We start from the raw sequence: 56,151 nt of genomic DNA, 5'->3' as shown, positions 1-56,151 counted from the left end.
GCGCGCTCCAGCAGGGTCGCGGTGATGGTGCCCTCGATCATGTCGCCCGAGACGACGACGAACTCGATCCCGCGCTCGGCGAGCTCACCGATCCGCTCGCGCAGGGCGTCCTCGCCGGCGCGCTTGGAGAGCGCGACGGGCTCGTACTCGGGCATCGTGGGCGTGGTCCGGATGAAGTGCGCCTGGTGGCTCGTGACGAACACGACACGGGAGCCCTCGGAGAGCAGCGGCAGCGCCGCGTCGAGCACGGCGACCTGCGAGTCGCGGTTGAGGACCATCGCGTAGTCCTCCCCCATGTTGCTCTCCATGCCGCCGGAGGCGTTCAGGACGAGCACGTCCAGTCCTCCGTACTCCTTCTCGATGCGGGAGAAGAGCTCGGCGCGCGAGTCGGCGTCGGTGAGATCGGCGCCGACGGCGATGGCGGTGCCGCCGGCCTCGACGATCTGCGCGACGAGCTTGTCGGCGCGCGGCGCCTTCGAGCGGTAGTTGACGACGACGCGGGCTCCGGCCTCGGCCAGGTAGCGGACCGTGTCGGCGCCGATGCCGCGGGACGACCCGGTGACGAGAGCGCGCTTGCCGTCGAAGGAGCCGGGGGCGAGGGGATTGGACACGGGTATTCCTCCAGAACGCCGGCTCGGAGACCGGATCGGGCACGATGACGGGCCACGGCCCGACGGAGGAGTCTACCAAGGGCCTCGAGATCGTCGGCGCACCCCCTCTCCCAGCCCTCGTCCGGGGGGCGTTGATAGCCTGGGAATGCTCGTCGAGGGGAAGGAGCACACAGCATGGACGCTGTCACCCAGTACGCGTGGATCCTCTGGCTCGCGCTGATCCTCATCTTCGTGATCGTCGAGATGATCACTCTCGAGTTCACGTTCCTGATGCTCGCCGTCGGCAGCATAGGCGGACTGCTGACCGGGCTGGTCGGGGCTCCCTTCTGGGTCCAGGTCCCCGTCGCGGCCGTCCTCGCCGCCCTCCTGCTGTTCTCCGTCCGTCCGCCGCTGCTGCGGCTGCTGAAGCGGGGCGGCGATCCCACCCCCAGCGGAGCGGACGCTCTCCTCGGGCTCTCCGGCAGCGTCGTCCTCGCCGGCCCCGGAGCCGGCCAGGTCAAGCTCGCCAACGGCGAGACCTGGACCGTCCGCCTGTCCCCGCTCGTCGAGGACCGCACACTCGGAGTCGGCGAGAGAGTCGTCGTCACCGCCATCGAGGGCGCGACCGCGGTCGTCGTCCCCGCCGAAAGGAGCACACCGTGACACCGTCCTCCGTCGTGACGATCGTCGTCGTCGCCGCCGTCGTCCTCTTCGCCCTGGTCGTCCTCTTCCGAGCGGTCCGCATCATCCCCCAGGCCACCGCCGGGGTCGTGGAGCGCCTCGGCAAGTACCACAAGACCCTGCTGCCGGGCCTCAATCTCGTCGTGCCGTTCATCGACCGGGTCCGCCCGCTGATCGATCTGCGCGAGCAGGTCGTCTCGTTCCCGCCCCAGCCCGTGATCACGGAGGACAACCTCGTCGTCTCGATCGACACGGTCGTCTACTTCCAGGTGACGGACGCCCGGGCGGCGACCTACGAGATCGCCAACTACCTCGGCGCGGTCGAGCAGCTGACCACCACCACGCTCCGCAACGTCGTCGGCGGCCTGAACCTCGAGGAGGCGCTGACCTCCCGCGACAACATCAACGGGCAGCTGCGCATCGTCCTCGACGAGGCCACCGGCAAGTGGGGCATCCGCGTCGGACGCGTGGAGCTCAAGGCCATCGACCCGCCCCTCTCCATCCAGGACTCGATGGAGAAGCAGATGCGCGCCGAGCGCGACCGTCGAGCCGTGATCCTCACCGCCGAGGGCACCAAGCAGTCCCAGATCCTGAACGCCGAGGGTCAGCGCCAGGCCGCGATCCTCGCGGCGGAGGGCCAGGCGAAGGCGGCGGTCCTGCGCGCCGAGGGTGAGGCCAAGGCGATCACCACCGTCTTCCACGCCATCCACGAGGGCCGCCCCGACAGCGAGCTGCTCGCCTACCAGTACCTCCAGACGCTCCCCAAGATCGCCGAGGGCAGCGCGAACAAGCTCTGGGTCATCCCGAGCGAGCTCACCGAGGCGCTGAAGGGCATCGGAGGAGCGCTCGGCCAGCGCGGCCAGTCCGCCCCGGCGGTCCGCCCGCAGGACGCGGTACCCACGTCGGCGCCTGCGGCTTCCGCGCCTGCCGCATCCGGGTCCGTCGGCTCCACGCCTGTCGTGCCCGGATCCGACACGTCCGCCCCCGCGGCGCCCGCGACGACCGACGGAACCCCGGACTCCGCGCCCACTCCCCCGCCGCCGGCCGTCTGAGCCGCGGACCCGGTCCGCGATGCGCGCCTCCGAGCCACCCCTCGTCCTGAGCGGGCCGATGCCCCGGGTGATCGCGCATCGTGGATTCGGCCCGCCGGCCGAGGGCAACACGCTCGCCGCCTTCGAGCGCGCCCTCGCCGCGGGTGCGGACCTCCTCGAGACGGACGCGCGCGCGTCCCTCGACGGGGTCGCCGTGCTCGTCCACGACGCCGAGGTGATCGACCGCTCCGGCCGCCGCCACGTCGTCGCCGCCACCCGGTGGGAGGAGCTCGCGGACCTCCGGCTGGCGGGCGGCGCCCGGCTCGCCTCTCTCGAGCAGGCCCTCGCCGCACTCCCCCGCGCGCGCTTCAATGTCGATGTGAAGTCGCGGGACGCGATCGGTCCGGTTGTCGCGGCGGTGTCCGGCGCCGCCGCCTCGGAGCGCGTCCTGATCACCTCGTTCTCCGAGATCCGTCGAGCAGCGGCCCTCCGCCGTCTTCCCGGCGCCGCGACCTCGGCGTCGGCGGTCCGCTTCGTCGTCGCCCTGGTCGCCGCCCACCTCGGCGCCGCCCTCCCCGTGCGTCTCGCTCTCCGCGGCATCGACGCGCTCCAGGTGCCCGAGAGCGCGCTCGGCCTCCGCGTCGCGGAGCCGCGGATCCTCGCCCGGCTGCGGGTGACAGGTTGCGAGATCCACCTCTGGACCATCGACGATCCGGAGCGGATGGAGCAGCTCCTCGCGCTCAGGATCGACGGGCTCGTGACCGACCGCACCGACCTCGCCCGAGCGGCCGTCGACGCCTTCCTCAGCGCCCGTCGGCCACGCCCTCAGGAGCGGCGGAATACGCCTCCGACCTGAGGATTCTCTGGCAATGGCAGGGACGGGAAGACCACCTCCAGGTACGACGTTGACACTGGGGAAGCACAGCGAGAGGAGACCACACAATGGCAGATCGAAGCTTGCGAGGAATGCGGCTCGGATCCCAGAGCCTGCAGAGCGAAGAAGGCGTCGTCTTCTCCCCGCGATCGACGTACGAGTACCACTGCGCGAACTGCGGCCACGACACCGACATGGTGTTCTCGGCCGACGCGGAAGCACCGGAGACCTGGGAGTGCCGCTCCTGCGGTCACGAGGCCACTCTGATGGTGGACTCGAAGCCGGTCGTCGTGGACAAGGGCGAGCAGAAGGCTCCGCGCACCCACTGGGACATGCTGCTCGAGCGTCGGACCCGCGCGGAGCTGGAGGAGCTGCTCGAGGAGCGGCTCGCCTATCTGCGCGCCAGGCGCGGCGAGCACAAGATCGGCGCGTAGCGCCGGTCAGCGGTAACGGCGTCGCGGCTCGCGCGTCCTGAGGACGAACGAGACCATGCCGATGAGACCGGCGGCCAGGAAGTACCAGCCGAGGTCTCGCGCCCACACCAGAGCCGGGGTCGTGGTGGAGCTGAGGGGGACCTCGTCCACCATGGCACCCGGCTCGAACCATGTCAGGGAGTCGATCGTCGCGCCGTCCGGCCCGATGATCGCACTCGTCCCGACGGTCGAGATGTTGACCACGCTGCGCCCGGTCTCGATGGCCCGCAGGCGAGCGATCGCGAGCTGCTGGACGCTCTCGTCGGTCCGGCCGAAGTCGGCGTTGTTGGTCTGCCCGAGGATGACCTGGGCTCCCCCGTCGACCATCGCGTTCGTCAGCGCGTCGTCCGAGATGTCGAAGCAGATCGCGATGCCTGCGAGGACGCCGTTCACGTCGAAGACGTTGGGACGGGTGCCGATCGAGTAGTCGCGGCTCACCAGGTCGACCAGGTCCGGAGCGAACATCCGCCAGAACGCCCGGTCCGGCATGTACTCGGCGAACGGGACGGGATGCACCTTGTCGTAGACCTGCGTCGCCCCCTCCCCCGCCTTCCAGAGCAGCGAGCTGTTGTAGAAGACGTCGTCCGAGGGGTTCGTGATCGTGCCCACGACGAACGGCGCGTCCATCGTCCGGCTGAGGTAGTCGAGGACGGCGGCCGACTGGGCGTTCCGGGTCGGATCGATGTCGACGCCGTTCTCGGGCCACACCACCATGTCGACGTCCTGATCGAGGATCGGCAGCGTCGCCGAGGTGTGGTCCTCGAGGATCTGCCCGCGGTAGCTCTGCGAGAACAGGCCCGCATCGGAGTCGCCCTGGACGGCGGCGATCCGGGTCGTGCCCTCCGTCGGTGCCGGCCAGGCGGGGAACACCAGCGCCACGATCGCGAAGCCCGCGAGAGCGCTGACGCGAGAGAAGGCCGGGACGGACATCTCGCGGACGGCCTGCGCGAGCACGGCCGCGAGGAACGCCACCACGAAGCCGAGGCCGGCGAAGCCGATCCACGCCGCGAGACCGGCGAGCGGGCCGAGGGACTGCGAGATCGCGAGGCGGCCCCAGGCGAAGCCGCCGTAGGGCCAGACGCTGGTGATCGACTCGCGCCCGATCCAGAGCGCCGCCAGGAGGGCGGGGAGGCCGACCATCCGGCCGAGCGGTCCCGTCCAGACGCGGTGGCCGCGCGTGGAGACGACCGCCATCAGCCCCGCGGAGAGCGCGAAGAAGATCGCCTGCAGGCCGGCGAGGGCCGCCCACGGGACCGGGCCGAGGTAGAGGGTCAGCCACTCGATGTGGACGCCCCAGAAGACCGCTCCGCCGACGAGGCCGACGAGGCTTCCGCTCCAGAAGCCGCGCCCCCCCAGCGCGAACAGGATCGCCGCGGCGCCCACGATCGCCAGCGGCCAGACGTCGGAGTCGGGGAAGCCGCGGTCGAGCACGGCGCCGCCGAGGGCGGCGAGGGGCAGCGCCACCCACAGCGGAACGGTCCGCCCGTCGGGCGGAGGAGCGATCGGCGTCATGCGACTGTCGAGTACGCGACGATGCCGCGGCGGACCAGGTCGAGGGCGGTCCGGGCCGCGCGGCCGACCTTGCCCTCGGCGACGACGGAGAGCTGGTCGAGGAGGTCGATGGTCTGCTTCGCCCAGCGCACGAAGTCGCCGGCGGCCATGTCGGACTCGCGGAGCACCATGTCGAGCGGCATGCCCTTGGCCCACATGTTCATCGACAGCGCCAGGCTCGTCGAGATCGGGTTGCTGCCCGGCAGGCGGTGCTCCCGCTCGACGTCGTCGAGCCGGGCCCACAGAAGCTGGGTCCTCTCCAGCGCCTCGGGGAACGCGCCGCGGGGCAGGAACTGCTCGCCGAGCGTCCCCTCCTCGCGTCGCGGCTCGAAGACCAGGCAGCACGCCATCGCCGCGAGGCCGGCCGGATCGAGCTCCGTCCACGCCTGCTTCCGGAGGCACTCGGCGACGAGCAGGTCCCGCTCCCCGTAGATCCGGCGGAGCGTGCGACCGTTGGGCGTCAGCGAGAGCTCGCCGACCTCGTCCCGGCGGAAGTAGCCGAGCTCGAGCAGCACGTCCGTGATGTGGTCGAAGATGCGGGCGACGGCGCCGGTGCGCGAGCGGATCTGGCGCTCGATCTCGTCGGTCTCGCGGCGCAGCTTCCACCAGCGCTCGGCCCAGCGCGCGTGCTGCTCGCGGTCGGAGCAGGCGTGGCACGGGTGCGCCTTCATCCGACGCCGCAGGCTCGTGAGCTGTCCCTGGCGCTTCTCGCGCTCGGCGTGGGAGGCCGACTCGCCGCGCACCGCGCCCCGGCGCTCGAGGTCGCCGATCTCACGGCGGATCGCCGCGTACTGCTCGAAGTCGCCCAGGTGGCACTGCATCGCCGTGACGTAGCCCGCCATCGACTCCTCCTGCTGGCGGACCCGGCGGGCGAGATCGACGACGGACCGGTCGGCCTGGAACTGCGCGAACGACGACTCGAGGATCTCGCGCGTGCGCACCCGCCCGAACTGCTCGATCAGGTTCGCGGCCATGTTGTAGCTGGGGCGGAAGCTGGAGTTGAGCGGGTAGGTCCGCCGGGAGGCGAGGGACGCGACCGCCTGAGGGTCCATCCCGCCGCGCCACTGGATCACCGAGTGGCCCTCGACGTCGATGCCGCGTCGGCCCGCCCGGCCGGTGAGCTGGGTGTACTCCCCCGGTGTGATCGGGACGCGCGCCTCGCCGTTGAACTTCTCGAGCTTCTCGAGGACGACCGTGCGGGCCGGCATGTTGATGCCGAGCGCGAGCGTCTCGGTCGCGAAGACCACGCGCACGAGCCGGCGCAGGAACAGCTCCTCGACGACCTCCTTGAAGGCGGGGAGCATCCCGGCGTGGTGCGCGGCGACGCCCCGCTGGAGTCCGTCGAGCCACTCCCAGTAGCCGAGCACCGCGAGGTCCTCGTCGCGGATCGTCCGGCACCGCTCCTCGACGATCGCGCGGATCTCGTCGCGCTCGTGGCGCTCGGTGAGGCGCACGCCCGCCCGCAGCACCTGGCGCACGGCCTGGTCGCAGCCCGCACGGCTGAAGACGAAGAAGATCGCGGGGAGGAGGTTCTTGCCGCGGAGGATCTCGACGACCTCCGAGCGCAGCACGAGCTCCTCGGTGCGCTGCTCCGGGTAGCGGCCGCGACCGCCTCGGCCGTTGCGGCCGCCCCTGCCGCCGCGCTCGACCCGGGAGCCGCCCTGGGCCATGCGGGCGAGCTCGGGGTTCACCCGGTTCGTCGCCGCCCGACCGGAGGAGTCGAAGAGATCGACCAGCTTGCCGCCCACCAGGACGTGCTGGTCGAGCGGGACGGGCCGCTCCTCGGAGACGATGACCTCGGTCTCGCCCCGGACGGTCTGGAGCCAGTCGCCGAACTCCTCGGCGTTCGACACGGTCGCGCTGAGCGAGACCAGCCGCACGCGCTGCGGGAGGTGGATGATGACCTCCTCCCAGACGGCGCCGCGGAAGCGGTCGGCGAGGTAGTGCACCTCGTCCATCACGACGTAGGCGAGGTCGCGCAGGAGGTCCGAGTCGGCGTACAGCATGTTGCGCAGCACCTCGGTCGTCATCACGACGATGCGGGCGCGCGCGTTGACGTTCGAGTCGCCGGTCAGCAGGCCGACCTCGGAGGCTCCGTAGTCCTCGACGAACTCCTGGAACTTCTGGTTGCTCAGCGCCTTCATCGGCGTCGTGTAGAAGACCTTGGCCGTCGGGTCCTGCATGGCCAGGTGGATCGCGAACTCGGCCACCGCGGTCTTGCCGGCGCCGGTGGGCGCGGCGACGAGGACGCTGTGGCCGTCGTCGAGCGCGCTGCAGGCCTCGTACTGGAAGGGGTCGAGGTCGAACGCGAGGGTCGAGCGGAACGCCTCGACCCTCGCGTGGCCCTGGCGCGTCCGGAACGCGGCGAACCGCTCGGCGGGAGACGGTCCGGTCACGCGGGCAGGTCGGAGGGGCTGCCGTCGAACACCAGCTGGCGCTTGGCGGCGCGCCGGTCGTGCAGGATCGCGATCCCGCAGGCGAGGAAGAACAGGAAGATGATCGGGATGGCCAGGAGGAACATCGAGATCGGGTCGGCCGCGGGGGTCGCGATCGCCGTGAAGAGCACGATCGCCATGATCGCGATGCGCCACGACTTGAGGATCAGCATGCCGGGGAGGATGCCGAGGAAGTTGAGGAGCACCAGGAAGACGGGCAGCACGAAGGCGATGCCGACGACCAGCACGAGCTTGAGAACGAACTCGTAGTAGATCTTGGCGTCGAGGAAGCTCGCCGCGTTGCTGCCGGTGAAGCTCGTCAGGAGCTCCACGATGTGCGGGAACACGAACCAGCCGGCCGCGCAGCCCGCGAAGAACAGCGGGATGGCGGTGAGGATGAAGCCGAGGCCGTACCGCATCTCCTTGCGGGTCAGGCCCGGGACGAGGAACGCCCAGATCTGGTACAGCCAGACCGGGCTTGCCAGGACGATGCCCACCGTGATGGCGATCTGCAGCCGCAGGTCGAAGGCACCGGCGATCGTCGGGAAGTTGAGGATCGCCTCCTTGCCCTGGGTGGAGGCCACCTCGGAGATCGGAGCCTTGAGGGCCTCGAAGACCCACTCCGAGACGAACCACCCCGCGACGCACGCGATGACGATCGCGATCGCCGACTTGAAGAGCCTGTTGCGAAGCTCGACGAGGTGCGCCCCGAGCGACATGCGCCCGTCGGGGTTCTTCGTCCGCTTCGTCCGTGGCTTCTTCGGTGCCACGGACGTCATTACTTGAGCGGGGACTCGGGCGGCGTGGTGGTGCCGGTGCCGGTGGTCGTGCCGGTGGATCCGGCGACGGTGCCGGTGGTCCCCTCGGTCGACTCACGGCGCTCGGTGCCGTCCTCGTCCTTCATGGTCTTGACCTCGCTCTTGAAGATCCGCATCGACTGCCCGACACTGCGGGCCAGCTGCGGGAGCTTGGGCGCACCGAACAGGAGGAGGATCACGGCGAGGATGATGAGGAGGTGCCACCCCTGGAGGCCAGCGAACATTGCAGACTCACTTCACTTGTCGGTTGCGGTGTACGAGGAGCTTACCCTGTTCGACCCGTTCTGACCGGCGGAGATCGATCCTGTCGCGACGTGCGTCACGCCGGCCCTCGTGCGCACGCCTCACGTCGTCGCGATCGGCGAACAGCGACGAGGACGGCCGGGGCGGCAGGTCGTCCGTCACTCCAGGACTCAGTGTCTCGAGTTTCGCGGTGACCTCGGACAGCTGTCCGAGGAGCACCTTCCCCTTGCGCCAGTAGGAGAGGGCGAAGAGGACCAGCATCGTCAGAGCCCCCAGCGCGAGGCCGAGCCAGATCAGGATCCACGACCACCAGGTCACGACGGCTCCCCCTCGTTCGCGGCGAGCGCGGAGGCCGCCCAGTGCGCGACCGCGGAGCGCGCCTCGGGGGGTGCCACCACGGTGACGAGACCCGCCAACGACGCCACCAGGCGCGTCAGTCCCTCCAGATGTGCGACGCGGAGACGGACGAGGACACCGTGGTGCTCCTCCCCCGGCACGGGATCGGGGAACTCGGCGTCGGCCGCGTAGTCGCCCAGCAGCACGACGGCGCTGGGGGCGACGCGCAGGTCCACGACGAGATCGGAGGCGGAGGCCTCGAAGAGCCGTTCCGAGAGGGTCACCTCGTTGCGGCGCCGGACGATCGGCGTCCCCGTGTCGCGGAGGGAGCGCATCCTGTCGACCCGGAACGTCCTGACGCCCTCGCGGAGGTGGTCCCATCCGCGCAGGTACCAGTCCCGATCGACCGATTCGAGCACGAAGGGGTCGACGAGCCGGGACTCGGTCTCGCCGCGGGCGCTGCGGTAGTCGAAAGCGACCTGCGTCGCCGAGCCCATCGCTGTCCGCAGGAGCGCCACAGCGCTGTCCGCGCCCGTGCCGCGCGAGACCGCGACCGCGCTCGGGGCCGAGGAGGCGCCGCGTGCGAGCTTCCCCATCAGCGAGGCGATCCGGTCGTTGCCCTGGTTCTCGGGCAGCGCTGCGAGGTACTGCATGCCGGCGATGAGGGCGGCGGCCTCCCGCGCCGAGAACCTCGGCGAGTCGTCGATCGCGACCTGGTGGGTGAGGACGACGTGGTCGTTCTCCTCGAAGTCGTCCCAGCCGATGTCGAAGAGGTCGTTCGCCTGGTACTGCGCGGTCTCGCCGGGGATGCCCGAGACGGCGATGAGGCGCACCGCGCGGCGCACCTCCTCCTCCGGGATCTCGAAGTGCGCGGCGACCTCGGCGACGGAGACGCGGCCCCGGTCGAGCAGGTAGGGAACGAGGGAGAGGAGGACGGCCAGGCGGTCGCGCGCCTGCAGGGAGCGGGGTCTAGCCACGGGGATCCCCTCCATGGTCGTCCAGGGTGCGGCGGAGGCGGTCGAGGACGCGGCGGCGGAGCTCCTCCGGCTCGAGCACCCGCACCTCGGGACCGTGACCGGCGAGCTCGTCCGCGAGCACGTCCGGGTCGGTGTAGTGCAGGCGCAGCAGGCCCTGGCCCTCGCCCTCGGCCTCGGCACGCCCGCCGAGACGGAGGGCGGCGTCGGAGTCGGGGGCGACGCGCAGGAGCGCGCTGTTGCGCTGCAGGATCTCGTCGAGCTGGGCGAGAGCGGTCGCCGCGTGGTCCCCCTCCACGAGAGGCGCGGTGCGGCCGGTGGACGCGACCGGCCCGACGATCCGCGACAGGAGGAAGGTCCGCGTGCCCTCGGCGCCCTCGTCCCAGCCGTGGAGGTGCCAGCGCCCCTGGTGGTTCACCAGGGCGCGGGGCTGCACGGTGCGCACGCGCGGCTCCTCGCCGCCGGGCTTCAGATAGGGGAAGCGGACGACCTGGCCGCGGTCGAGCGCAGCGTTGAGCGGCTCGAACGAGGCCTCGCGGACCCGGATCGAGGGGCTGATGCCGATGACGGGGTCGACGGACTCGACCCCGATCGAGCGCAGCTTGATCAGCGCGCGCCGCGACTCCGCCGAGAGCGTCCCCTCGCGCCAGACCGCCCCGGCCAGGCGGAGCAGCGCGAGCTCCTCCGGGTCGAAGGTCAGGTCGGCCGGGAGGTCGTAGCTGCGCTTCGCGATGCGGTACCGGACGGTCTGGGTGTTGCCCGGGTCGCCCGGGGCGTCGACCGTCTCGATCGGGATGCCCAGCTCGCGCAGGTCGTCCTTGTCGCGCTCGAACTGGCGCTCGAGCGAGGTCCGGTCGCCCCGGCCCACCCGCTGCCGGTAGCCCTGCACCGTGGAGAGGACGTCGGCCTTCGTCAGTCCGTTCTCGGCCGCGACGAGCGCGAGCACGAGGTTGAACAGACGCTCCTCGGCCGGGACGCGGCTCGAGGACGGGGCGTCGGAAGGCACGCCCTCCAGTCTAGGGCCGGGCCCGGTCAGACCTTTCCGAGGATGTCGGCGACGAAGATCAGCGTCGCGCCGCCGGGGATCCCGCCCTGAGGGGAGCCCTGGTCGCCGTAGCCCTGGTCCGGCGGGATGACCGCGATGACCTGGGATCCGACGGGCTGGCCGATGAGGGCGTCGGCGAATCCGGCGATGACTCCGCCCTGGGTGGTCGAGCCGTCGGCGGCCGTGAAGACGGCGGGAGCGCCCTTCTCCCAGCTGGAGTCGAACACCTTCCCGTCGCTCCACTGCCAGCCTGTGTAGGCCACGACGACCTGGTCGCCCTCGGCGACGACGTCGCCGTCGCCCTTCTTGAGCTGGGCGATGCGGAGGTCGGTCGGCGCGTCACCGGACGGCTTCGCGAGCCCCGGGCGTCCGTCGTCGCCGAGCGTCACCGTCGGGAAGCCGTCGGGCGCGGGCTGGGCGGCGCCGTTCGCGCGGGCCAGCGAGGCCTCACGGACGTCCGCGACGAGCACGAGCGTGTCGTCCTCCGAGATGCCGAGCTGCGACGAGGACTGGCCGAAGCCGTCCTCGGGGGCGATCGCGATGGCGACGCGCGAGCCGACCTGCGTGCAGAGGAGGCCCTCGTTCAGGCCGACGAGCCCGGCTCCGCCGACGCCGAAGCGGGCGGTGCTCGACCCGTCGTAGGGCGAGGTCTCGAGGACCGTGCCGTCCGCTCCGTTGACCAGGGTGTAGTCGATGGTGACGAGCTGGCCCTTCTCGAGCGGTGCGCCCGAGCCCTCGATGAGGGTGCTGACCTGCGTGCCGTCCGCCTTCAGCGGCGTCGGGACGCTGACGTCCGGCTTCGCTCCGAAGTCGCCCGTGGCGCTGACCGCCGCCGAGGAGTCGCCGGAGGAGAACGGAGCGTCGCAGTCCGCCTGCGAGGAGGACGCGGTGCATCCGGTGAGAGCGGCGACGATGCCGATGCCGGCGATGAGCGCGGTGGTCCTGCGCACGGGTCCTCGATTCGAGTGAAGGGGAGCGGTGACGCCCGGGGTGGAGACGGCCCGGAGGCCGGGAACAGCTTAGAGGATGCCCTCGTCGTCGGGCTCCGCGGTCTCCTCGCCGAACCCGCGGGCCCGGGAGAGCTCGGCGCTGGTGGCGGACTCGCGGACCCGCTTGCGCAGGCTCTTGGGGCTCACGGCGCGCTCGCCGAGCGCGCCGGGGGTCCAGGCCTCCACGTCCTCGTCGCTGAAGTCCGTCTTCGACGGGCGACGCTTGAGCTCGGGGAGCACGGTGTCCGGAGCGAGCCGGCGAGCGGTGATGAGGAAGCCGGTGTGGCCGATCATCCGGTGGTCCGGCCGGACCGCGAGGCCCTCGACGTGCCAGCCGCGGACCATGGTCTCGTTCGACGACGGGTTCGTGAACAGGCCCGAGGCGCGGATCGCCTCCGCCGTCCGCGAGAGCTGCGTGACGGTGGCCACGTAGCAGAGGAGCACTCCCCCGGGCGTGAGAGCCTCGGCGGCGACGTCGAGGCACTCCCAGGGCGCGAGCATGTCGAGCACGACGCGGTCGGCCTCGCCGGAGGGGACCGTGCCGGGCAGCGCCTCGACGAGGTCGCCGACGGTGACGCTCCAGTTGTCGGGCGTGTAGCCGAGGAAGGTCTCGATGTTCGCCCGTGCGACATCCGCGAACTCCTCGCGCCGCTCGAACGACGACAGCCGGCCGGTCGGACCCACCGCCCGCAGCAGCCAGAGCGAGAGCGCGCCGGAGCCGACACCGGCCTCGACCACGCGGGCGCCGGGGAAGACGTCGGCGAGGGCGAGGATCTGGGCCGCGTCCTTCGGGTACACGATCGCCGCGCCGCGGGGCATCGACATCACGAAGTCGGCGAGGAGAGGGCGCAGCGCGAGGTGCTCGACGCCGACGGTGTTGGTCACCACCGAGCCGTCGGGCAGCCCGATCACCGTGTCGTGCTCGATGCCGCCCCGGTGCGTGTGGAACACCTTGCCGGGAACGAGCGTGATGGTGTTCATCCGCCCCTTGGGTCCCGTCAGCTGGACGCGGTCCCCCGCGCGGAAGGGTCCGGAATGCTGCAGTGCCTCACCGGTCATCGGCGGGCCTCCGTCTCGGTCGTGGCCGGGCCGGAGCCGCGGTGCTCGGAGGACAACGTCGCGAGGTCCGCGACGGTGCGGCCCGCGAGAGTGGGCCAGAGGGCGTAGGGGGCGGCGGGATCCAGCTCCAGCTGGTGCGGGACGCCGATCGCCGCGGCTCCGGAGGCGACGGCCGCGCCGAGGCCCGTGAGGGAGTCCTCGATCGCGACGCATGCGGTGATGTCGACACCGAGGGTGCTCGCGGCGAGGAGGTACGCCTCGGGGTGGGGCTTGCTGCGCTCGACCATGTCGCCGCTGACGACGGCGGCGAAGGCGGGGAACGGGATCCGGTCCACGACGGCCGCGGCCATCCGCGAGATCGACATCGTGACCAGCGCCTGCGGCACACCCGCCTCGGACACCGCGTGCAGCAGCTCGAGCGCGCCCGGTCGCCACGGGATGCTCACGGCCAGCTGGTCGACGACCCCGTCGGTCATCCGGTCGATGATCGCGTCGACGGAGAGGTCGACGCCCTTGCCCTGCAGGATGCGGGCGGCGGCGGGCAGGCCCGAGCCGACGAGTCCCATCGCGTCCTCGTGGGTCCACACTCCGCCGAAGGAGGAGACGAGCGCGTGCTCCGACGCCATCCAGTACGGCTCGGTGTCGACGAGCGTCCCGTCCATGTCCCAGAGGACGGCGGCGGGGGCGGACGCTCCTCCGAGCGGCTCGGAGGACAGCGGCCGGGCGGAGGTCTCGGGAGTCACGAGCGACCATGGTACCGGCAGGGCCGCGCCCCTCCCCGGCCGCGGGCCGAGAGCGAACAGCGCGGCCGATCCCGCCGGACGGGACGGGCGCGGCCGGGGGCGGTCCTATCCTGGACGGAGGGACAGGCGCGGTGTGCGCTCCCCGCACATCGAGCCGAACGCGGAGATCCTGCCTATGAACGTGATCACGGGGAACGTCCTGGTCGTGGCCTTCGAGGGCTGGAACGACGCCGGGGACGCCGCCAGCGGCGCGCTGCGGCTGGTCAAGGACGCCGGGGAGTACGTGCCCCTCTTCGCCGTCGACGCCGAGCAGTACTACGACTTCCAGTACACCCGCCCCATGCTCTCGATCGGCGAGGACGGCCGCCGCAGCCTCGCCTGGCCCGGCACCCAGATCTTCGGCCCGGCCGACACCTCGGTCGACGCCGAGAGCGCGCTGTACCTCATGATCGGCACCGAGCCCTCGCGCAGCTGGAAGAGCTTCGCGGCCGAGGTCGTCGACGCCATGCTCGCGATAGACATCTCCGCCGTCGTCTTCCTCGGCGCGATGCTCGCCGACGTCCCGCACACCCGGCCGATCTCCATCTTCGCCTCGAGCGAGAACGCGGAGCTGCGGAGCTCGTTCGAGCTCGAGCGCTCCAGCTACGAGGGGCCGGTCGGCATCCTCAGCGTGATCGGCGAGGCCGCACAGAAGGTCGGCATCCCCGCCGTCTCGATCTGGGCCTCCGTCCCGCACTACGTGCACAACGCGCCCTCGCCCAAGGCGATGCTGGCGCTGCTCGAGAAGCTCGAGGAGGTCGTCGGCCTGGCGATCCCCCGCGGCGACCTCGTCGAGGAGGCGGAGGAGTGGGAGCGCGGCATCGACGCCCTCGCCGCCGAGGACGAGGAGATGGCGTCGTACATCGCCCAGCTCGAGCAGGCGCGCGACACCGTCGACTCGCCCGAGGCGAGCGGCGAGGCGATCGCCCAGGAGTTCGAGCGCTACCTGCGCCGCCGCGGCGACGGCCGCTCCGGCGAGGAGCCCTGGCGCCCGTAGCCTCCGCCGGCGCCCGCTCGTCCGAGACGGTCGTCGATCACGGGACCGCTCCCGGCCGCCCTGACGGGACTCGCCCACGACGGGACTCGAGCCTTACGGGACTCGAGCCTGACGGGGTTCAGGCCGGGCGCACCCCGAGCAGGGCGTCGACCGCGTCGCGCAGGAGCGACGGGTCGTCCACGCCCTCGGTCAGTGCGGCGTCGACGACGGCGAGGGCGGCCGGAGTGCCGAGGTCGTCGGCCAGCGCCTCGCGCAGCTGCGCCAACACCTCGAGCGCCGAGCGCGGTCCGACGGCGGCGAGGGCCGCCTCCCAGCGCGCCAGGCGCGCCTCGGCCGACGGCAGGTCCTCGGGCAGCCACTCCCAGTCGGAGCGGTAGTGGTGCGCGAGGAGCGCGAGGCGGATCGCCCGCGGGTCCGCGCCCTCGCTCCGCAGACGTGAGACCAGCACCAGGTTCCCGAGCGACTTGCTCATCTTCTCGCCCTGGTAGGCGACCATCCCGGCGTGCGCGTAGGCGCGGGCCAGAGGACGGCCGGACAGCGACGCGGCGTGGCCGGCGCTGAACTCGTGGTGCGGGAAGACCAGGTCGCTCCCGCCGCCCTGCAGGGTGAACTCGGGTCCGAGCCGGTCGAGGGCGATCACCGAGCACTCGATGTGCCAGCCCGGACGGCCGCGGCCGACCTCGGCGTCCCAGGCGGGCTCGCCGGCGCGCTCGGCCCGCCAGAGCAGCGGATCGAGGGGGTCGCGCTTGCCGGCGCGCTCCGGGTCGCCCCCGCGCAGCGCCGAGAAGCGGGCCATCGACTCCGCGTCGAGCCGGCTCTCGCTGCCCAGGTGCCAGACGGCGCTCTCGGCCGCGGCGATGTCGTAGTAGAGGTCGCTCGCGCCCTCCTCCGCCGCGTCCGGAGCAGCGACGCGGTAGGCGACGCCGTCGCGCTCCAGGCGGGCGACCGCCTCCGCGATGGGATCCACGGTCTCGGTGACTCCGACGTAGTGCTGCGGAGGCAGGACGCGCAGGGCGGCCATGTCGCCGCGGAACAGCTCGACCTGCTCCTCGGCGAGGTCGCGCCAGTCGACACCGGTGGCCGTCGCACGCTCGAGCAGCGGGTCGTCGACGTCGGTCACGTTCTGGGCGTACTCGACCGTGTAGCCCGCGTCGAGCCAGACGCGCTGGACCGTGTCGAAGGCGAGGTAGGTCGACGCGTGCCCGAGGTGGGTGGCGTCGTAGGGCGTGATGCCGCAGACGTAGAGGCTCGCGACTCCGCTGGGCGCGTCGAGCTCGACGGGGCCGGCGGTCGCGGTGTCGTGCAGGCGCGGTGCGCTCCCCCGGCCGGGCAGGGCGGGGACGTCGGCGGCGGTCCAGGCGCGCATCTAGGCGGCGATCAGGCCGGTGGCGAGCGCGACCATGAGGACGACGCCGAGGACGATGCGGTACACGACGAACGGGAGGAAGCTGCGGCGGGAGATGTAGCTCATGAAGAACGCGATCACGACGAAGCCGACCACGAACGCGACGATGGTCGCCACGAGAGTCTCGAGCCCGCCGACCTGGACCTGGTTCGGGAGCACGACCGGGTCGCTGATGCTCTTGTACAGCTGGTAGAGACCGCTGCCGAACACCGCGGGGATCGCGAGGAGGAAGGAGTAGCGCGCCGCCGCCTTGCGCTCGTAGCCGAGGAAGAGGCCCGCGGTGATGGTGCCTCCCGAGCGCGAGACGCCGGGGATCAGGGCGAGTGCCTGCGCGCCTCCGAAGATCAGGCCGTCGCGGACGCCCAGGTCGCGCAGGCGGCGCTTCTTCGCGCCGACCGCGTCGGCGATGCCGAGCAGGATGCCGAAGAGGATGAGGGTGGTGGCCACCACCCACAGAGAGCGGAGGGTCGTCTCGATCGCGTCCTGGAAGACGAGGCCGAGGACGATGATCGGAAGGCTGCCCAGGATGATGAGCCAGCCCATGCGGGCGTCCGGGTCCGAGCGCGGGATCCGGCCGACGAGGGAGCGCGCCCAGTGCGACACGATCCGCACGATGTCGCGCCAGAAGTAGATGATGACGGCGGTCTCGGTGCCCAGCTGCGTGATCGCGGTGAACGCGGCTCCGGTGTCGCGGCCGCCGAGACCGGGCAGCAGCTCGCTGACGATCCGGAGGTGGGCGCTGGAGGAGATGGGGAGGAATTCGGTCAGACCCTGGACGAGTCCCAGGATCAGCGCGTCGAGCAGGCCCATGCGTCACTTTCGAGGAGGGCTGGGGCGTCGTCGGCCAGCAGTCGGTCGGGATCGGTCGGTGCTGACCCGGTCCGCGGCGCCGTCAGGAGCTCAGCAGGAGATCGGTCAGGACCTTCCTGCCAAACACTAGTGCGTCCAGTGGAACGCGCTCGTCGACCCCGTGGAACAGCGCCGGGAAGTCCAGGGACGACGGCAGCTGGAGCGGCGCGAACCCGTATCCGGTGATGCCGAGCGTCGAGAGCGCCTTGTTGTCGGTGCCTCCGGAGAGCAGGTACGGGAGGACCTCGGCGCCCGGATCGAACCGGCGGATCGAGGCGGCCATGCTCTCGACGAGGGGGCCGGCGAAGGGCACCTCGAGTCCGATGTCGCGGTGCTGGACGAGGATCTCGACGTGCTCGCCCGCGAGGACCTTCAGGCGCTCGAGCACCGCGTCCTCCTCGCCGGGGAGGACGCGCACGTCGATGGTGGCGTCCGCGGTGTCCGGGATGACGTTGGCCTTGTAGCCGGCCGACAGCATCGACGGATTGGCGGTGGTGCGCAGCGTCGCGGCGATGAAGCGCGAGGCGGTGCCGGTGGCGAGTGCCAGCTCCTCCGGAGTGCTGCGCTGAGGGTCGTGGCCGAGCAGGCGGGCGACCTCGTCGAGCAGCTCGCGCGTGGTGTCGGTGAGGCGGGTGGGCCACTCCTCGCTTCCGATGCGGGCGATCGCCTGCGCCAGCCGGGTGACGGCGTTCTCGGAGTTGATCTGCGAGCCGTGCCCCGCCGTGCCGTGCGCGCGGAGGGTCAGCCACATCAGCGCCTTCTCGCCCGTCTGCACGAGATAGGCCCGCTTGCCGGCCAGCTCGATCGAGTAGCCGCCGACCTCGCTGATCGCCTCGGTCGCTCCGGCGAACAGCTCGGGCCGCTCACGGGCCAGGAATCCCGATCCCCGCACACCGCCCGCCTCCTCGTCGGCGAAGAAGGCGATGACGAGGTCGCGGGAGGGGCGCCTCCCCTCACGGAGGATGTCGCCGAGCGAGGCGAGGATCATCGCGTCCATGTTCTTCATGTCGACCGCGCCGCGGCCCCAGAGCATGCCGTCCTTGATCTCGCCGCCGAACGGGTCGACGCTCCAGTTGTCGGCGATGGCGGGCACCACGTCGAGGTGCCCGTGGACGACGAGGGCGCCGCGCTCGCGGTCCTCCCCGGCGACCCGCGCCACGACGCTCGTGCGTCCCGGGTCGGAGTCGATCAGCTCGGGCTCGAGGCCGAGGTCGCGCAGCTTCGCCGCGACGTACTCCGCGGCCGGGCGCTCCGGCTCCGCCTTCCCGTCGCCGTAGTTGCTGGTGTCGAAGCGGATGAGATCGCGCGCGATGAGCGCCGTCTCGTCGAGGGTGCTGTCGGTCACGGGCGCGCTGTCGATGCTGTCGGACATGCGGGCAACGGTACCGGCGCGGGCTCGACGGCGCGCGGAGGACGGTGGGCCGGGAGGTGGCGTGAGAGGCCCCGGAACCGTGCTAATGTCTTCTTCGGCCGCGGAAACGCAGGTCGAAGGAAACACTCGTCCGGGTGGCGGAAATGGCAGACGCGCTAGCTTGAGGTGCTAGTGCCCGTATAGGGCGTGGGGGTTCAAGTCCCCCCTCGGACACACTGATCGGAACCCCTCGTCTCTCCTCGGAGAGGCGGGGGGTTCCGTCGTTCCCGGCACCGTCCGCTCCTCGCGCCGGCGGGAAAGATGCTGTGGTCGGAGAGAGCAGAAGCCCCGCTCTTTCCCGAAGAGGCGGGGCGTCTCCTGCAGTAAACGGGCGCTCCTGCAGTAAACGGGCGCTCCTGCACCGCAGGGGCGCTCCTGCACCGCAGGGGCCCTCCTGCACAGACCGTGCCTCGGCGTCAGACGCCTGCTGTCGCCGGCGACCAGCCGAGAGCCGGAGCGATCGATTCCACGACAGTGCGCAGGAGCCGCGCGTTGTACTCGACCCCGAGCTGGTTGGGAAGGGTGAGCAGCAGCGTGTCCGCCTCCTGCACGGCGGCGTCCGCAGCGAGCTCGGCGGAGACGGCGTCCGGCTCGCCCGTGTAGCTGCGGCCGAATCGGGCGCGGACGCCCTCGAGGGTGGCGACCTGGTCCTGCTCGCCGCGGCCGCCGAAGTACAGCCGGTCGAGATCGGTCGTGATCGGAAGGACGCTGCGCGACACGGAGACGCGCGGAGTGCGCTCCCAGCCCGCCTCGCTCCACGCGTCGCGGTACTCGCGGATCTGGCGGGCCTGCAGCTCGTCGAAGGGCACGCCCTCCTCCTCCAGGAGCAGGGTCGACGACTGCAGGTTCATGCCCTGCTCGGCTGCCCAGCGCGCGGTCGCGAAGCTGCCGGCACCCCACCAGATCCGGTCCTCGAGGCCGGGCGAGCGCGGCTCGATCGAGAGCGGGAGCGACTGGCGCGTCATCGCCGGATCCGACTGCGCGACCGGCGCTCCGGCGAGCGCCTCCCGGAGGATGCGCACCTTCTGCCGGGCGAGGTCGGGGTCGGTCATCCCCTCCGGGGGGACGAAGCCGAACGCCTCGGACCCGCGCAGGGCGGTCTCGGGCGATCCCCGGCTGACCCCGAGCTCGAGCCGGCCGTCGGAGATCAGGTCGGTGGCGGCCGCCTCCTCCGCCATGTAGAGCGGGTTCTCGTAGCGCATGTCGATGACCCCGGTGCCGATCTCGATGCGGCGGGTGCGCGCGGCGATCGCCGCCAGCAGCGGGAACGGCGAGGCGAGCTGCGGCGCGAAGTGGTGCACGCGGACGTAGGCGCCGTCGATGCCGATCTCCTCCGCCGCCTCCGCGAGCTCGATCGTCTGGAGGAGGACGTCGCGAGCCGAGCGGGTCTGAGACCCGGGGACGGACTGGTAGTGGCCGAAGGAGAGGAAGCCGATGCGCGAGACCATGCCTGCCTCAGCGCTCGGGGGTCCCCCGCTATTCCCGGAGGGTGTGCACGGCGGACGCCGAACCGCGACAGCGCTCCCGAGGAGTCCTCAATACACGTATGGTGGTCGCGTGCCCGCTGATCGGGGCGGAGAGGGGTCGTCGTGGAGCCGATGGTCGGTCGCCTCGGGGCGACTCTCGGGGTCGCCATGCAGACGATCAGCGGGTCGCAGGTGCAGGCATGCGCTCTCCGTCCGCAGCGGAACCGGTCGCCCGGTCGCGTCTCCGCGTCAGTGCGCCTCGAAGTCGGCGGAGACCGAGGCGGTGACCTCGATGTCCTCCGGCTTGAGGGCCAGCGGCTCCTCAGGAGAGGAGAACGCCTTGGCGCGGCTCATCATCGCCGAGCCGCCCTCGATGCGCGTGTGCGGCCGCAGTCCCGGCTCGAAGAGGGTCAGCACCCGCACCTCGGTCAGGCCGAGGGCCGCCGCATAGGCCTCGGCCCGCTCGCGCGCGTCGCGCACGGCAGCGGTGCGGACCTCGCGCTCGATGCCCGCCCGTCGCGCCGCCGTCACGTCCCAGTCGATCCCCGAGATCTGGATCCCCGGCACCTCCGAGATCGAGCCGACCCAGCGCCCGAGAGCCGCGAAGTCCCGGTACTTCACCCGGACCCCGGCGGCCGCGACATGGAACAGCTGCGTGACGTCCGAGTCCTTGATGTACCGGCGGATCGAGGAGACCGAGATCTGATCGGAGGACCACCAGGTGGCGGCGCCGGACGCCTGCTCGGCGGCCGCCTCCTCACGGACCCGCGCGTGCAGGGCGGTGACCTCGGCGAGCGCCTGGGGTCGGGATCGCGACTCGCGCCGGATCTCGAGGCGGACGGTGCCCCGCTCGGCGGGGTGGAAGTGCTGGGCGAGACCGGCGACGGTGATAGTGACCATGGCCCCATGGTGCCGTACGCACCCCGTCAGCTCCGAGCGGCGAGCATCTCCCGGATGCGGTCGGCGAGGGCCCGCTCCGTCGTCAGGTTGCTGACCAGCTGGGCTCGGTGCCCCCCGCAGGCGCCTGGGAGGGGATCTCCGGTGCTCGGGTCGACCCGGCCCAGCAGTGCCCGCTCCCCCTGGGCGATCGAGGCCTCGAGCAGGGCGAGCCGCCGCTCGAGCCGCTCGATCTCGAAGCTCTCGGGCGTGATGTCGGACTCGCGGAAGTGGCCGGCTGTGGAAGTGGGGACGCTCATCGATGATCCGTTCCGTCGGGGGCGCCCAGGAGCGGCGCCATCACCAGGAAGACACCGGAGAACGGCGATCATGACGCGAAGGCGCGAAATGCACTGAGACGTGGCGCGCCACCGGCGGTCAGGAGCGGAAGACGGCCAGGTTCTCGTTCTCCACGATGGCGAGGGTGCGGACGAGGCGGGTGTAGCGCTCGACGAGCTCGCCCTCCCCCGCGCCCTGCCCCAGCAGGGCCGAGATGCTCTCGGCGGGGAAGAGGGAGACGATCTCCATCGCGACGGCCCGAGCGTGCTCGGAGGAGAGAGTGCGCGCGTACTCCAGAGCGCGGGTCAGCTGCGGCCTCTCCTCCCCCTCCGGACTCGCCGACGGCGCCGTCGTGGCGGCATGGCCGAGGACCGCCACGAAGACGCGGGCGATCTCGTCGACCCGGAGTGCGCGGACCAGGGTCAGCAGACGCGAGGAGACGCGGGAGACGCCGCGCGCGAGGAGCTCTCCGCTGAGGGCGCGCACCTCGATCACGTCGCCGCCGCCGAACTCGCCGGAGACGCGCTTGATGCCAGAGGCGAACAGGCTCGAGCCGGCTCCGATGCTCCGCTCGGCCTCGAGGTTGATCTCGACGCGGCCGCGGCCGGTGGCCACTCCGGAGATCCAGCGCTGCTCCACGGGCGGATGCGCGTGCACGGCGCGGACGAGGGTGCCCGGGCCCGGCCCTCCCAGGGCGCCCAGGATGACCTCGGGGGTGCGCGCCCCGGCGATCCTGGTCGAGACGCCGTTGTGCGCGGCGAGCTCGGCGGCCCGCAGCTTGGAGCGGATGCCCCCTCGGCCGGTACCGCCCTTCTGCACGCCGATGCGGCGCAGCTCCGAGATGCCCAGCTCCTCGAGGTGCACGCCCTCGGCGATGCTGCCGGCGAAGACGCCGGGGACGTCGGTGAGCAGCAGCAGCAGGTCCGCGCCGAGGAGCATCGCCAATCCGCCGGCGACGCCGTCGTTGTCCGAGCCGGCGGAGTCGATCGTGTCGTTGCCGTTGACCACGGGCACGACTCCGGCGTCGAGGGCGTGGCGGATCGCCTCGGCGACGTGTGCCATCTGCCGGGGAGAGGCGAGGTCGGACTCGCCGATGAGGATCTGCGCGACCAGGGCGCCCGAGAGCTCGGCCACCGAGCGGTAGAAGCCCATCAGGACGGTCTGGCCCACCGCTGCTGCCAGGCGGGCGCTGATCGGCTCCTCCTGCGAGCGGGCGAAGAGCGCCCGGCCCGAGGAGACGGCGCCGGAGGAGACCAGCACGACGTCCCAGCCCAGCGCGCGGGCGGCGAAGGCGCTCTCGAGCGCGCTGGCCAGGAGAACGGGATCCGGACCCGACTGCTTGGTGACCGAGCTGGACCCCATCTTGACCACGAGGGTCCTTCTGCGCGGCGCGGCCGGGGCGGTGGCGTCGGAGTCGGCGGGGTCGAGCAGGGCGTCGGACATGGCTCCCATGGTAGAGGCGCGGCAGGAGGCCCTCCCTCGCCGAGACCCGGTGGAGAACGCCCCAGGACGGGGATGTCGGAGGCGGATGCGAGACTGCCCGGGACGCCTGGAACCTCCTCCTCAGTGCGCCTCGCCGGGCGGTCGCGGAAGGGTCCGAGCGGCTCGCCGGTGGATGTCGGTGGCGATTGACATACTCGAACACATGTTCGAACATGGGCAGATGAGCCCCCCTTCATCCCTCGTCTCCGCGGAGACGGCCGAGGCCGCAGAGCCCCTTCTGCGGCAGCTCGCGTCGGTGAAGGAGCTGCAGTCCCGCATCCGGGACATGCAGGCGACCACTCTCGAGACCAGGAGCCTCGCCACCCTGCCGGCCTTCTCCTCCGTGCTCCCGGGCGGCTCGCTCAAGCAGGGTGCCGCCTACTCGGTGGAGGGCTCGATGAGTCTGGCGATGGGGCTGCTCGCCGGCCCGTCCGCCGAGGGCTCGTGGTGCGGCGTGGTGGGCGTCCCGGAGTTCGGGGCCGAGGCCGCGGCCGGCATGGGGATCGACCTCGAGCGCCTGGTGCTCGTGCCCGCACCGGCCGAGCACTGGCTCACCGTCACCGCCGCTCTGGTCGATGTGCTGACCGTCGTGCTCACCCGTCCGCCCGCCTCCGTCTCCTCGGCCGACGTCTCGCGTCTGGGAGCACGACTGCGCCAGCGGGGTGCCGCGCTCGTGATCCTCGGCGAGTGGCCCCAGGCCGAGGCGCGGCTCAGCATCCGCAGCAGCCGCTGGGAGGGGCTCGGCGACGGCCACGGCTACCTGCGCTCCCGGGAGGCGATGGTCGATGTGGTCGGCCGGGCCGGCACCCGGGTGCGCACGGTGCGGATGAGCATGCCCGGCGTCGAGAGCGCCTTCGGCTCCCGGGTCGAGCACGGCCGCCTGCACGAGCGGGCGGTCTGAGATGGCGAGCGCACCCGAGCTGCGGCGGACGATCCTCGTCTGGTGCCCCGACTGGCCCCTCCTCGCGGCCGCCGCCGACGCCGGCCTCGGCGACGAGCACCCCCTGGCCCTCACTGAGAAGAGCCTGGTCTTCGCCTCCTCCCCCGCTGCCCGGGCGGAGGGGGTCCGGCGGGGCATGCGCGTGCGCGAGGCGCAGTCCCGTTGCACGGGTCTCGCCGTCCTCCCGTACGACCCGGTGCTCGACCACCGGGCGTTCGAGCCGCTCATCCAGGCGCTCGAGGAGATCACCCCGGGCGTCCAGCTGATCCGGCCCGGTCTGTGCGCGATCCGTGCCCGCGGTCCGCGCCGCTACTACGGGAGCGAGCAGAGCGCGGCCGAGGCGATCCTGCAGCGGCTGGCCGAGCTGGGTCTTCCCGACGCCCGCATCGGGATCGCCGACGGGCTCTTCGCCTCCGAGCTCGCCGCGAAGCACTCCGGCCGCCCCGTCGCCGTCGTGCCCCCAGGAGCAGCGGCAGACTTCCTCGCCCCGCTCCCGCTCGACGCCCTCGAGACCGAGTCCGTCGCAGCCCCTGCCCGTGCTCCCCGCCGGGGGGACGACCTGGTGGCGCTCCTGCGCAGACTCGGCGTCCGCACCCTCGGCGCCTTCGCCGCCCTCCCTCGCGAGGACGTCGCCGCCCGGTTCGGACCGGAGGGCGCCCACGCGCACCTCCTCGCCGCCGGTGCGGAGTCGGAGACGGTGGTGCCCCGGCTCCCGCCGGAGCGCCTCGACCGGGCGATGGAGTTCGAGCCCCCTCTGGACCGCATCGACCAGGCCGCCTTCGCCTTCCGCGTCCCCGCGGAGGAGTTCGTCGCCGGGCTCACCCGCGCACAGCTGGTCGCGACCGCTATCCGCATCGAGGTCGTCAGCGAGCGCGGTGAGGTCTCCTCCAGGAGCTGGCTGCACCCGAGATGGTTCACCCCGGGCGACGTGCTCGACCGGGTCCGCTGGCAGCTGCAGGGCAGCGGGGAGATCGACACCGGTCTCGGAGCGCCGATCTCGCGGCTGTGCGTCGAGCCCGAGGCGGTCGACGCGATCGGCAACCACGAGCAGGGTCTCTGGGGCACCGCTCCGGAGGAGCGCGTCCACCACGGGCTGAGCCGCGTGCAGAGCATGCTCGGGCACGAGGCCGTGATGACCGCGTCGATCGGAGGGGGTCGATCCCTCCGCGACCGCCAGCACCTGATCCCCTGGGGCGACCGGGAGCCGGGCGACGCACGGCCGAGGACCCTGCCCTGGCCCGGCTCCCTGCCGCCGCCCCTCCCGCCGACGGTCTTCGCGGAGCCCGCGGCCGTGCTGGTCTGCGGATCGAGGGGTGAACCCGTCGCGGTCGACGAGCGTGGCGCCCTCAGCTCCGTGCCCGCCTACTTCACCCCCGGGACCTCTCAGGCACGCCTGGAGCCCCTCGCCGGATGGGCGGGTCCCTGGCCGATCGACGAGCGCTGGTGGGATCCGAGCACCGCCGTCCGCTACGACCGCTTCCAGGTGGTCGACGCCGCCGGTGTCGCCTGGCTGCTGCTCTGCCTCGACGGGGTCTGGGCCGCAGAGGCCCGCTACGACTGAACCGGAGCATCCCTCCACCACCGCGAACGAGCACCGAAGGAGCCCCGATGGGCTGGAACAACCCACCGATCCCCTGGTCGGAGTTCGAGCGCCGCCTCTCCAGCGGCAAGCGCGCCGACGGCACGGTCGTCCGGGGCGACGGCGGCGACAGCCCGGCCTGGTCGCACAAGCGCCCCGCCTACGTGGCAGGGGACGACGTCCGGCCGCCGGCTCATCCGGTGCCCTACGCCGAGCTGCACGCGCACTCTCACTTCAGCTTCCTCGACGGGGCGAGCAAGCCGGAGCAGCTGGTCGAGGAGGCGGTCCGGCTCGGCATCGACACCCTCGCGCTCACCGACCACGACGGCCTCTACGGCATCGTGAGGATGGCCGAGGCCGCGCAGGGGCACGCCGTCCGCACGGCCTTCGGAGCCGAGCTCTCGATCGGGCTCACCTCGCCTCAGAACGGGGTCGCCGATCCGGAGGGGACCCACCTGCTCGTCCTCGCGCGCCGCGAGGAGGGCTACCACCGCCTCGCCCGTGCGATCACCACCGCCCAGCTCGCCGGAGCCGAGAAGGGCAAGCCGAGCTACGACCTCGAGGAGCTCGCGCGCGCCGCCGACGGCCACTGGATCGTGCTGACGGGCTGCCGCAAGGGAGCGGTCCGTCAAGCGCTCGCCGCCTCAGGAGTGGCCGCGGCCGAGCGGGAGGTCCGCGAGCTCGTCCGGCTCTTCGGTCCCGCCAACGTCCTCGTGGAGCTGTACGACCACGGGGATCCCCTCGCCTCGCGCGCCAACGACCAGCTGGCGGCGATCGCCGAGAAGCTCCGGCTGCGGACGGTCGCCACCGGGAACGTGCACTACGCCCGGCCGGAGGAGCGCCCCCTCCAGACGGCCCTCGCCGCGGTCAGAGCACGCCGGAGCCTCGACGAGATGGACGGCTGGCTCCCCGCAGCGGGCGGCGCCCACCTGCGCTCCGGCGCCGAGATGGCCGAGCGCTTCGGCCGCTACCCCGGCTCCGTGAAGAACACGGTGCGCGTCGCCGACGAGATCGCCTTCGAGCTCGGCCGAGTCCGGCCCCGGCTGCCGCGCCAGGAGGTCCCCGAGGGGCACACCTCGATGAGCTGGCTGCGCGCGCTCGTGCGCGAGGCCGTGCCGGCCAAGTACCCCCGCGCCGACGCCGACGTCCTCGCGCGCCTCGAGAAGGAGCTCGCGGTGATCGAGCAGAAGGACTTCCCGGGCTACTTCCTGATCGTCCACGACATCGTCCACTACGCCAAGCGGAACGGCATCCTCTGCCAGGGACGCGGCTCGGCCGCCAACTCGGCGGTCTGCTACGTCCTGGGCATCACGGCGGTCGACTCGATCTTCTACGACCTGCCGTTCGAGCGGTTCCTCTCCAGCATCCGCGACGAGGAGCCCGACATCGACGTCGACTTCGACTCGGAGCGACGCGAGGAGGTGATCCAGTACGTCTACCGGAAGTACGGACGTCTGAACGCGGCCCAGGTCGCCAACGTCATCACCTACCGGCCCAAGTTCGCCGTGCGCGACATGGCCAAGGCCCTCGGATACAGCGCCGGGCAGCAGGACGGCTGGTCGAAGCAGGTCGAGCGGTGGGGGTCCGTCACCGAGAGCACCGACCACGACATCCCCGAGGACGTGGTCGCCCTGACCACCCGGGTGCTGGGCACGCCCCGGCACCTGGGCATCCACTCCGGCGGCATGGTGCTGACAGACCGGCCCGTGGGCGAGGTCTGCCCGATCGAGCCCGCTCGGATGGAGGACCGCACCGTCCTGCAGTGGGACAAGGACGACTGCGCCTGGATGGGCCTGGTCAAGTTCGACCTCCTCGGGCTCGGGATGCTCGCCGCCCTGCAGTACACGTTCGACCTCGTCGCCGAGCACGTCGGCGAGAAGTGGGACCTCTCCACCCTCCCCCGGGAGGAGAAGGGCGTCTACGACCAGCTCTGCCGCGCCGATTCCATCGGGGTGTTCCAGGTCGAGAGCAGGGCGCAGATGGGCACCCTCCCCCGGCTGCAGCCTCGCCGCTTCTACGATCTGGTGATCGAGGTCGCGCTCATCCGCCCCGGCCCCATCCAGGGCGGTGCGGTCCACCCCTACATCCGCCGCAAGCTCGGCGAGGAGCCGGTGACGTACCAGCACCCCCTCCTCGTGACGCCGCTCAAGCGCACCCTCGGCGTGCCGCTCTTCCAGGAGCAGCTCATGCAGGTGGCCGTGGCCGTCGGCGACTGCAACGCGGAGGACGCCGACCTGCTGCGCCGGGCGATGGGGTCCAAGCGCGGGACCGAGAAGATCGAGACCCTCCGCGAGCGGCTCTACCAGGGGATGGCCCGCAACGGCATCACGGGCGAGGTCGCGGACGACATCTACCTCCGGATCCAGGCCTTCGCGAACTTCGGCTTCGCCGAGAGCCATGCGATCAGCTTCGCCCTGCTGGTCTACGCGAGCGCCTGGCTCCGCCTGCACTACCCCGCTGCGTTCACCGCCGCGCTGCTGCGGGCGCAGCCCATGGGCTTCTACGCCCCGCACACCCTGGTCGCCGATGCCCGGCGTCACGGAGTGGAGGTCGTCTCGCCCGACGTCAACCGCTCGCTGGCGCCTCCCGGGCTCGAGGCGAAGGAGGACACCCCCGCACGCCGGAGGGGCGGTGCCGCCTACGGGAGCGACGACTGCCTCCGCGCCGATCAGCCGCCCACGGGGCTGTTCGACCGCACCGAGCACTTCCACACGGACGACCACAGGCGCGACAGCGGCTTCGTGATCAGGCTCGGGCTGGCCGGGGTGAAGGGCATCGGCACCTCGCTCGCCGAGCACATCGTCGCCGAGCGCGAGCGCGGCGGACCCTACGCGAGCATGGCCGACCTCTCGCGTCGGGTCGGCACGACCGCGGCTCAGCTGGAGGCCCTCGGTGCCGCGGGCGCCTTCGACACGCTCGGTCTGCAGCGCCGGCAGGCGCTCTGGGAGGCCGGCACCGCCGCAGGCGACCGCGAGGAGTTCCTCGCCGGTTCCACGGTCGTCGTGCAGCCCCCGCTCCTGCCGATGCTCTCCCCTCAGGAGCGCGTGGTCTTCGACTTCTGGGCCACCGGCATCTCGCCCGACGACCATCCGCTGCGCCACCTCCGCGAGGGACTCGCTCGCCGCGGCGCCCGCTCCTCGGCCGATCTCCCCGCCATCCCCTCGGGGACCCGGATCGAGGTCGGCGGGGTCGTGATCCACCGCCAACGTCCCTCCACAGCCGGTGGAGTGACCTTCCTCAACCTCGAGGACGAGCACGGGATCCTCAACGTGATCTGCTCCGTCGGAGTATGGAACCGCTACCGCCGCGTGGCCCGCGAGGCACCCGCCCTGCTGGTCAGGGGGATCCTCGAGCGCTCCGACGAGGGGGTGACGAACCTCCTCGCCGACAGGTTCGAGACCCTCACGGTCGGCGCTCGCACCACCTCCCGCAACTTCCGATGACCCCTCAGCGGCACCGCCCGCTCGCCCCACGAGAAAGCGACACCATGACCACTCTCGACCACGCCGCTCCCGCTCCGCACCTCGATGCGCCGCTCCTGAACGACCGCGAGCTGCGCGAGCGCGTCTCCTCGCTGATCGGACCGGCCTACCGCCGGGCGCTGTGGCCGATCTTCCTCGACCGCGACGGCGTGCAGCTGCCGATCCTCTACCCGGTGGACGGACTCCCCGTGCACCCCGACGAGGAGAAGACCGAGCGGATCGTCGCCACCCTCGCCAAGGCCGTGGCGCACCAGGACGTGGGCTCGCTCGCCTTCGCCCTGGAACGTCCCGGGCGCGCCTTCCTCGGCGAGACCGATCGGGTCCTCGCCCGTCACCTGGCGGCGGCGTGCCACAAGCGGGCCATCCCCCTCCGCGCGCTCCTGCTCGTCCACGACGAGGGAGTGCGGGTCGTGACCGCGACGGAGTACGCCGCGGTCACGCTCTGAGCGCTCGGGCCCCAGGCGGCCGTTCAGGACAGCGGCGGCCGGCCACCTGAACAGCCTGCCGCCACGGAGCTCAGGCGCTCAGGCGCTCAGGAGCTCAGCGTCACCAGCAGCGAGGAGGCGCCGAGATCCACCTCGGTGTCCCCGGGCTGCACCGCGTACTCCCCGACGCCGAGCAGCGTCTCCGCCACCTCCGGCAGGGCGATGCGGGCGGCGGACTCGCCGACGTTGATCGCCACGGTCACCCGACCGCGGCCGAGAGTCAGCCAGCGGGCCTCCTCGTCGAACTCCACGCGGAGCGACCCGAAGCGCGGGTCCGTCAGCTCGGGGTAGCGGCGGCGGATCGCCGCCAGCTCGCGGTACACCTCGAGGGTGCGGGCGTGACGCCCCTCCCCGACCTCGGACCAGTCGAGCCGCGAGCGCAGGAACGTCTCCGGGTCCTGCGGGTCGGGCACGACCTCCGGATCCCAGCCCATCTTCGCGAACTCCTCGATGCGGCCCTTCGCCGTCGCCTCGCCCAGATCCTTCTCCGGGTGCGAGGTGAAGAACTGCCACGGTGTCGACGCCGCCCACTCCTCGCCCATGAACAGCATGGGAGTGAAAGGGCCCAGCAGCGTCAGAGCCGCGGCGATCGCGAGGCGCCCCTCGTCGAGGGTCGCCGTCAGACGGTCGCCGACCGCCCGGTTGCCGATCTGGTCGTGGTTCTGGCTGCAGACCACCAGGCGCCAGGTCGGCATGTGCTCGGTGTCCACCGGACGGCCGTGGTGGCGGCCGCGGAACGTCGAGAGGGTGCCGTCGTGGAAGAAGCCCCGCGTCAGCACCTTCGCGAGGGCGCCGAGCGGCGCGAAGTCCTCGTAGTAGCCCGTGGTCTCCCTGGTCAGCGCGACGTGGACCGCGTGGTGGAAGTCGTCGCTCCACTGCGCGTCGAGCCCGTAGCCGTGCGCCTCCCGCGGAGTGATCAGCGTCGAGTCGTTGAGGTCGGACTCGGCGATCAGCGTCAGAGGGCGCCCGACGTGGGCCGACAGCACGGCCACCTCGCTCGCCATCTCCTCGAGCACGTGCACGGCCCGCTCGTCCGAGAGGGCGTGCACCGCGTCCAGGCGCAGGGCGTCGACGTGGTAGTCGCGCAGCCACATCAGAGCGTTGTCGATGATGTACCCGCGGACGGTGTCCGAACCCTCGCCGTCCAGGTTGATCGAGCTGCCCCAGGTGTTGGCCTTCTCGTTCTTGAGGTAGGGGCCGAACTCCGGCAGGTAGTTGCCGCTCGGGCCGAGGTGGTTGTAGACGACGTCCTGGACCACGCCGAGGCCGGCACGGTGGGCGGCGTCCACGAAGCGCTGGTACGCCTCGGGTCCGCCGTACGGCTCGTGCACGGCGTACCAGAGGACGCCGTCGTAGCCCCAGTTGTGCGTTCCGTTCACCGCGTTGACCGGCAGCAGCTCGATGAAGTCCACGCCGATCGAGCGCAGGTGATCGAAGCGCTCCGCCGCCGCGTCCAGGGTGCCCTCGGGTGTGAACGTGCCGAGGTGCAGCTCGTAGATGACGGCGCCGGCGAGCTCGCGCCCGGTCCAGGCGGAGTCGCCCCACTCGTGCGCCGAGGGTTCGAACGTGCGCGAGAGCTCGTGCACGCCCTTCGGCTGGCGACGCGAGCGGGGGTCCGGCAGCGGACCGCTGCCGTCCACCCGGTACCCGTAGTCGACCTCCCCGGTGGCCGGGGCCGACGCGGGCGCCCGCCACCATCCGTCGTCTCCGTGGCGGGTCATCGTCAGCGACGAGTCGTCACCGAGAAGGAGCTCGACCGTCGAGGCCTCGGGGGCCCAGACGTCGAACCGCTCGGGACCGGTCGTCGGGAGTGCGTAGCGGTAGGGAGTCGTGCTGATCACTGCTGTCTCCAGGAGGGGTCGTATCGGTCTGCGGTGCGGTGGCGGAACCGGTCAGGAGACCGGGGCGAGCAGTGCCACGGGGTAGTCGGCGAGGATCTCGGCGACCGGAGTCACTCCTCCCGCGAAGGTGCGGCCGGTGAGGACGTCCTCCATCGGGTGCCCGGGCAGGACCACGACCGTGCCGTTCCACCCGCCCGAAGCGGCGAGGCCCTCGGGGAGCCGGGTCGCGACGGTCAGCGCGCCGCCGCGGTCGAAGGCGATCGCGTGCTCGGCGGCGGGCCCGATCGCGGGGACGGCGGCGTAGCGGGTGAACAGCTCGGGGCGGTCGCGGCGGAGCCGGAGGGCGCGCGAGGTGACGAGGAGCTTCGCGGCTCCCTCGGCGTCGATCGCGGGCTTCCAGCCGCCGTCGATCCGCTCCAGCAGCGCTCGACGCTGCCCGAAGTCGACCTCGCGGCGGTTGTCCGGGTCGACGAGGGAGGTCTCCCAGAGCTCGCTGCCCTGGTAGACGTCCGGGATGCCCGGGGCGGTGATCTGCACGAGCTTCGCGGCGAGGCCGTTCGACCAGCCGGCGGCCGACACCCGCTCGACGGTCTGCTCGACCAGCCGGCGGACGGCGGGCTCGTCGAACGCCGCGTCGATCGCCGCGTGCATCCGCTTCTCGAACTGCTCGTCAGGAGCGGTCCAGTGCGTCGAGTCGTCGGCCTCGCGCGACGCCTTCTCGGCGTAGGCGTGCAGGCGCTCGCGGCTCGCGGGCCAGGTCCCCACGACGGCCTCCCAGAGCAGGTGCTCGATCGGGCCGTCGCCGAAGCCGACGAGGGCGTGGAGCTCGCGGAGCGTCGCCGCCCACGCCTCCGGGTCCTCGGCCAGTGCGGTGATGCGGGCACGGGTGTCCTCGCCGCGCTTCGTGTCGTGGGTCGAGAGCGTGGTGAGCGAGGCGGGGAACGAGGCCTGGCGCACGGCCTGGCGGCGGTGGAACTCGACCAGGTCGATCGCGAACTCGTCCGGGTCCGCTCCGACCTCGTTCAGCGAGGTGAGGCGGCTGAAGCGGTAGAACGCCGTGTCCTCGACGCCCTTCGCCATCACCATGCCGGAGGTCTGCTGGAAGCGCACGGACACCGGCGTGCCGGTCTCGCCGAGCGCCGCGGCGACCTCGTCGATGGTCGCGCGGATCTCGGGACGGCGGCGCACGGCGTCGACGCGGGCGTGCTCGAGGTGCTCCGCTCCGTAGGGGAGGTAGCTGCGGTAGACCGGGTAGGTCGCCAGGAGCTCCGCCAGCGCGTCGTCCGCTCCCTCGATGCCGGGGATCAGGCGGGCCAGCCGCAGGACCTCGGAGCGGAGGATGCCGTCGGCGATGCCGCGCCTGGTGTCGTGGATGAGGTCGGCCCACTGCAGCGGGGCGCCCTTCCCCGTGAGCTCGGCGTCGAGGCCCTCCAGCACGGGGCGGGCGTCGGGGTCGACCAGGATGCGGTCGACGTCGGCCAGGGCGTCGTAGCCCGTGGTGCCGACGGTCGCCCAGTGCGGCGAGAGCTCCTCGTCGCCCTCGAGGATCTTCTCGACCCAGACCGGGGCGCCGCCGATCGCGCGGGCCAGGTCGTCGAGGTATCCGCCCGGGTCGGCCAGGCCGTCCGGGTGGTCGACGCGCAGGCCGTCTGCGAGCCCCTCGGTGAACCAGCGGACGATCTCGGCGTGCGAGGCGTCGAACACCTCGGGCCGCTCGACCGTGATGGCGGCGAGGGTGTTCACCGCGAAGAAGCGGCGGTAGTTCAGCTCGGCGTCGGCGCGGCGCCAGTTCACGAGCTCGTAGCTCTGGCGCGCGTGCACCGTGCGGCCGGAGTCGCCGGGCTCGGCGGTGCCGGGCGCGATCGGCAGGCGGTTCTCGTAGTAGTGCAGCTCGTCGCCGACGACCTCGAGCGCGTCGAGTTCGCTGTCGCTGTCGCCCTCGCTCGCACCGTCGCCGAGGATCGGCACGCGCAGCTTCCCGCCCCCCGCCTCCCAGTCGATGTCGAAGGCGGTGGCGTAGCGGGAGGACTTCCCGTTCCTCAGCAGGTCCCACCACCACGAGTTCTCGCTCGGGGTCGCGACGCCCATGTGGTTGGGGACGATGTCGATGAGGACGCCGAGGCCCTCCGCCCGCGCCGCGGCCGAGGCGTTCGCCAGGCCGGCCGCGCCACCGCGGTCGGGATCGACCTCGGTGTGGTCCACCACGTCGTAGCCGTGGTCCGAGCCGGGCTCGGCCTTCAGCAGCGGCGAGAAGTACAGCCAGTCCGCTCCGAGCGCGCGCACGTAGTCGGCGACGCGGGCGGCGTCGTCGAGGTCGAACGCCGACCGGATCTGGAGGCGGTAGGTGGAGGCGGGCAGACGCACGTCAGGCTCCTGTCGAGGGTGCGGTCGCGGAGTCGGTCGACTCGGCGTGGGGGCTGGTGGGTCCCGTCGAGGAGACGATCGGGATGGCCGAGGTGGCCGCCAGGGACGCGAGCGAGGCGGCGACCGAGTGGTCGACCTCGGGCTCGGGGGTGCTGTGCTCCTGGAGGATGACGAGCGACTTCGCCTGGACGGTGAGCATCGCCCCCGCCGGACGCGGGATCGAGTCCGCCTCGGCGCCGGCGGTGTCGACGAGGACGCTCCACTCGAGCGCGTACTCGTCGCTCGGGATCGCGAACTCGACGTCGACGTCGTCGGCGTTGAAGTACAGGAGGAAGCTGACGTCGGTGACGGGGCGCCCGCGCTGGTCGCGCTCGCGGATCCCGTTGCCGTTGAGGTAGATGCCCACCGATCGGCCGAGACCGGAGTCCCAGTCGGACGGGGACATCTCGGTGCCGGCGGCGGTGAACCAGACGATGTCGGGCAGGGGCTCGCCGTCGCCGCGCAGCACGGGGCGGCCGTCGAAGAAGCGCATGCGGCGGAAGGTCGGGTGCTCGGCGCGCAGGCGGATGAGCGCCGCGGTGAACTCGAGCAGCGGCCGGTCGGCGTGCGCCCAGTCGATCCAGGTCAGCTCGCTGTCCTGGGCGTAGGTGTTGTTGTTGCCGTTCTGGGTCCGGCCCAGCTCGTCGCCGTGGAGGATCATCGGGACGCCCTGGGAGATCAGCATCGTCGCGAGGAAGTTCCGCTGCTGGCGCGCCCGGAGCGCGAGCACCCGCGAGTCGTCCGTGGGCCCCTCCACGCCGTGGTTCCAGGAGCGGTTGTGCGACTCGCCGTCGTTGCCGTCCTCGCCGTTGGCGTCGTTGTGCTTCTCGTTGTACGAGACCAGGTCCCGGAGGGTGAAGCCGTCGTGCGCCGTGACGAAGTTGATCGAGGCGACCGGGTAGCGGCCCGAGTGCGCGTAGAGGTCGGCCGAGCCGGTGAGGCGCGAGGCGAACTCCCCCAGCGTCGACGGCTCGCCGCGCCAGAAGTCGCGGACCGTGTCGCGGTACTTGCCGTTCCACTCCGTCCACTGGGGCGGGAAGTTTCCCACCTGGTAGCCGCCGGGCCCGACGTCCCACGGCTCGGCGATCAGCTTCACCTGCGAGACCACCGGGTCCTGCTGGACGAGCTCGAAGAAGGTGGAGAGCCGGTCGACGTCGTAGAACTCGCGTGCCAGCGCCGAGGCGAGGTCGAAGCGGAAGCCGTCGACGCGCATCTCCGTCACCCAGTAGCGCAGCGAGTCCATGATCAGCTGGAGCGAGTGCGGGTGTCGCACGTTCAGGGTGTTCCCGGTGCCGGTGTAGTCCATGTAGTAGCGCTTGTCGTCGTCGACGAGGCGGTAGTACGCCTCGTTGTCGATGCCGCGGAACGACAGGGTGGGGCCGAGGTGGTTGCCCTCCGCCGTGTGGTTGTAGACCACGTCGAGGATGACCTCGATGCCGGCAGCGTGGAGCGCCTTCACCATGCTCTTGAACTCCTGGACCTGCTGGCCCTGGTCGCCCGTGGAGGAGTAGGTGTTCTGCGGAGCGAAGAAGCCGATCGTGTTGTAGCCCCAGTAGTTCGAGAGGCCCTTGTCCATCAGCGTCGAATCGTTCACGAACTGGTGCACGGGCATGAGCTCGATCGCCGAGACGCCCAGGTGCTTGAGGTGGTCGATCACCGCGGGGTGGGCGACTCCGGCGTAGGTACCGCGGAGCTCCTCCGGCACGTCGGGGTGCGTCTTGGTGAGCCCCTTCACGTGCGCCTCGTAGATCACGGTGCTGTCGTAGGAGGTGCGCGGGCGGCGGTCACCGGCCCAGTCGAAGAAGGGGTTGATGACGACGCCCATCATCATGTGCGGCGCCGAGTCCTCGTCGTTCGTCGAGTCCGGGTCGCCGAAGGTGTACGAGAAGAGGGACTGGTCCCAGTCGATCTCCCCCGAGATCGCCTTCGCGTAGGGGTCCAGCAGCAGCTTGTTCGGGTTGCAGCGGTGGCCGGCATCGGGGTCGTACGGTCCGTGGATGCGGAAGCCGTAGCGCTGGCCCGGCTGGACCTGCGGGAGGTAGCAGTGCCAGACGTAGGCGTCCGACTCCTGGATCTCGACGCGCGTCTCGGTGCCGTCCTCCTCGAAGAGGCACAGCTCGACGCGCTCGGCGATCTCGCTGAACAGGGCGAAGTTCGTGCCGCTTCCGTCGAACGTCGCGCCCAACGGGTAGGCGGTTCCGGGCCAGGTCTCCACGAGACTCCTCAGGGGATTGTTCTCGGGCAGTCCGGGAGACGCCGATGTGCGGTCTGCGGATGCCCGACGTCGGGGGTGATGGTCCGTCACTTCCGCGACGGACCGACTGCTCAGCTTAGCGAGCGTGTCTCGAGCATTCCCCTGACGGTCAGCGCTCATCGCGCGGTCCTCCTCCGGTGGTCACGACCGGCGGCCGGAACCGCCGTCCGGTTCGTCCTGCGGGCGCGTAAGCGGGCAGGTCGTTCCGGTGGGTCACGCTCGAACAGTACGGTCGCGCCCGGTCCGCCGGGGAGGGCTGGCGCCGCGCCGGGTGCATCGGCTAGAACGCGGCGGGGGGACTGTCCGGTGCACGCGGAGGGGACGGCCGGGCTGGGCAGGAGCAGCGATCGGCCCCGTCGTCGGGGCCACGGCGCCACGCACCGGGGCGCCGCACCGCGATCAGTGCGAGCCGAGCCTGCGCCGCAGGAGGTCGATCCGCGCCTGCAGCTGGGTCACGCTCGCCTGCGCCACCGCGGGTCCGCCGCAGAGCCGGCGCAGCTCGGTGTGCACCTGGCCGTGCGACTCGCCCGTCCCCCGCGCCCACAGACCGACCAGGGAGTTGAGCAGGCTGCGCTGCTCCTTGAGCGTGCGGTAGAGCGGCGCCGGGATCTCGCTTACCGGCTCGGCCGGGGCCGCCGCCCCCGCGCGGCTGCCGGCGCGCTTGGCCTGCCGCTGCTGCCGGTGCTGGAGCAGCTCCCGCACCTGGTCGGGCTCGAGGAGCCCCGGCAGGCCGATGAAGTCGAGCTCCTCCTCGCTCTCGACCTCGACCTCCATCCCGAACTCGGCGCCCTCGTAGACGACGCGGTCGAAGGTGGCGGCCGAGCCGATCGACTCGAAGCGGCCCTCCTCCAGGAGATCGGAGGACGCCTTGTCGCTGCGCTCGGCGTCGGCCATCAGGTCGGCCTCGGGGTACTCCTCGTCGTCGGAGGTCCTGCGGTCGAGGGCGTGATCGCGCTGCAGCTCCATCGAGCCCGCCAGCGCGAGCAGGCCGGGCACGTTCGGGAGGAACACCGAGGCGGTCTCGCCGCGGCGCCGCGCGCGCACGAAGCGGCCGATCGCCTGGGCGAAGAACAGGGGAGTCGACGCCGATGTCGCGTAGACGCCGACGGCGAGCCTCGGCACGTCGACGCCCTCGGAGACCATGCGGACCGCGACCATCCAGCGACCGGTGTCCTTCGCGAACTCCTCGATCCGGTCGCTCGCCTCCTTCTCGTCGGAGAGCACGACGGTGACGGTCTCGCCGCTGATCTCGCGGAGCATCGCGGCGTAGGCGCGCGCGGTGTAGTGGTCGGTCGCGATGACCAGGCCGCCGGCGTCGGGCACGGCGCGCCGCACCTCGGTGAGGCGGGTGTTGGCGGCGCGGAGGACCGAGGGGATCCAGTCGCCCTTCGGGTCCAGCGCGGTCCGCCAGGCCTGCGAGGTGATGTCCTTGGTGTTGCCCTCGCCGAGCCGCGCCTCCATCTCGTCGCCGGCCTTCGACTTCCAGCGCATCTGCCCGGCGTAGACCATGAACAGCACCGGCCGGACGACGCCGTCCGCGAGCGCGCGGCCGTAGCCGTAGGCGTAGTCGGTGAGCGAGGTGCGGATGCCCTCCTCGTCCGGCAGGTAGCTGACGAACGGGATCGCCGCCGTGTCCGAGCGGAACGGCGTCCCGGTCAGCGAGAGCCGGCGGACCGCGGGCTCGAAAGCCTCGCGCACCGCGTCGCCCCAGCTGAGGGCGTCGCCGGCGTGGTGCACCTCGTCGAGGATGACGAGGGTGCGCCCGGACAGGGTGAGCTCGCGGTGGAGCTCGGCGCGGACGGCGACCTGCGCGTAGGTGACGGCGACGCCGTGGTAGTGGCGGGCGTGGCGGCCCATGCGGTTGGTGAAGGTCGGGTCCAGGCGGATGCCGACGCGGTGCGCGGCCTCGGCCCACTGGCGCTTGAGGTGCTCCGTCGGCGCGACCACGGTGATCCGGTCGACCGTGCGGTTGTGCAGCAGCTCGGCGGCCAGCCGCAGCGCGAAGGTGGTCTTGCCCGCGCCCGGGGTCGCGGCGGCCAGGAAGTCGCGCGGCTCGTGCTGGAAGTAGGCCTCGAGCGCCTCCGCCTGCCAGGCGCGGAGCTTGTTCGCGGTACCCCACGGCGCCCTGCCCGGGAACGACGGGGACAGGTGCTCAGCGGCGGAGGTGCCGACCTGATGACCGAAGCTCGAGGGACTGTTCACGTGGACCGAATCTAGCCGACGCCTCCGACAGCGGCTCGGTCTCCGCGGCCCGCTGGGAGGCGCACGGCGTGTCGCGCCGTGCCACCGGCGGCCGGGTGCGGAGCATGATGGAGGGATGGTCGAGCAGCGTCATCCGTGGTCCCGCTACGTCGCCCTGGGCGACTCCTTCACCGAGGGGATCGGCGATCCCGAGCCCGGCAGCCCCGGCGGGCACCGCGGCTGGGCGGACCGCGTGGCGGAGGTCCTGGGCAGCCAGAACGAGGACTTCGCCTACGCCAACCTGGCGGTCCGCGGCCGCCTCCTGCAGCAGATCGTCGACGAGCAGGTCGAGCCCGCCCTGGAGCTGCGCCCCGACCTCATCACCATCTCCGCGGGCGGGAACGACGTCATCCGCCCGGGGACCGACCCCGACGACATCGCGTCCCGCTTCGAGTCGGGCCTCGCCCGGCTCCGCTCCGACGGGGCGACCGTCGTCCTCTTCACCGGAGTGGATGTGGGCTTCTCCCCCGTGTTCGGGCGGATCCGCGGGAAGGTCGCGATCTACAACGAGAACCTGCGGGCGCTGGCCAAGCGGTACGACTGCATCGTCGCCGACCAGTGGTCCCTCCAGGAGATCCAGGACGTGCGGATGTGGGCGCCGGACCGCCTGCACCTCAACCCGCACGGCCACCACGAGGTCGCGCGCATGGTCCTCGAGTCGCTGAACGTCGAGAACGACCTGCGCCCCCTCGCCCCGGAGCCGCTGCACGCCCGCACGTGGCGTGCCGCCCGCACGGAGGACATCCAGTGGGCGCGGGAGTACCTCGTGCCCTGGGTGCTGCGCCGAGTCCGCCACCAGTCCTCCGGCGACTTCATCACCGCCAAGCGGCCCTCCGCCGAGCGCTGGAGCATCGATCCCGCGGCCTCGGAGCCGGGCTCGGTCGTGCCGGGCAACGCGACGCCGGAGGAGGTCGCCGAGGACATCGCGATCGCCGGCGTGCGGATCATCGGCGATAGGGCCGCGGATCCCCTGGCCTGATCCGCTCCCGGGAGGCGGCGGCTCGCCCCGCGCTCAGCCGAACAGCTCGGCCGGGTGGCCGAGGCGCCAGGCGAAGCCCGGGTCCTCGATCGACCCGTCGGCGACGAGGGGAAGCTCGTACGGGGTGCCGTTGACGTCGACGGTCGCGGTCCCCACGCGCTCGCCGTCGGCGACGGTCTCGAGCGGATCGAGGGCGACCGTGGTCGTCGTCGAGACCGCGCCCCACACCAGCACGGACCGCGCCTCCGCGGTCTCGGCCGTCGCCGTCTCCCCCCAGGCGCTCGTGAGGGTGCCGTAGTCCTGGCCCTCGACGGTCAGCGGGACGGTCCGGAAGCCCGCCTCGACGGTCGGGACGAGGGTCAGCACGTCCGCGCCGAGCTGCGGGTGCGTGCGCGCGCCCACCACCACGCCGACCAGGGTGACCGGCCGGCCCTCGACGGTCGAGTCGAGCGAGAACAGCAGGCACGAGCCCGCCTCGTCGGTCGTCCCCGTCTTGATCCCGTCCACTCCCGAGCGGCCGAGGAGCGAGTTGGTGTTGTCGACCTCGCCGACCCCCGGGATGACCGCGGTCGGCATCGCGACGATCGGAGCGAGCACCGGGTCCGCGATCAGCAGCTCGCCCAGGCGCACCATCTCGGCCGTCGTGCTGACCGTCGCCGGCGAGAGCCCGCTGGTGTCGGCGAGGGAGGTCCGCTCGAGCCCCTGCCCGTCGAGCCAGCCGCGCGCCGCGGCGAGGAAGGCGTCCTCCGAGCCGTACGCCCAGATCGCGAGCGACTTCGCGTAGTTGTTCGCGGACGGGAGCATCATGGCGGTCAGCGCCTCCCGCTCGGTCAGCTGCAGACCCGCGGTGACCGGAGCGTTCGAGCCGTTCTCGGCCAGGGTGTCGTTGTAGTACTGCACGTCCGCGCTCGTGAAGGTGATGGTCTCCCCGTCCGTCCCCGCCGCGATCGGCTTCGCCGCGAGGACGACGAGAGCGGTGACGACCTTGGCGATGCTCCCCGTCGGCACGGTTCCGGTGGAGCCGTAGCGGGCGAGCAGCCCGTCCTCCTCCGTCCCGTCGATGCCCACGGCCGCCACGGCGCCGGAGCCGTAGGCAGGCCAGGCCAGAGCGGGCGCGTCGACGGTGCTCGAGACGGGGTCCACCGCGACGGCGCTCGCCGTCGGCAGCTCCGCGGTCGCCGCGTTGGTCGCGTAGGCACCGCCTCCGCCGACCAGCACGGTCGCGGCGACGAGACCGGCGACGACCGCCCCGCGCCGTCGACGCGGTCGCGGCTCCGGCGCGGCGGGCTCCCCGAACAGGTCGAGGGCGTCGTCGGATCGGGTCGGGGAGGTCACCCCGTCATCGTACGGGCGGGCCTCTCATCCGTCCCGGACGCCGCCCCGTCGTCGGACGCGGCGGGTGACGCGCGGCACCGACCCCGATCCAGCGTCGGGAGCGTCAGCAGCAGGTCACCGCGGGGCCGCCGAGCGCCGGAGCCGGGCGGTCAGCGCCCGCGGGTCAGCGCCCACAGTGCGACGGCGCTCGCCGAGGCCACGTTGAGCGAGTCGACGCCGTGCAGCATCGGGATGGTGACGACGGTGTCCGAGGCGTCCAGCGCCGCGCGGCTGAGCCCGTCCCCCTCGGCGCCCAGGACGATCGCGACGCGCTCGGGGCGAGCCGCCGCGTACTCGTCGAGCGGCACCGCGTCCGGAGCGAGCGCCAGCGCGGCGACCGAGAACCCGGCCTCCTCCAGAGCGCGGCGAGCCGGTGCCCACTCGGGGGTGCGCGTCCACGGCACCTGCAGGACCGTGCCCATGCTCACCCGGACGCTGCGCCGGTACAGGGGGTCCGCGCACCGCGGCGTCACGAGCACCGCGTCCGCGCCCATGCCGGCCGCGGCGCGGAAGACGGCGCCGACGTTGGTGTGGTCGACCAGGTCCTCCAGGATCACGACGAGGCGCGCGCCCTCCAGCAGCTCGGCCATCGGCCGCAGCGGCGGACGGTGCATCGAGGCGAGCGCTCCGCGGTGGAGGTGGAACCCGGTCAGCTCCTCGATCAGCGGATCCGGCGCCACGAAGACCGGCACCTCGGGATGACGCTCGAGCACCCCGGCCGCGTCCGGCAGCCGCTTCTCCTGCACCAGGACCGAGCGGGGACGGTGCCCGGCGTCGAGCGCCCGCTCGATCACCTTGGCCGACTCGGCGATGTACAGACCGCCCTCCGGCTCCAGCACCCGCCGCAGCGCCACGTCGGTGAGGCGGTGGTAGTCGGCGAGGAGCGGGTGGTCGAGGTCGGTGATGTGCACGATCGGCATCCCGGCAATCTAGGGCACGGCGCGGACTAAACTCGTCCAGGGGCCGCTCGAACGGCCCTCGAAGGAGGCGCGGATGGAGTCGAGTCCGACACCGGTCGCCGAGGGCCCCGAGGCGCTCGCGGTCGAGCAGGCCGTCGAACTCCTCAGCGGGCGCCGCATCGCCGCCGTCACCGGCGCGGGCATGAGCACCGACTCGGGCATCCCCGACTACCGCGGAGCCGGGGCACCGGTGCGCAGCCCGATGACCTACTCCCAGTTCGTCGCCGATCCCGACTACCGCCGCCGGTACTGGGCCGGCAGCCAGCTCGGCTGGCGCCGGTTCACCAGCACGCTCCCCAACGACGGCCACCGGGCCCTGGCCCGGCTCGAGGAGCGCGGCCTGCTCACGGGCGTCGTCACGCAGAACGTCGACGGCCTGCACGTCCGGGCCGGCTCGCGCCGCGTGGTGGATCTGCACGGCTCGGCGGACCGTGTGCGCTGCATGACCTGCGGCCAGTACTTCGCCCGCGACGCGGTGGCCGAGCGGATCGAGGCGCTCAACCCCTGGCTCGACGACCCCGACGTCTCCTCCCTCAACCCCGACGGCGACGCCGAGGTCCACGACGTCTCGGCGATGACCGTCCCCGAGTGCACGGTCTGCGGCGGGATCCTGAAGCCGGACATCGTCTTCTTCGGCGAGTTCATCCCGACCGAGCGGTTCGAGGAGGCGCGCGCCATCGTCGCGGGCGCCGACGCGCTGCTCGTGGCCGGCTCGTCGCTCGTGGTCAACTCCGGCATCCGCTTCCTCGAGATCGCCCGTCGCGCCCGGATGCCGATCGTGATCGTCAACCGCGGCACCACCAAGGGCGACTCGCGCGCGAGCATCAAGATCGACGGCGGCACCAGCGAGGTGCTCCGCGAGCTCGCCGAGCGCCTGCCCGCGCGCCGCACCGCCGCCCTCTGAGCTCCCGCCCGCTCCGCACCCGACCTCCCGAGAGGCCCCTGTGACCCAGCTCACCCTCGTCCGCCACGGCCAGACCGACTGGAACGCCGCCCGGCGCATCCAGGGCAGGAGCGACATCCCGCTCAATGCGACCGGGCGCGCCCAGGCGCGGGCGGCGGCGCGGCTGCTCGCCGACCGGCGCTTCGACGCGGTGGTCGCCAGTCCGCTGCAGCGCGCCTTCGACACCGGAGCGATCATCGCGCGCGGTCTCGGACTCGACGAGCCGCTGGCGGTGCCGGGCCTGGCCGAGCGCGCCTACGGCGAGGCGGAGGGGATGACCGGTCCCGAGCTCGCCGAGCGCTTCCCCGGAGGCATCGAGCGCGCGCCGATCCCCGGCTGCGAGACCCGCGCCGAGGTCGTCGAGCGGGCGACCGCCGCGCTGCTCGAGGTGGCCGAGCGCTTCCCCGACGCGTCCGTCGTCGTCGCCACGCACGGTGCGGTCATCGGCAGCCTGATCCGCGCGCTCAGCAGCGAGGACCTCCCCGTGCACGGCGTCTCGGTCGGCAACGGCTCCCGGCACGACTTCGCCATCGTCGACGGGGCACTGCGCATCGTCGGCGTCGACGACTCCGGCGACGTGGTCGTGGCGGACGTCGACCTCGACGACGTGCTCAGCCCGGCTCCGGGAGCCTGACGGCCCGCCTCCCGGAGGCGGTCCGATCGCCGGACCGCGTCAGCGCCGGCCGAGGTCCTGCAGGAGCCCGAAGAGCACCCGGGCGGAGTCGCGCCAGGAGAAGGCCGCGGCCCGCTCCCTCGCCCGGGCCGAGTGCGTCCGCCACACGGCGCCGTCCTCGAGCGACCGCACGCCGTCCGCGATGCCCTTCGCGCTCGACGGGTCGACGTACACGGCGGCGTCCTGGGCGATCTCGCGGAAGATCGGGATGTCGCTCACCACGACCGGCGTCCCGAGCGCCATCGCCTCGACCAGCGGGATCCCGAAGCCCTCGTCCCTGCTCGCCGTCACGAGAGCGGTCGCCCGCGCGAGCACCGCACGGTACTCCGCGTCCGGCGCCCCCTGGTGGAACACCAGCTTCGCGGTCGGCGCCAGGGCCCGGAGCGTCTCGACGGTCTCGTCGCTCGCCCGGCTCATCAGGTGCAGCTCGTAGTCGGGCAGCAGCCGCATCGCGCGCGCGAGCGTCTCGACGTTCTTGTAGGGCATGAACGAGCCCATGTAGACGAGCGAGCGCGCGGCCGACCGGTCGGGCAGCGATCCCGCCAGAGCGGCGCTCGCCTCGTCGGGCTCGGTCGCCGCGTTCGGGACGACGACCACCGGCCGGGTGGTGAGGCGGTGGGAGCGGATCAGGTCGCGGGTCGTCTCCGAGACGGTGACGACCGCGTCGGCGCGCTGGAGGAGCCTCCGCTGCGGCCACCAGGCGAGGTGGTAGAGCCGCCAGAGCGCGCGCACGGGAGCGGCCAGGTCGCGCGGCGGAGTGCGGTGGCGGTAGTAGATGAGGTCGTGCACGGTCAGGACGAGCCGGTAGCGGCGGCCGAGCGAGCCCATGGTCTGCATCGGCGAGAAGACCACGTCGGGCCGCAGCCGGTTCACCAGCAGCGCGACGAACGGCTCGAACGGGCTGGTCGGCCCGGTCACGCGCTCCCACGGGAGCGACGGGAGCATCGCGAGCTGGCGGCGGTCGCTGATCAGCATGGTCACGTCGTGCAGCTTCGCGAGCTCGCGGACGAGCTCCGCGGTGTAGCGGCTGATCCCGTCGTGCCGCTCGAGCCGGGTGTACCGGCAGTCGACGACGATCCTCATCGGTCGATCCCCTCCTCGAGGGCCGTCCGCAGCACGGCGGCGGCCTCGTCCGGCGTCTCGTAGTGGATCAGGTGGCCGACTCCGTCGATGACGTGCAGGCGGGCGTGCGGCAGCCTCTCGAGCAGGCGGTACTGCGCCGGGAGCGGAGTGATGTCGTCCTGCGCCGCGGCGATCAGCTGCGTCGGCACGCCGATCCGGGAGGCGTACTCGCCGACGTCGTGCGAGACGGAGGCGCGGAACGCCTCGAGGACCGTGTCGCGGGAGGCGAAGGCGCTGAAGTAGCGGTCGTGCTGGTCGTGCACGAAGCGTCGCAGCGCCGGCTCCTTCGTCTTCACCATCGCCAGGCTCATCACCCGCACGATCAGCGGGTCGCTGAGCAGGCGGCGTCCGAGGGGCCCCGGCAGGAGCGCGCCGAGCCTGTAGTAGAGGACGGCGAGCCTGGTCAGGACTCCGCGGGGACCCTGCAGGGCGGGCGCGCCGATCGGGTTGACCAGCACCAGGAGCGGAGCGGGCAGTCCGTCGGCGACGGCCGCGGCCGCGACGATCGAGCCGAAGGAGTGGCCGAGGACGGCCGCCTCGCCGCGGAGCCCCAGCGTGTCGAGGAAGGAGCCGAGCCAGGAGGCGTAGCCGTCCACGTCGTGCGGAAGGCGCGTCATCGGGGTCGAGGCGCCGAAGCCGGGCAGGTCGGGAGCGACGACCCGCACGTCCGCTCCCCCGGCGAGCAGACGGGCGATGACGGGCTCGAGGCCGTGGTGCTCGCCGCGGAACCCGTGCACCAGCACGAGGACGGTCGAGGCGTCCGGAGCGCCGTAGGTCCAGTAGGCGGTGCGGGATCCGGCGACGTCCACCGCGGCCTCGCGGACGGGGACACGGCCGAGATCGGAGGCGTAGGGGGAGGGAGTGGTCATCGCGTTCCTTATCGTAGGGAAAGCCCGTCGAAGATCTGGCCGCAACGCCTTGCGTGGCCTCGATCCGAGCCGGGAGCATGATCACGCGCTCGCAACACGGCGCACCGCCCACCCGTCTCGCGAGACGGTCATCCGCTCAGGCAGCAGCAGAAGGAGCACCGTGAGCTTCACGTCGCCGATCCAACTCCCCGGACTCGCCCTCGACCCCCAGTGGTACCGCCGGGCGGTGTTCTACGAGGTGATGATCCGGTCGTACTACGACTCCAACGGCGACGGCGCCGGCGACATCAACGGGCTCGCCTCCAAGCTCGACTACCTGCAGTGGCTCGGGATCGACGCCCTCTGGCTCCCGCCGTTCTACATGTCGCCTCTGCGCGACGGCGGCTACGACGTCTCCGACTTCAAGGCGATCCTCCCCGAGTTCGGCACGATGGAGGACTTCCGCGACCTCGTCCGGAAGGCCCACGAGCGCAACATGCGCATCGTGATGGACTTCCCGCTCAACCACACCAGCGACCAGCACGAGTGGTTCCAGCAGTCCCGGTCCGACCCCGAGGGCCCCTACGGCGACTTCTACGTCTGGAACGACACCGACGACAAGTGGCCGGACATCCGCATCATCTTCGTCGACACCGAGGACTCGAACTGGGCCTTCGACGCCGAGCGCCGCCAGTTCTACTTCCACCGCTTCTTCTCGCACCAGCCGGACCTCAACTTCGAGAACCCCGCCGTGCACGAGGCGATCCACGACGTGGTCAAGTTCTGGCTCGACCTCGGCGTCGACGGCATCCGGCTCGACGCGATCCCCTACCTCTACGAGTCCGACGAGGGCAACGGAGAGGGCGAGCCGCCCACCCACGAGTTCATCAAGAACCTCCGCACCATGGTCGACCGCGACTACCCCGGCCGCATCCTGATCGCCGAGGCGAACCAGTGGCCGCGAGAGGTCGCCGCGTTCTTCGGCACGGAGGAGGAGCCCGAGTGCCACATGGCGTTCGACTTCCCGGTCATGCCGCGCATCTTCTACTCCCTCCGCGCGCAGACGGCGAACGAGCTGAAGAAGGTGCTCTCCGAGACGTTCGACATCCCCAGCGGCGCCGCCTGGGGCGTGTTCCTCCGCAACCACGACGAGCTCACGCTCGAGATGGTGTCCGAGGAGTACCGCCAGGCCATGTACGGCTGGTACGCCTACGACCCGCGGATGCGCTCGAACATCGGCATCCGCCGCAGGCTCGCGCCGCTGCTGGACAACTCGCGTGCCGAGCTCGAGCTGATCAACGCCCTGCTCTTCTCCCTCGCCGGCAGCCCGTTCCTGTACTACGGCGACGAGATCGGCATGGGCGACAACATCTGGCTCAACGACCGCGACGCGTCGCGCACGCCGATGCAGTGGACGCCCGACCGCAACGCCGGCTTCTCGGCCGCCGACCCCGGCAAGCTCGTGCAGCCGATCGTCCAGTCGCTCGTCTACCACTACAACCAGGTCAACGTGGAGGCGCAGCTGGCGCAGTCCCGCTCCCTGCTGCACTGGATGCGGAACGTCCTGCACGTGCGCCGCGGCCACCCGGCGTTCGGCCTCGGGTCGATGCGCGTCCTCGAGACGGACCACGAGTCGGTGCTCGCCTTCGTGCGGGACTACGCCGGCTCGGGCTCCGAGATGGGCGACCAGCCCGAGGAGGTGCTCTGCGTCTTCAGCTTCAACCACAACCCGGTCTCGGTCACGATCACCGACCCGGAGAATCCCGGATCGACGCTGAGCGACCTGTTCGGCGGCGGCCGCTTCCCCGGATTCTCGGACGACGGCACGCTGACGATGACGCTCGGCACGCAGGGCTTCTTCTGGCTCCACGTCGCCAAGGCGCACGAGGCCCGCTGACCCGGCAGCACGCCGAGGGGCCTCCGGCCGATGTCGGAGGCCCCCTTTAGGCTGTCGGCGTGAGCACCACCGGAACGACCGAGACGCAGACCGAGCCGATGCTGTTCGACGACGCCGAGCGGGCGCTCGTCCCCTCCGATGGGGCGCGGTGGTTCGACCTGCTGGCCGTGTTCGACCTCGAGACCACCGGCATCGACGTCCGCACGAGCCGCATCGTCACCGCGCACGTCGGCGTGATCGACGCGGCGGGCGAGCCGATCGAGGGCACGACCTGGCTCGCCGATCCCGGGGTCGAGATCCCGGCCGGCGCCTCCGCCGTCCACGGGATCAGCACCGAGCACGCCCGCGCGCACGGCCGCCCCGCCGGCGAGGTCGTGGCCGAGATCTCCGAGGCGCTGCGCTCGCTCCTCGCCCGCGGCATCCCGGTCGTCGTCTACAACGCCCCCTACGACCTCTCGCTCCTCGCCCACGAGGCGCGCCGCTGGGGCGTGCCCGTGCTGCTCGACCCGAGCCCCGTCGTCGATCCGCTCGTGATCGACAAGGCGGTGGACCGCTACCGCAAGGGCAAGCGCACCCTGACCCTCGCCGCCGGGCACTACGGCGTCGCCCTCACCGAGGCGCACGACGCGGGCGCGGACGCGATCGCGGCGGGTCGGGTCGCCCAGGCGCTGGGCCGCGCCTTCGCCGACGAGCTCGGAGTCGGCGCGGAGGCCCTGCACGCGCTCCAGGTCGACTGGTGCCGCACCCAGGCCGAGTCCTTCCAGGAGTACATGCGCCGCGTCCGCGACGAGTCCTTCGTCGCCGACGGGGGCTGGCCGGTCCGCCACTGACCCCTCAGGTCAGCGTGCGCCCCTCGCGCAGGAGCGCCACGTACTCCGCGATCCGCCGCTCCCGCGTCGCCGCCCGCTTCAGCTGCGAGAGGCGGAAGAGGAACGCGAAGCGCTTCTGCCCGCCGACGGTCGCGAAGAAGGCCAGGGCCTGCGGATCCGCGTCGAGCGCCCGCTGGAAGTCGTCCGGCACCTCCGCACCGCGCTGCCGGTAGGCCGCGTCCCAGCGCCCGTCGGCGCGTGCCCGCTCGACCTCGGCCAGCCCGCCCGGCAGCATCCGGCCCTCCGCCAGCAGCCGTGCGACGTGATCGCGATTGACCTTGGACCACGGGCTAGCGCGACGCCGCGGGGTGAAGGCCTGGAGCTTGAACTGCTCGTCGAAGGCTCCCGCCTGACCGTCGATCCAGCCGTGGCAGAGCGCGATGTCGAGCGCCTCGGCGTAGGTGATCCCCGGATCCACGGCGGCCTTCTTCCGCAGCTTCAGCCGGACTCCGTCCGGGTCGGGCTCGCCGCGGAGGTAGGCGTCCCACTCTTCAGGAGTCGTGAACGGCAGGATCGGCTTGTCGGCGAAGGACACCATGCCGGGACGCTACCGCGCCGGCTCCCCGACGGCCACGGCCAGCCCGTCGGCGCAAGCCCTCGCTCCGCGGACCGCGGCGCTGTGGGATCGGGTGAGCACGTGTTCCCCCTCCCCCCTCTCGCAAGGAGAAGTCATGCCCACGATCCGCACGGTCACCGTCCTCGGCAGCGGAGTGCTCGGCTCCCAGATCGCCTTCCAGTCGGCCTTCCACGGCTTCGACGTCACCGTCTACGACCTCTTCGACGACGTCCTCGAGTCGGCGCGCGAGCGGCTCCGCGGTCTCGCGGGCGTCTACGAGTCGGTGCCCGGCGGCGTCGCCGGCGGACCGCAGGAGGCGCTCGACTCCCTCCGCCTCACCTCCGACCTCGCGGAGGCTGTCGCCGACGCCGACCTCGTGATCGAGGCCGTCCCCGAGGACCTGGGCCTGAAGCAGGAGCTGTACGGCCGCCTGGGTGCGCTCGCTCCCGAGCGCACGGTCTTCGCGACCAACTCGTCCACGCTGCTCCCCAGCGACCTGAAGGCCTCGACCGGCCGACCCGACCGGTTCCTCGCGCTGCACTACGCCAACCACGTCTGGGCGCAGAACACGGCCGAGATCATGGGGACGGCGGACACGGACCCCGCCGTGGTCGACGCCGTCGTGGAGTTCGCCGTCTCCAGCGGCCTCGAGCCCATCAGGCTGCAGAAGGAGAAGGCCGGCTACGTCCTGAACTCGCTGCTGGTGCCGCTCCTCAACGCCGCGTCGGGTCTGCTCATGGGCGGCTACGCCGACCACGAGACCATCGACAAGACCTGGAGGATCGGCACCGGCGCCCCGCTCGGACCCTTCCAGATCTTCGACGTCGTCGGTCTGCGGACCGCCTACAACATCGCCGCCGCGGCCCCGGACGAGGCCTCCCAGGCGTTCGCCGCCCACCTGAAGACGGAGTACGTCGATCGCGGCCGCCTCGGAACGGCCACCGGAGAGGGCTTCTACCGCTACTGAGGACCGCCCCGCGGGAACGACGAAGGGCCCCCGACCGTGAGGTCGAGGGCCCTTCGAGGAGTGCTACTTGCCGAAGTTCTTGTAGCGGCTGTTGAACTTCTCGACGCGGCCGGCCGAGTCCATGATGCGCTGCTTGCCCGTGTAGAACGGGTGCGAGGCGGAGGAGATCTCGACGTCGATGACGGGGTAGGTCACGCCGTCGAGCTCGATCGTCTTGCTGCTCTTCGCGGTCGAGCGGGTGAGGAAGGTCTCACCGGACGCGAGGTCGCGGAAGACGATCGCGGAGTACTCGGGGTGGATGTCGGTCTTCATGGTCGTGTCCTGTCGTCGATGGTCCTGAACCGCACCTGTCGTCGACGGGAACGGGTGGATGAGGGCGGGCGCACCGCGAACGGGCCCGAACCAGCTACCGAGAATACCAGACCGGCAGCGCGCGCAGAAGTCGCGCCGCGCCCGGACCCCGGAGCCGGGGTCAGCCGCGGGCGCGGGCCGAGAAGCGCCCGTTCTCGCGGGTGAGAGCGATGTCGAGCCCGAAGGTCTCGGCGAGCGTCGCCTCGGTCAGGGACTCGGCCAGCGGGCCCGCCGCCACCACCGCTCCGTCGCGGAGGAGCAGGGCGTGGGTGAAGCCGTCGGGGATCTCCTCGACGTGGTGGGTCACCATCACGATCGCGGGCGACGCCGGGTCCTTCGCGAAGCCGCCCAGCAGCTGGACGAGCTCCTCGCGGGCGCCGAGGTCGAGGCTCGCGGCCGGCTCGTCGAGCAGGAGCAGCTCGGGGTCGGTCATGATCGCGCGGGCGATCTGGACGCGCTTCTGCTCGCCGTCCGAGAGCGTCCCGAAGGTGCGCTCGGCGAGGTGCTCGAGCTTCCACTCGGACAGCACGCGGCGGGCGCGGCGCTCGTCGATCGCGTCGTAGCCCTCGTTCCAGCGGCCGGTGACGGCGTAGGCGGCGGTCATCACGACGTCGAGCACGCTCTCGCCGGCCGGGAGGCGGCGCGCCATCGCGGTCGAGGCGTAGCCGATGCGCGGGCGCAGCTCGAACACGTCGACCCGGCCGAGGGTCTCCTCGAGCAGGTGCGCGGCACCGGTCGAGGGGTAGTTCTGCGCGGCGGCGATCTGCAGGATCGAGGTCTTGCCCGCCCCGTTGGGGCCGAGGATCACCCAGCGCTCGTCCTCGGCCACGTCCCACGACACGTGGTCGAGGATCCGCTTGCCGTTCCGGACGAAGGACACATCGACGAACGAGACAACGCTGGGCATGGGAGCCATTCTAAAGGAGGCGGCCGGGAGGCTCAGACGAGCGAGTCGTAGATCGCCCGGGTGTCCCGCGCGATCTGCGTCCAGCTGAAGTGGCTCTGCGCGCGCTCGCGGCCCGCGGCGCCCATCCGCTTCGCCGTCTCCGGGTCGGCGACGACCTCGGCGAGGGCGGCGGCCAGGTCGGCGACGTAGCGCTCCGGGTCCACGGGGGTGCCGGTGCCGTCGGTGACCTGCTCGATCGGGACGAGACGGCCGGTCACGCCGTCGTCGACGACCTCCGGGATGCCGCCGGTCGCCGTCCCGACGACCGCCGCACCGCAGGCCATCGCCTCGAGGTTGACGATGCCGAGGGGCTCGTAGATCGAGGGGCAGACGAACGTGGTCGCGTTCGTCAGGACCGCGGAGAGCTGGTGGCGCGGCAGGTGCCGGTCGATCCAGACGACGCCGGTGCGCTCCTCCTGGAGGCTGCGGACGAGGGAGGTGACCTCGGCCATGATCTCGGGGGTGTCGGGGGCGCCCGCGCAGAGCACGAGCTGCACCTCGGGAGGCAGGGTCGCCGCGGCGCGGAGCAGGTAGGGCAGGCCCTTCTGCCGGGTGATGCGGCCGACGAAGACCACGGAGGGGCGCGAGGGGTCGATGCCCAGCTCGGCGAGGACGGCCTCGTCCTCGACTGGGTGCCAGGCGTCGAGGTCGATGCCGTTGTAGACCACGTGGACCTTCGCCGGGTCCAGGGCCGGGTAGGAGCGGAGGATGTCCTCGCGCATGCCGCCGGACACCGCGATCACGGCGTCGGCGTTCTCGTACGCCTCCCGCTCGATCCAGCTCGAGACGCGGTAGCCGCCGCCGAGCTGCTCGGCCTTCCACGGACGCAGCGGCTCGAGGCTGTGCGCCGAGACCACGTGCGGGATGCCGTGCAGGAGCTGGGCGAGACGCCCCGCGGCGTTGGCGTACCAGGTGTGGGAGTGGACCAGGTCGGCCCCCGCCGCGTCCTGCGCGATCTGCAGGTCGACCCCGAGGGTCTGCAGCGCGCCGTTCGCCTCGGCGAGCTCCGCGGGGACGGAGTACGCGAACGTGCCCTCCTCCTCGCGCGGCGCGCCGAAGCAGCGCACCACGACCTCCAGGTCGCTGCGCAGCGCCTTGGTGAGCTCGGCCACGTGGACACCGGCTCCCCCGTACACCTCGGGCGGGTATTCCTTGGTCAGCAGATCGACTCGCACCCCCGAACCGTAGTACAGGGCGCTCCCCCGGCGACAGCCGGGGTCCACGGGGAAGCCCGAGCCCCTACTGTGGTGCCATGCAGTCAAAGAAGATCTTCGGCATCGTCCTCGCCGGCGGCGAGGGAAAGCGCCTCATGCCCCTCACGGCGGACCGGGCCAAGCCCGCGGTGCCGTTCGGCGGGCAGTACCGGCTGATCGACTTCGCGCTGTCCAACCTGATCAACTCCGGTCTCACTCAGATCGTCGTGCTGACGCAGTACAAGTCGCACTCGCTCGACCGCCACGTCTCGCAGACCTGGCGCCTCTCCGGGCTCCTGAACTCCTACGTCGCCTCGGTCCCCGCGCAGCAGCGCCTGGGCAAGCGCTGGTTCAGCGGCTCGGCCGACGCGATCCTGCAGAGCCTCAACCTGATCCGCGACGAGAAGCCCGACATCGTCGTCGTGGTCGGCGCCGACCACGTCTACCGCATGGACTTCTCGCAGATGATCGACGCGCACATCACGTCCGGTGCGAAGGCGACCGTCGCGGCCATCCGCCAGCCGATCGAGCTCGCGGACCAGTTCGGCGTCATCCAGCTCGCCGGTGACGAGGCGGGCGACGGCATCGTCCCGACGATGATCTCCGAGTTCCTCGAGAAGCCCAAGGACGCCGTCGGCCTGGCCGACTCCCCGCACGAGGTCCTCGCCTCCATGGGCAACTACGTCTTCGACGCGGACGCCCTGATCGACGCGGTCATCCGCGACGGCGAGTCCTCCACGTCGGACCACGACATGGGCGGCGACATCATCCCCGACTTCGTCGCGCGCGGCGAGGCCGGCGTCTACGACCTCAAGCTCAACGACGTCCCCGGCTCGACCGACCGCGACCGCTACTACTGGCGGGACGTCGGCACCATCGACTCCTTCTTCGAGGCCCACCAGGACCTCATCTCGGCGCTGCCGGTCTTCAACCTCTACAACCAGCAGTGGCCGATCTTCTCGTCGCAGCTGAACTCCCCTCCGGCCAAGATCGTCCGCGACGGCAAGGGCAACATGGGATCGACGGTCGACTCGGTCGTCTCGCTCGGCACCGTGATCTCGGGCGCGCACATCGAGCGCAGCGTCGTCGGGCCCTGGACGGTCATCGAGTCGAACGCGACGGTCACCGACTCGGTGGTCTTCGACAAGGTCCGCATCGGCCCGGACGCGCTGGTCGTCCGCGCTATCCTCGACAAGGACGTCGTCGTCGAGCCCGGTGCTCGAGTCGGCGTGGACCACGACCGCGATCGCGAGCGCGGGTTCACCGTCACCGAGTCGGGCATCACCGTCGTCGGCAAGGGCGTCGTCGTCCACCCGTAGCACCCCCGCGGGTCGAGCTCTGCGCCCCGGCGCGCCCACCCGACCGATCGGACCGGCCCATGAGTGAGCGTCCTGCGACGCCTGCCCGCTTCCTCGTCGTCCTCGACGCGGACTCCACCCTCCTCCAGGACGAGGTGATCGAGCTCCTCGCGGTGCACGCCGGCTCCGAGGAGCGCGTCGCCGCCGTCACGGAGCGGGCGATGCGCGGCGAGCTCGACTTCGGCGAGAGCCTCCGCGAGCGGGTCGCCACTCTCGCCGGGGTCCCGGAGTCGGTGCTCCCCGATGTGAGCTCAGGCGTCCGCGTCACGCCCGGCGCCGCCGAGCTCGTGGCCGGCGTCCACGCCGCCGGCGGCCGCATCGGTGTGGTGTCCGGAGGGTTCCACGAGGTCCTCGACCCGGTCGCCGGTGCGCTCGGCCTCGACTTCGTCCGGGCCAACCGCCTCTGCTGCGGGGACGGCCTGCTGACCGGAGCGGTCGACGGGGCGGTAATCGACGCCGCGGCCAAGGCGGAGGCGCTCCGAGAGTGGGCGGCGGTCTCGGGCGTCCCGCCGCAGCGCACGATCGCCGTCGGCGACGGTGCGAACGACCTGGAGATGATGGCGGTCGCCTCCCTCGCGGTCGCCTTCAACGCCAAGCCCCTGGTGCGCGAGCGCGCCGACCTCGTCGTCGGCGGCCTCGACCTGTCGCAGCTGCTGCCCGTCCTCGGCCTCCGCGGCTGAGGCCCGCCTCCCCCGGCCTCAGGAAGGTCAGCGGCCCGCGATCGCGACGAGTCCGGCGCAGCCGAGCGCCAGCGCCCAGCTGACGAGCGAGCCCACCAGGAAGTACTCCGCCTTCTCGCCGCTGCCGCCGTCGCGGGAGATCTCGGGGAAGCGCACGATCCCCTTGGCCGCGAGCACGGCACCGGCGAGGCCGATCGCTCCGGCGAGCGTGAGACCGGCGATCAGCAGCCGCTCCAGCGGTCCGATCGTGCGCCCGCCCTGGAGGTCCGGCAGGCGGGCGTCGGCCGGCTCCCGACGCGCGAACCGCACGCTCCAGCGCGGACGCGGCGCGGGCTCGGCCTGCGGGAGCTCGCGGAACAGCGCCGCCCGCACGATCACGTTGCCGCTCTCCAGCAGGAAGAGCCCGGCTCCGACCGCCGGAGCGAGCTGCTCGATCGGAGGGAGCGTGCTCGCGACGATGGTCGGCGCGAGCGGCCCCGTCGGGACGCCGACGGCGCGGTCGACAGCGGTCAGCACCAGGACCGCCGCGACGAGGGCGACGGCCGGACGCAGACCCCCGGGCGGCCGCGCGTTCTCGACGGTCGTGGTCGTCAGCAGCCAGGCTCCGGCCAGGACGACGACGATCGCCGCACCGAGCGGCGGGGCTCCGACGAGGAGCGCTGCGGTCACGGCTGCGGCGGCGAGCACGGGGATCGCGAGGAGGGCCGCACGGCGGCGGAGGTGCGTGCGCGCGAGGTCGCCGAGGCCGATCACGGCGAGCAGCAGCGCCGTCAGCACGTCTCCTCCAGCAGGCGCGCGCCGGCGAGGAGGGCGCCCGCTCCCGCGCGCCGCAGCGCCTGCGAGACGGCGGGCTGCGAGATCGACTCCTGCTCGCCCAGCTCCTTCTGCGACGCTCCGCGCAGGCTCCCCAGCACGAGTCGGCGATCGCGCGCGCTGAGCGCTCCGACCAGCGCGTCGCGGGAGAGGAGGTAGGCGTTGACGGCCGCCTCGCCGGAGTCCCCGTCGGCGTCCCCGGCGACGAACCATCCGCGGGCCGTGGGCACGGCACCGTCCTCGAGCGCGTGGGCGCGATCGATGGCCTCGCGCGCGCGCCACCAGCCGGACCCGTCCTCGAGGTCCCCGGCGATTCCCGACCCGACCACCCGCACCTCGCCCAGGCCGATGCCCGCGCGGCAGTCGACGCCGGCCGGGAGCGAGAGGCGCGCCTGCAGCGTCGCCCGGAGCGCGGCGTGGACGGAGGGGTAGATCGCCTGGAACTCGTCGCCGACCGTCGGGTGCAGGGGCTGGATCGCCGGGACCGCGGCCTCCACCTCGGCGAAGCCCCGCTCGATCTCGCGCTGAGCACCCGCCCGGTCGACGAGGGAGCGGGAGGTCACCAGGTCCAGGAGCACGGCGACGACATCGGAGGAGGTCATCGCATAAGCCTAGAGCTTATATCCGTCGGATATAAGCCCAAGGCTTATCGGTCAGTGGCCCATCCCGAGGCCGCCGTCGACCGGGATCACGGCACCCGAGATGTACGCCGCCTCGTCGCCGGCCAGCCAGCGCGTGACCTTCGCGACCTCGGCAGCGGTGCCGTAGCGGGCGAGCGGGATGCTCTTCCGGTACTCCGCCTGCTGCTCCGGCGAGAGCTCCGCGGTCATGTCGGTCTCGATGAAGCCGGGAGCGACGACATTGGCGGTGATGTTGCGGGCGCCGAGCTCGCGGGTCAGCGAGCGGGCGAAGCCCACGAGGGCGGCCTTCGACGAGGAGTAGTTGATCTGGCCCGGCGACCCGTAGAGGCCGACCACGCTGGAGATGAGGACGACGCGGCCGAAGCGCTGCTTGAGCATCCCCTTCGATGCGCGCTTGACGACGCGGAACGCCCCGGTGAGGTTCGTGTCGACGACGGACGTGAAGTCCTCCTCCGTCATGCGCAGCAGCAGGGTGTCGCGGGTGATGCCCGCGTTCGCCACCAGGATCTCGACCGGGCCCAGCTCGGCCTCGACCTGCGTGAACGCGGCGTCGATGGAGGCGGCGTCGGTCACGTCCGCGACGACGGTGAGGGAGCCCTCCGGACCGGAGCCCGAGCGCGCGGTCACGGCGACCCGGTGACCGGCGGCCACGAACTCCCGGGCGATGGCGAAGCCGATCCCCCGGTTGCCCCCGGTGACGAGGACGGTGCGCGGCGTGGTCATGGTGTCCCTCCTGCCGGCGCTCGTGCGGCGCCGGGCGACCCGTACATCCTAGAGGCGCGTCGCGCAACAGATTCCGGGATGAGGCCCTCCCGGCCTGCACCCGCCCGCCGCGACGTAGGCTTGCAGGGCTGTGAAACCACGCGAGACACTCACCTCCCTACCGCCGTCGCCGAGCGCCGAGCGGCGCTCCCGCGCGATCAAGTACTCGATCGCCATGGGCATCAGGATGCTCTGCGTGGATCCTCGGGTTCCGCCACTCGATCGCGAACGTCGCCGTCCGCGGGCAGCCCGCTCGGGAGCAGGTGTGCGCGTCGGGGACCCGGCCGAG

Annotated in this window: 51 protein-coding genes and 1 tRNA gene (1 of these 52 only partly in view); 19 read left to right on the top strand and 33 right to left on the bottom strand. The window is 72.1% G+C overall.

Annotated elements, in window-relative coordinates:
• A protein-coding gene (locus C5C50_RS05645; protein ID WP_104260700.1) for an SDR family oxidoreductase crosses the window boundary here: on the bottom strand, positions 1-611 show its 5' portion. The gene continues 148 nt to the left of window position 1, outside the view; 611 of the gene's 759 nt are visible here — the first part of the coding sequence; it begins with the start codon at positions 609-611; the stop codon falls past the left edge of the window.
• A 174-nt stretch (positions 612-785) separates the two neighbouring features.
• Between C5C50_RS05645 and C5C50_RS05640 the strand changes: the two genes are divergently transcribed.
• The 4 genes from C5C50_RS05640 to C5C50_RS05625 all read left to right on the top strand — a co-directional run bounded on the left by C5C50_RS05640 (position 786) and on the right by C5C50_RS05625 (position 3,610).
• Entirely contained in the window at positions 786-1,253 is a 468-nt protein-coding gene (locus C5C50_RS05640; RefSeq protein WP_104260699.1) for an NfeD family protein, read from the top strand.
• Between the two features lie 14 nt (positions 1,254-1,267).
• Positions 1,268-2,323 (top strand): SPFH domain-containing protein, encoded by a 1,056-nt coding sequence (locus C5C50_RS05635; RefSeq protein ID WP_374953801.1) that lies wholly within the window; start codon positions 1,268-1,270, stop codon positions 2,321-2,323.
• A gap of 58 nt (positions 2,324-2,381) precedes the next feature.
• Positions 2,382-3,158, top strand: coding sequence for a glycerophosphodiester phosphodiesterase family protein (locus tag C5C50_RS05630; RefSeq protein WP_258067682.1), 777 nt, complete (start codon positions 2,382-2,384; stop codon positions 3,156-3,158).
• A gap of 86 nt (positions 3,159-3,244) precedes the next feature.
• A complete protein-coding gene (locus tag C5C50_RS05625) occupies positions 3,245-3,610 on the top strand; it encodes an RNA polymerase-binding protein RbpA (protein WP_068207052.1) in 366 nt (121 codons plus the stop codon).
• Positions 3,611-3,616: 6 nt separating this feature from the next.
• Here the strand turns inward: C5C50_RS05625 and lnt are convergent, their stop codons facing one another.
• The 10 genes from lnt to C5C50_RS05575 form a co-directional block, all read right to left on the bottom strand.
• On the bottom strand, positions 3,617-5,161 hold the full coding sequence (gene lnt, locus C5C50_RS05620) for an apolipoprotein N-acyltransferase (protein ID WP_104268654.1): 1,545 nt from the start codon (positions 5,159-5,161) through the stop codon (positions 3,617-3,619).
• Positions 5,158-7,596 carry an RNA helicase gene (locus C5C50_RS05615; RefSeq protein ID WP_104273064.1) on the bottom strand — a complete coding sequence of 813 codons (2,439 nt, stop codon included), beginning with the start codon at positions 7,594-7,596 and terminating at the stop codon, positions 5,158-5,160. The genes lnt and C5C50_RS05615 overlap by 4 nt, the downstream gene beginning before the upstream one ends.
• A complete protein-coding gene (tatC, locus tag C5C50_RS05610; protein ID WP_374952911.1) occupies positions 7,593-8,414 on the bottom strand; it encodes a twin-arginine translocase subunit TatC in 822 nt (273 codons plus the stop codon). Before tatC ends, C5C50_RS05615 begins: the two co-directional genes overlap by 4 nt.
• The gene (tatA, locus tag C5C50_RS05605) at positions 8,414-8,677 is read right to left on the bottom strand and encodes a Sec-independent protein translocase subunit TatA (protein WP_104222022.1); all 264 of its coding nucleotides are present in this window, start codon (positions 8,675-8,677) and stop codon (positions 8,414-8,416) included. Before tatA ends, tatC begins: the two co-directional genes overlap by 1 nt.
• 7 nt (positions 8,678-8,684) lie before the next feature.
• On the bottom strand, positions 8,685-9,014 hold the full coding sequence (locus tag C5C50_RS05600) for a hypothetical protein (RefSeq protein ID WP_104273063.1): 330 nt from the start codon (positions 9,012-9,014) through the stop codon (positions 8,685-8,687).
• Positions 9,011-10,009: a YafY family protein gene (locus C5C50_RS05595; RefSeq protein WP_258067680.1), complete on the bottom strand. Its 999-nt coding sequence runs from the start codon at positions 10,007-10,009 to the stop codon at positions 9,011-9,013. Before C5C50_RS05595 ends, C5C50_RS05600 begins: the two co-directional genes overlap by 4 nt.
• Positions 10,002-11,012 (bottom strand): YafY family protein, encoded by a 1,011-nt coding sequence (locus C5C50_RS05590; protein ID WP_104222016.1) that lies wholly within the window; start codon positions 11,010-11,012, stop codon positions 10,002-10,004. Before C5C50_RS05590 ends, C5C50_RS05595 begins: the two co-directional genes overlap by 8 nt.
• Before the next feature lie 26 nt (positions 11,013-11,038).
• Complete coding sequence (locus C5C50_RS05585) at positions 11,039-12,001, bottom strand: FKBP-type peptidyl-prolyl cis-trans isomerase (protein WP_104222014.1); 963 nt, start codon at positions 11,999-12,001, stop codon at positions 11,039-11,041.
• A 69-nt stretch (positions 12,002-12,070) separates the two neighbouring features.
• Positions 12,071-13,099, bottom strand: a complete 1,029-nt coding sequence (locus C5C50_RS05580; RefSeq protein WP_104222012.1) for a tRNA (adenine-N1)-methyltransferase — start codon at positions 13,097-13,099, stop codon at positions 12,071-12,073.
• Positions 13,096-13,842: an HAD family phosphatase gene (locus C5C50_RS05575; protein ID WP_258067678.1), complete on the bottom strand. Its 747-nt coding sequence runs from the start codon at positions 13,840-13,842 to the stop codon at positions 13,096-13,098. Before C5C50_RS05575 ends, C5C50_RS05580 begins: the two co-directional genes overlap by 4 nt.
• Before the next feature lie 175 nt (positions 13,843-14,017).
• Between C5C50_RS05575 and C5C50_RS05570 the strand changes: the two genes are divergently transcribed.
• Positions 14,018-14,878: a proteasome assembly chaperone family protein gene (locus C5C50_RS05570; RefSeq protein ID WP_104222142.1), complete on the top strand. Its 861-nt coding sequence runs from the start codon at positions 14,018-14,020 to the stop codon at positions 14,876-14,878.
• Between the two features lie 118 nt (positions 14,879-14,996).
• On the opposite strand, the gene mshC is transcribed toward C5C50_RS05570, so the two are convergent.
• From mshC to C5C50_RS05555, 3 genes are all read right to left on the bottom strand, one after another.
• Complete coding sequence (gene mshC / locus C5C50_RS05565; protein WP_104225264.1) at positions 14,997-16,244, bottom strand: cysteine--1-D-myo-inosityl 2-amino-2-deoxy-alpha-D-glucopyranoside ligase; 1,248 nt, start codon at positions 16,242-16,244, stop codon at positions 14,997-14,999.
• Positions 16,245-17,093 (bottom strand): undecaprenyl-diphosphate phosphatase, encoded by an 849-nt coding sequence (locus C5C50_RS05560; RefSeq protein WP_104222008.1) that lies wholly within the window; start codon positions 17,091-17,093, stop codon positions 16,245-16,247. It lies immediately after the preceding gene.
• 82 nt (positions 17,094-17,175) lie between these two features.
• Positions 17,176-18,504 (bottom strand): M20/M25/M40 family metallo-hydrolase, encoded by a 1,329-nt coding sequence (locus C5C50_RS05555; RefSeq protein ID WP_181068004.1) that lies wholly within the window; start codon positions 18,502-18,504, stop codon positions 17,176-17,178.
• 128 nt (positions 18,505-18,632) lie between these two features.
• Between C5C50_RS05555 and C5C50_RS05550 the strand changes: the two genes are divergently transcribed.
• Positions 18,633-18,717 (top strand) — tRNA-Leu (locus C5C50_RS05550).
• 242 nt (positions 18,718-18,959) lie between these two features.
• Here C5C50_RS05550 and C5C50_RS05545 read toward each other — a convergent pair.
• The 4 genes from C5C50_RS05545 to proB all read right to left on the bottom strand — a co-directional run bounded on the left by C5C50_RS05545 (position 18,960) and on the right by proB (position 22,667).
• On the bottom strand, positions 18,960-19,991 hold the full coding sequence (locus tag C5C50_RS05545) for an LLM class flavin-dependent oxidoreductase (protein WP_104273062.1): 1,032 nt from the start codon (positions 19,989-19,991) through the stop codon (positions 18,960-18,962).
• Positions 19,992-20,258: 267 nt separating this feature from the next.
• Entirely contained in the window at positions 20,259-20,909 is a 651-nt protein-coding gene (locus C5C50_RS05540; protein WP_104222004.1) for an SIMPL domain-containing protein, read from the bottom strand.
• Positions 20,910-20,935: 26 nt separating this feature from the next.
• A complete protein-coding gene (locus C5C50_RS05535) occupies positions 20,936-21,205 on the bottom strand; it encodes a hypothetical protein (protein ID WP_104222002.1) in 270 nt (89 codons plus the stop codon).
• A 118-nt stretch (positions 21,206-21,323) separates the two neighbouring features.
• Positions 21,324-22,667 (bottom strand): glutamate 5-kinase, encoded by a 1,344-nt coding sequence (gene proB / locus C5C50_RS05530; protein ID WP_181065651.1) that lies wholly within the window; start codon positions 22,665-22,667, stop codon positions 21,324-21,326.
• Positions 22,668-22,887: 220 nt separating this feature from the next.
• Here proB and C5C50_RS05525 point away from each other — a divergent pair, with 220 nt between their 5' ends.
• Genes C5C50_RS05525 through C5C50_RS05510 form a run of 4 tightly spaced genes read left to right on the top strand, consistent with a single transcriptional unit; the run spans position 22,888 to position 29,153 of the window.
• Positions 22,888-23,607, top strand: coding sequence for a hypothetical protein (locus tag C5C50_RS05525; protein WP_104273061.1), 720 nt, complete (start codon positions 22,888-22,890; stop codon positions 23,605-23,607).
• A 1-nt stretch (position 23,608) separates the two neighbouring features.
• Entirely contained in the window at positions 23,609-25,207 is a 1,599-nt protein-coding gene (locus tag C5C50_RS05520; protein ID WP_104273060.1) for a DNA polymerase Y family protein, read from the top strand.
• Positions 25,208-25,254: 47 nt separating this feature from the next.
• Positions 25,255-28,668, top strand: coding sequence for an error-prone DNA polymerase (locus C5C50_RS05515; RefSeq protein WP_104273059.1), 3,414 nt, complete (start codon positions 25,255-25,257; stop codon positions 28,666-28,668).
• A gap of 44 nt (positions 28,669-28,712) precedes the next feature.
• Positions 28,713-29,153 (top strand): hypothetical protein, encoded by a 441-nt coding sequence (locus C5C50_RS05510; protein ID WP_104221992.1) that lies wholly within the window; start codon positions 28,713-28,715, stop codon positions 29,151-29,153.
• An 86-nt stretch (positions 29,154-29,239) separates the two neighbouring features.
• On the opposite strand, the gene treZ is transcribed toward C5C50_RS05510, so the two are convergent.
• The 4 genes from treZ to C5C50_RS05490 all read right to left on the bottom strand — a co-directional run bounded on the left by treZ (position 29,240) and on the right by C5C50_RS05490 (position 37,892).
• Entirely contained in the window at positions 29,240-31,033 is a 1,794-nt protein-coding gene (gene treZ / locus C5C50_RS05505) for a malto-oligosyltrehalose trehalohydrolase (RefSeq protein WP_258067676.1), read from the bottom strand.
• 51 nt (positions 31,034-31,084) lie between these two features.
• The gene (gene treY, locus C5C50_RS05500; protein WP_104273058.1) at positions 31,085-33,397 is read right to left on the bottom strand and encodes a malto-oligosyltrehalose synthase; all 2,313 of its coding nucleotides are present in this window, start codon (positions 33,395-33,397) and stop codon (positions 31,085-31,087) included.
• A 1-nt stretch (position 33,398) separates the two neighbouring features.
• Positions 33,399-35,651 carry a glycogen debranching protein GlgX gene (gene glgX / locus C5C50_RS05495; RefSeq protein ID WP_104268648.1) on the bottom strand — a complete coding sequence of 751 codons (2,253 nt, stop codon included), beginning with the start codon at positions 35,649-35,651 and terminating at the stop codon, positions 33,399-33,401.
• A 438-nt stretch (positions 35,652-36,089) separates the two neighbouring features.
• Positions 36,090-37,892, bottom strand: a complete 1,803-nt coding sequence (locus tag C5C50_RS05490) for a DEAD/DEAH box helicase (RefSeq protein WP_104273057.1) — start codon at positions 37,890-37,892, stop codon at positions 36,090-36,092.
• Between the two features lie 115 nt (positions 37,893-38,007).
• Between C5C50_RS05490 and C5C50_RS05485 the strand changes: the two genes are divergently transcribed.
• The gene (locus C5C50_RS05485; protein WP_104273056.1) at positions 38,008-38,910 is read left to right on the top strand and encodes an SGNH/GDSL hydrolase family protein; all 903 of its coding nucleotides are present in this window, start codon (positions 38,008-38,010) and stop codon (positions 38,908-38,910) included.
• A 33-nt stretch (positions 38,911-38,943) separates the two neighbouring features.
• Here the strand turns inward: C5C50_RS05485 and C5C50_RS05480 are convergent, their stop codons facing one another.
• On the bottom strand, positions 38,944-40,245 hold the full coding sequence (locus tag C5C50_RS05480; RefSeq protein WP_104273055.1) for a D-alanyl-D-alanine carboxypeptidase family protein: 1,302 nt from the start codon (positions 40,243-40,245) through the stop codon (positions 38,944-38,946).
• A gap of 149 nt (positions 40,246-40,394) precedes the next feature.
• The gene (locus tag C5C50_RS05475) at positions 40,395-41,204 is read right to left on the bottom strand and encodes an RNA methyltransferase (protein ID WP_104232619.1); all 810 of its coding nucleotides are present in this window, start codon (positions 41,202-41,204) and stop codon (positions 40,395-40,397) included.
• Between the two features lie 73 nt (positions 41,205-41,277).
• Between C5C50_RS05475 and C5C50_RS05470 the strand changes: the two genes are divergently transcribed.
• Together C5C50_RS05470 and C5C50_RS05465 are read left to right on the top strand one after the other, a co-directional pair.
• Positions 41,278-42,147 carry a Sir2 family NAD-dependent protein deacetylase gene (locus C5C50_RS05470; RefSeq protein WP_104250355.1) on the top strand — a complete coding sequence of 290 codons (870 nt, stop codon included), beginning with the start codon at positions 41,278-41,280 and terminating at the stop codon, positions 42,145-42,147.
• A gap of 40 nt (positions 42,148-42,187) precedes the next feature.
• On the top strand, positions 42,188-42,820 hold the full coding sequence (locus C5C50_RS05465; RefSeq protein WP_104232621.1) for a histidine phosphatase family protein: 633 nt from the start codon (positions 42,188-42,190) through the stop codon (positions 42,818-42,820).
• Between the two features lie 39 nt (positions 42,821-42,859).
• Here the strand turns inward: C5C50_RS05465 and C5C50_RS05460 are convergent, their stop codons facing one another.
• Both C5C50_RS05460 and C5C50_RS05455 read right to left on the bottom strand, forming a co-directional pair.
• Positions 42,860-43,942 carry a glycosyltransferase family 1 protein gene (locus C5C50_RS05460; RefSeq protein ID WP_104225279.1) on the bottom strand — a complete coding sequence of 361 codons (1,083 nt, stop codon included), beginning with the start codon at positions 43,940-43,942 and terminating at the stop codon, positions 42,860-42,862.
• Positions 43,939-44,850 (bottom strand): alpha/beta fold hydrolase, encoded by a 912-nt coding sequence (locus C5C50_RS05455; RefSeq protein ID WP_104246810.1) that lies wholly within the window; start codon positions 44,848-44,850, stop codon positions 43,939-43,941. The genes C5C50_RS05460 and C5C50_RS05455 overlap by 4 nt, the downstream gene beginning before the upstream one ends.
• A 160-nt stretch (positions 44,851-45,010) precedes the next feature.
• Between C5C50_RS05455 and treS the strand changes: the two genes are divergently transcribed.
• Entirely contained in the window at positions 45,011-46,726 is a 1,716-nt protein-coding gene (gene treS / locus C5C50_RS05450) for a maltose alpha-D-glucosyltransferase (RefSeq protein ID WP_104221970.1), read from the top strand.
• 98 nt (positions 46,727-46,824) lie between these two features.
• Complete coding sequence (locus C5C50_RS05445) at positions 46,825-47,556, top strand: 3'-5' exonuclease (RefSeq protein ID WP_104273078.1); 732 nt, start codon at positions 46,825-46,827, stop codon at positions 47,554-47,556.
• 4 nt (positions 47,557-47,560) lie between these two features.
• Here the strand turns inward: C5C50_RS05445 and C5C50_RS05440 are convergent, their stop codons facing one another.
• Entirely contained in the window at positions 47,561-48,133 is a 573-nt protein-coding gene (locus tag C5C50_RS05440; RefSeq protein WP_104273054.1) for a YdeI family protein, read from the bottom strand.
• Positions 48,134-48,266: 133 nt separating this feature from the next.
• Between C5C50_RS05440 and C5C50_RS05435 the strand changes: the two genes are divergently transcribed.
• Positions 48,267-49,118, top strand: coding sequence for a 3-hydroxyacyl-CoA dehydrogenase (locus C5C50_RS05435; RefSeq protein ID WP_104273053.1), 852 nt, complete (start codon positions 48,267-48,269; stop codon positions 49,116-49,118).
• A 63-nt stretch (positions 49,119-49,181) separates the two neighbouring features.
• On the opposite strand, the gene C5C50_RS05430 is transcribed toward C5C50_RS05435, so the two are convergent.
• The 3 genes from C5C50_RS05430 to glgA all read right to left on the bottom strand — a co-directional run bounded on the left by C5C50_RS05430 (position 49,182) and on the right by glgA (position 51,590).
• On the bottom strand, positions 49,182-49,430 hold the full coding sequence (locus C5C50_RS05430; RefSeq protein WP_068253003.1) for a type B 50S ribosomal protein L31: 249 nt from the start codon (positions 49,428-49,430) through the stop codon (positions 49,182-49,184).
• A 160-nt stretch (positions 49,431-49,590) separates the two neighbouring features.
• A complete protein-coding gene (locus tag C5C50_RS05425) occupies positions 49,591-50,376 on the bottom strand; it encodes an ABC transporter ATP-binding protein (protein WP_104221964.1) in 786 nt (261 codons plus the stop codon).
• A 32-nt stretch (positions 50,377-50,408) separates the two neighbouring features.
• Positions 50,409-51,590 carry a glycogen synthase gene (gene glgA / locus C5C50_RS05420; protein WP_104225282.1) on the bottom strand — a complete coding sequence of 394 codons (1,182 nt, stop codon included), beginning with the start codon at positions 51,588-51,590 and terminating at the stop codon, positions 50,409-50,411.
• A 77-nt stretch (positions 51,591-51,667) separates the two neighbouring features.
• Here glgA and C5C50_RS05415 point away from each other — a divergent pair, with 77 nt between their 5' ends.
• Both C5C50_RS05415 and serB read left to right on the top strand, forming a co-directional pair.
• Positions 51,668-52,927, top strand: coding sequence for a glucose-1-phosphate adenylyltransferase (locus C5C50_RS05415; RefSeq protein WP_104221960.1), 1,260 nt, complete (start codon positions 51,668-51,670; stop codon positions 52,925-52,927).
• A 59-nt stretch (positions 52,928-52,986) separates the two neighbouring features.
• Positions 52,987-53,646, top strand: a complete 660-nt coding sequence (gene serB, locus C5C50_RS05410; protein WP_104273052.1) for a phosphoserine phosphatase SerB — start codon at positions 52,987-52,989, stop codon at positions 53,644-53,646.
• 27 nt (positions 53,647-53,673) lie between these two features.
• Here serB and C5C50_RS05405 read toward each other — a convergent pair whose 3' ends face one another.
• From C5C50_RS05405 to C5C50_RS05395, 3 genes are read right to left on the bottom strand one after another with little or no spacing between them, the layout of a single operon-like run.
• Positions 53,674-54,423, bottom strand: a complete 750-nt coding sequence (locus C5C50_RS05405) for a hypothetical protein (RefSeq protein WP_104273051.1) — start codon at positions 54,421-54,423, stop codon at positions 53,674-53,676.
• Positions 54,417-55,061 (bottom strand): SatD family protein, encoded by a 645-nt coding sequence (locus C5C50_RS05400; protein WP_104221954.1) that lies wholly within the window; start codon positions 55,059-55,061, stop codon positions 54,417-54,419. Before C5C50_RS05400 ends, C5C50_RS05405 begins: the two co-directional genes overlap by 7 nt.
• A gap of 51 nt (positions 55,062-55,112) precedes the next feature.
• Complete coding sequence (locus C5C50_RS05395) at positions 55,113-55,823, bottom strand: beta-ketoacyl-ACP reductase (protein WP_104273050.1); 711 nt, start codon at positions 55,821-55,823, stop codon at positions 55,113-55,115.
• A 130-nt stretch (positions 55,824-55,953) separates the two neighbouring features.
• On the opposite strand from C5C50_RS05395, the gene C5C50_RS16665 reads away from it, so the two are divergent.
• The coding region (locus tag C5C50_RS16665; RefSeq protein WP_146085866.1) for a DUF3099 domain-containing protein at positions 55,954-56,151 on the top strand (198 nt) is incomplete at its 3' end.

The sequence above is a fragment of the Rathayibacter sp. AY1D9 genome (assembly GCF_002932395.1).
Classification (GTDB): Bacteria; Actinomycetota; Actinomycetes; order Actinomycetales; family Microbacteriaceae; genus Rathayibacter.
This window is presented reverse-complemented; position numbering and strand designations above follow the sequence as displayed.

Bases quoted from the DNA above. Each gene is read 5' to 3' on its own strand.
- C5C50_RS05640 (WP_104260699.1), top strand. From the start codon at position 786: ATGGACGCTGTCACCCAGTACGCGTGGATCCTCTGGCTCGCGCTGATC.
- C5C50_RS05630 (WP_258067682.1), top strand. From the start codon at position 2,382: ATGCCCCGGGTGATCGCGCATCGTGGATTCGGCCCGCCGGCCGAGGGC.
- C5C50_RS05625 (WP_068207052.1), top strand. From the start codon at position 3,245: ATGGCAGATCGAAGCTTGCGAGGAATGCGGCTCGGATCCCAGAGCCTG.
- lnt (WP_104268654.1), bottom strand. From the start codon at position 5,161: ATGACGCCGATCGCTCCTCCGCCCGACGGGCGGACCGTTCCGCTGTGG.
- tatC (WP_374952911.1), bottom strand. From the start codon at position 8,414: ATGACGTCCGTGGCACCGAAGAAGCCACGGACGAAGCGGACGAAGAAC.
- tatA (WP_104222022.1), bottom strand. From the start codon at position 8,677: ATGTTCGCTGGCCTCCAGGGGTGGCACCTCCTCATCATCCTCGCCGTG.
- C5C50_RS05580 (WP_104222012.1), bottom strand. From the start codon at position 13,099: ATGACCGGTGAGGCACTGCAGCATTCCGGACCCTTCCGCGCGGGGGAC.
- C5C50_RS05570 (WP_104222142.1), top strand. From the start codon at position 14,018: ATGAACGTGATCACGGGGAACGTCCTGGTCGTGGCCTTCGAGGGCTGG.
- mshC (WP_104225264.1), bottom strand. From the start codon at position 16,244: ATGCGCGCCTGGACCGCCGCCGACGTCCCCGCCCTGCCCGGCCGGGGG.
- C5C50_RS05560 (WP_104222008.1), bottom strand. From the start codon at position 17,093: ATGGGCCTGCTCGACGCGCTGATCCTGGGACTCGTCCAGGGTCTGACC.
- C5C50_RS05555 (WP_181068004.1), bottom strand. From the start codon at position 18,504: ATGTCCGACAGCATCGACAGCGCGCCCGTGACCGACAGCACCCTCGAC.
- C5C50_RS05545 (WP_104273062.1), bottom strand. From the start codon at position 19,991: ATGGTCTCGCGCATCGGCTTCCTCTCCTTCGGCCACTACCAGTCCGTC.
- C5C50_RS05540 (WP_104222004.1), bottom strand. From the start codon at position 20,909: ATGGTCACTATCACCGTCGCCGGTCTCGCCCAGCACTTCCACCCCGCC.
- C5C50_RS05535 (WP_104222002.1), bottom strand. From the start codon at position 21,205: ATGAGCGTCCCCACTTCCACAGCCGGCCACTTCCGCGAGTCCGACATC.
- proB (WP_181065651.1), bottom strand. From the start codon at position 22,667: ATGTCCGACGCCCTGCTCGACCCCGCCGACTCCGACGCCACCGCCCCG.
- C5C50_RS05525 (WP_104273061.1), top strand. From the start codon at position 22,888: ATGAGCCCCCCTTCATCCCTCGTCTCCGCGGAGACGGCCGAGGCCGCA.
- C5C50_RS05520 (WP_104273060.1), top strand. From the start codon at position 23,609: ATGGCGAGCGCACCCGAGCTGCGGCGGACGATCCTCGTCTGGTGCCCC.
- C5C50_RS05515 (WP_104273059.1), top strand. From the start codon at position 25,255: ATGGGCTGGAACAACCCACCGATCCCCTGGTCGGAGTTCGAGCGCCGC.
- C5C50_RS05510 (WP_104221992.1), top strand. From the start codon at position 28,713: ATGACCACTCTCGACCACGCCGCTCCCGCTCCGCACCTCGATGCGCCG.
- C5C50_RS05485 (WP_104273056.1), top strand. From the start codon at position 38,008: ATGGTCGAGCAGCGTCATCCGTGGTCCCGCTACGTCGCCCTGGGCGAC.
- C5C50_RS05475 (WP_104232619.1), bottom strand. From the start codon at position 41,204: ATGCCGATCGTGCACATCACCGACCTCGACCACCCGCTCCTCGCCGAC.
- C5C50_RS05470 (WP_104250355.1), top strand. From the start codon at position 41,278: ATGGAGTCGAGTCCGACACCGGTCGCCGAGGGCCCCGAGGCGCTCGCG.
- C5C50_RS05460 (WP_104225279.1), bottom strand. From the start codon at position 43,942: ATGAGGATCGTCGTCGACTGCCGGTACACCCGGCTCGAGCGGCACGAC.
- C5C50_RS05455 (WP_104246810.1), bottom strand. From the start codon at position 44,850: ATGACCACTCCCTCCCCCTACGCCTCCGATCTCGGCCGTGTCCCCGTC.
- C5C50_RS05445 (WP_104273078.1), top strand. From the start codon at position 46,825: ATGCTGTTCGACGACGCCGAGCGGGCGCTCGTCCCCTCCGATGGGGCG.
- C5C50_RS05440 (WP_104273054.1), bottom strand. From the start codon at position 48,133: ATGGTGTCCTTCGCCGACAAGCCGATCCTGCCGTTCACGACTCCTGAA.
- C5C50_RS05435 (WP_104273053.1), top strand. From the start codon at position 48,267: ATGCCCACGATCCGCACGGTCACCGTCCTCGGCAGCGGAGTGCTCGGC.
- C5C50_RS05430 (WP_068253003.1), bottom strand. From the start codon at position 49,430: ATGAAGACCGACATCCACCCCGAGTACTCCGCGATCGTCTTCCGCGAC.
- C5C50_RS05425 (WP_104221964.1), bottom strand. From the start codon at position 50,376: ATGCCCAGCGTTGTCTCGTTCGTCGATGTGTCCTTCGTCCGGAACGGC.
- C5C50_RS05415 (WP_104221960.1), top strand. From the start codon at position 51,668: ATGCAGTCAAAGAAGATCTTCGGCATCGTCCTCGCCGGCGGCGAGGGA.
- serB (WP_104273052.1), top strand. From the start codon at position 52,987: ATGAGTGAGCGTCCTGCGACGCCTGCCCGCTTCCTCGTCGTCCTCGAC.
- C5C50_RS05400 (WP_104221954.1), bottom strand. From the start codon at position 55,061: ATGACCTCCTCCGATGTCGTCGCCGTGCTCCTGGACCTGGTGACCTCC.
- C5C50_RS05395 (WP_104273050.1), bottom strand. From the start codon at position 55,823: ATGACCACGCCGCGCACCGTCCTCGTCACCGGGGGCAACCGGGGGATC.